This window comes from Arthrobacter sp. NPDC080082, from assembly GCF_040686595.1.
In the GTDB taxonomy this organism is placed as follows: domain Bacteria; phylum Actinomycetota; class Actinomycetes; order Actinomycetales; family Micrococcaceae; genus Arthrobacter.
In genome coordinates this window covers 115344-173014 of sequence record NZ_JBFBKQ010000004.1, presented here as the reverse complement: position 1 = coordinate 173014, position 57671 = coordinate 115344, and the positions used below count along the sequence as shown (strand labels likewise).

At 71.2% G+C, this 57671-nt stretch carries 42 protein-coding genes and 1 tRNA gene (2 of these 43 cut by a window edge); 15 read left to right on the top strand and 28 right to left on the bottom strand.

All coding sequences use genetic code 11. From position 1 onward, the window contains the following. The 4 genes from AB0O44_RS09825 to AB0O44_RS09810 form a co-directional block, all read left to right on the top strand. On the top strand, positions 1-373 hold the end of the coding sequence (locus tag AB0O44_RS09825; RefSeq protein ID WP_364137311.1) for a uroporphyrinogen-III synthase. The gene continues 770 nt to the left of window position 1, outside the view; only the last 373 of its 1143 coding nucleotides appear in the window; its start codon lies off the left edge, out of view; it ends in the stop codon at positions 371-373. 151 nt (positions 374-524) lie between these two features. Next, positions 525-1400 (top strand): FAD-dependent oxidoreductase, encoded by an 876-nt coding sequence (locus AB0O44_RS09820; protein ID WP_290258494.1) that lies wholly within the window; start codon positions 525-527, stop codon positions 1398-1400. A gap of 123 nt (positions 1401-1523) precedes the next feature. Then, positions 1524-2255 (top strand): deoxyribose-phosphate aldolase, encoded by a 732-nt coding sequence (gene deoC / locus AB0O44_RS09815; RefSeq protein WP_364136913.1) that lies wholly within the window; start codon positions 1524-1526, stop codon positions 2253-2255. 61 nt (positions 2256-2316) lie between these two features. Beyond that, positions 2317-2550, top strand: a complete 234-nt coding sequence (locus tag AB0O44_RS09810) for a hypothetical protein (protein ID WP_290258496.1) — start codon at positions 2317-2319, stop codon at positions 2548-2550. A gap of 159 nt (positions 2551-2709) precedes the next feature. Here AB0O44_RS09810 and AB0O44_RS09805 read toward each other — a convergent pair whose 3' ends face one another. Together AB0O44_RS09805 and mfd are read right to left on the bottom strand one after the other, a co-directional pair. Further along, entirely contained in the window at positions 2710-3534 is an 825-nt protein-coding gene (locus AB0O44_RS09805; RefSeq protein WP_364136911.1) for a metal-dependent hydrolase, read from the bottom strand. Positions 3535-3540: 6 nt separating this feature from the next. Next, complete coding sequence (gene mfd, locus AB0O44_RS09800; RefSeq protein ID WP_364136909.1) at positions 3541-7176, bottom strand: transcription-repair coupling factor; 3636 nt, start codon at positions 7174-7176, stop codon at positions 3541-3543. Positions 7177-7416: 240 nt separating this feature from the next. Here mfd and AB0O44_RS09795 point away from each other — a divergent pair, with 240 nt between their 5' ends. The 4 genes from AB0O44_RS09795 (at position 7417) to AB0O44_RS09780 (ending at position 10012) form a co-directional block, all read left to right on the top strand. Continuing rightward, on the top strand, positions 7417-8976 hold the full coding sequence (locus tag AB0O44_RS09795) for an SDR family oxidoreductase (RefSeq protein WP_364136907.1): 1560 nt from the start codon (positions 7417-7419) through the stop codon (positions 8974-8976). Between the two features lie 47 nt (positions 8977-9023). After that, a complete protein-coding gene (locus AB0O44_RS09790; RefSeq protein ID WP_364136905.1) occupies positions 9024-9521 on the top strand; it encodes a DUF2505 domain-containing protein in 498 nt (165 codons plus the stop codon). A 3-nt stretch (positions 9522-9524) separates the two neighbouring features. After that, complete coding sequence (locus AB0O44_RS09785) at positions 9525-9743, top strand: hypothetical protein (RefSeq protein ID WP_364136903.1); 219 nt, start codon at positions 9525-9527, stop codon at positions 9741-9743. A 137-nt stretch (positions 9744-9880) separates the two neighbouring features. Next, positions 9881-10012: a hypothetical protein gene (locus tag AB0O44_RS09780; protein WP_290258503.1), complete on the top strand. Its 132-nt coding sequence runs from the start codon at positions 9881-9883 to the stop codon at positions 10010-10012. Here AB0O44_RS09780 and sufU read toward each other — a convergent pair. The 11 genes from sufU to AB0O44_RS09725 form a co-directional block, all read right to left on the bottom strand. Continuing rightward, positions 10009-10476, bottom strand: a complete 468-nt coding sequence (gene sufU / locus AB0O44_RS09775; protein WP_364136901.1) for a Fe-S cluster assembly sulfur transfer protein SufU — start codon at positions 10474-10476, stop codon at positions 10009-10011. The two genes, AB0O44_RS09780 and sufU, sit on opposite strands and share 4 nt — an antisense overlap. Positions 10477-10485: 9 nt before the next feature. Then, positions 10486-11793 (bottom strand): SufS family cysteine desulfurase, encoded by a 1308-nt coding sequence (locus AB0O44_RS09770; RefSeq protein WP_364136899.1) that lies wholly within the window; start codon positions 11791-11793, stop codon positions 10486-10488. A gap of 630 nt (positions 11794-12423) precedes the next feature. Then, positions 12424-15141 carry a LuxR C-terminal-related transcriptional regulator gene (locus AB0O44_RS09765; RefSeq protein ID WP_364136897.1) on the bottom strand — a complete coding sequence of 906 codons (2718 nt, stop codon included), beginning with the start codon at positions 15139-15141 and terminating at the stop codon, positions 12424-12426. A gap of 60 nt (positions 15142-15201) precedes the next feature. Next, on the bottom strand, positions 15202-17814 hold the full coding sequence (locus AB0O44_RS09760) for a LuxR C-terminal-related transcriptional regulator (protein WP_364136895.1): 2613 nt from the start codon (positions 17812-17814) through the stop codon (positions 15202-15204). A gap of 417 nt (positions 17815-18231) precedes the next feature. Beyond that, complete coding sequence (locus AB0O44_RS09755; RefSeq protein ID WP_364136893.1) at positions 18232-20952, bottom strand: LuxR C-terminal-related transcriptional regulator; 2721 nt, start codon at positions 20950-20952, stop codon at positions 18232-18234. After that, positions 20939-23707 carry a LuxR C-terminal-related transcriptional regulator gene (locus AB0O44_RS09750; protein ID WP_364136891.1) on the bottom strand — a complete coding sequence of 923 codons (2769 nt, stop codon included), beginning with the start codon at positions 23705-23707 and terminating at the stop codon, positions 20939-20941. The genes AB0O44_RS09755 and AB0O44_RS09750 overlap by 14 nt, the downstream gene beginning before the upstream one ends. Positions 23708-23885: 178 nt before the next feature. Next, complete coding sequence (gene pth / locus AB0O44_RS09745) at positions 23886-24473, bottom strand: aminoacyl-tRNA hydrolase (RefSeq protein WP_364136889.1); 588 nt, start codon at positions 24471-24473, stop codon at positions 23886-23888. Positions 24474-24570: 97 nt separating this feature from the next. After that, positions 24571-25200 (bottom strand): 50S ribosomal protein L25/general stress protein Ctc, encoded by a 630-nt coding sequence (locus tag AB0O44_RS09740; protein WP_290258512.1) that lies wholly within the window; start codon positions 25198-25200, stop codon positions 24571-24573. A gap of 225 nt (positions 25201-25425) precedes the next feature. Then, positions 25426-26406 carry a ribose-phosphate diphosphokinase gene (locus AB0O44_RS09735; protein ID WP_290258513.1) on the bottom strand — a complete coding sequence of 327 codons (981 nt, stop codon included), beginning with the start codon at positions 26404-26406 and terminating at the stop codon, positions 25426-25428. A 5-nt stretch (positions 26407-26411) separates the two neighbouring features. After that, positions 26412-27899, bottom strand: a complete 1488-nt coding sequence (glmU, locus tag AB0O44_RS09730; RefSeq protein ID WP_364136887.1) for a bifunctional UDP-N-acetylglucosamine diphosphorylase/glucosamine-1-phosphate N-acetyltransferase GlmU — start codon at positions 27897-27899, stop codon at positions 26412-26414. A gap of 107 nt (positions 27900-28006) precedes the next feature. Continuing rightward, positions 28007-28078: transfer RNA gene (locus tag AB0O44_RS09725), tRNA-Gln, on the bottom strand. Between the two features lie 159 nt (positions 28079-28237). Between AB0O44_RS09725 and AB0O44_RS09720 the strand changes: the two genes are divergently transcribed. Beyond that, positions 28238-28876 (top strand): TetR/AcrR family transcriptional regulator, encoded by a 639-nt coding sequence (locus tag AB0O44_RS09720; RefSeq protein WP_364137309.1) that lies wholly within the window; start codon positions 28238-28240, stop codon positions 28874-28876. Positions 28877-29358: 482 nt separating this feature from the next. Here AB0O44_RS09720 and AB0O44_RS09715 read toward each other — a convergent pair whose 3' ends face one another. The 5 genes from AB0O44_RS09715 to AB0O44_RS09695 all read right to left on the bottom strand — a co-directional run bounded on the left by AB0O44_RS09715 (position 29359) and on the right by AB0O44_RS09695 (position 35798). Next, positions 29359-31188, bottom strand: a complete 1830-nt coding sequence (locus tag AB0O44_RS09715) for an ABC-F family ATP-binding cassette domain-containing protein (RefSeq protein WP_364136885.1) — start codon at positions 31186-31188, stop codon at positions 29359-29361. A 57-nt stretch (positions 31189-31245) separates the two neighbouring features. Then, positions 31246-32208: a 4-(cytidine 5'-diphospho)-2-C-methyl-D-erythritol kinase gene (locus tag AB0O44_RS09710; RefSeq protein ID WP_364136883.1), complete on the bottom strand. Its 963-nt coding sequence runs from the start codon at positions 32206-32208 to the stop codon at positions 31246-31248. Between the two features lie 98 nt (positions 32209-32306). Next, on the bottom strand, positions 32307-33131 hold the full coding sequence (gene rsmA / locus AB0O44_RS09705; protein WP_364137307.1) for a 16S rRNA (adenine(1518)-N(6)/adenine(1519)-N(6))-dimethyltransferase RsmA: 825 nt from the start codon (positions 33129-33131) through the stop codon (positions 32307-32309). A gap of 265 nt (positions 33132-33396) precedes the next feature. After that, positions 33397-34590 carry a resuscitation-promoting factor gene (locus AB0O44_RS09700; protein WP_290258516.1) on the bottom strand — a complete coding sequence of 398 codons (1194 nt, stop codon included), beginning with the start codon at positions 34588-34590 and terminating at the stop codon, positions 33397-33399. Between the two features lie 293 nt (positions 34591-34883). Continuing rightward, a complete protein-coding gene (locus tag AB0O44_RS09695) occupies positions 34884-35798 on the bottom strand; it encodes a TatD family hydrolase (RefSeq protein ID WP_290258517.1) in 915 nt (304 codons plus the stop codon). Positions 35799-35960: 162 nt separating this feature from the next. Here AB0O44_RS09695 and AB0O44_RS09690 point away from each other — a divergent pair, with 162 nt between their 5' ends. From AB0O44_RS09690 to AB0O44_RS09680, 3 genes are read left to right on the top strand one after another with little or no spacing between them, the layout of a single operon-like run. Further along, positions 35961-37040 carry a MoxR family ATPase gene (locus tag AB0O44_RS09690; RefSeq protein WP_364136880.1) on the top strand — a complete coding sequence of 360 codons (1080 nt, stop codon included), beginning with the start codon at positions 35961-35963 and terminating at the stop codon, positions 37038-37040. Positions 37041-37052: 12 nt separating this feature from the next. Beyond that, positions 37053-38429: a DUF58 domain-containing protein gene (locus AB0O44_RS09685; RefSeq protein WP_364136878.1), complete on the top strand. Its 1377-nt coding sequence runs from the start codon at positions 37053-37055 to the stop codon at positions 38427-38429. Continuing rightward, positions 38426-41026 carry a DUF3488 and transglutaminase-like domain-containing protein gene (locus tag AB0O44_RS09680; protein WP_364136876.1) on the top strand — a complete coding sequence of 867 codons (2601 nt, stop codon included), beginning with the start codon at positions 38426-38428 and terminating at the stop codon, positions 41024-41026. The genes AB0O44_RS09685 and AB0O44_RS09680 overlap by 4 nt, the downstream gene beginning before the upstream one ends. Here the strand turns inward: AB0O44_RS09680 and AB0O44_RS09675 are convergent. Further along, the gene (locus tag AB0O44_RS09675; RefSeq protein WP_364136874.1) at positions 41023-42522 is read right to left on the bottom strand and encodes an NAD-dependent succinate-semialdehyde dehydrogenase; all 1500 of its coding nucleotides are present in this window, start codon (positions 42520-42522) and stop codon (positions 41023-41025) included. The genes AB0O44_RS09680 and AB0O44_RS09675 overlap by 4 nt on opposite strands. Before the next feature lie 233 nt (positions 42523-42755). Then, a complete protein-coding gene (gene rsmI / locus AB0O44_RS09670; protein WP_364136872.1) occupies positions 42756-43655 on the bottom strand; it encodes a 16S rRNA (cytidine(1402)-2'-O)-methyltransferase in 900 nt (299 codons plus the stop codon). Positions 43656-43714: 59 nt separating this feature from the next. Here rsmI and AB0O44_RS09665 point away from each other — a divergent pair, with 59 nt between their 5' ends. Continuing rightward, complete coding sequence (locus tag AB0O44_RS09665; RefSeq protein ID WP_364136870.1) at positions 43715-45481, top strand: phospholipid carrier-dependent glycosyltransferase; 1767 nt, start codon at positions 43715-43717, stop codon at positions 45479-45481. A gap of 62 nt (positions 45482-45543) precedes the next feature. Beyond that, positions 45544-47373, top strand: coding sequence for an AMP-dependent synthetase/ligase (locus AB0O44_RS09660; protein ID WP_364136868.1), 1830 nt, complete (start codon positions 45544-45546; stop codon positions 47371-47373). A gap of 64 nt (positions 47374-47437) precedes the next feature. Here the strand turns inward: AB0O44_RS09660 and AB0O44_RS09655 are convergent, their stop codons facing one another. The 6 genes from AB0O44_RS09655 to AB0O44_RS09630 all read right to left on the bottom strand — a co-directional run bounded on the left by AB0O44_RS09655 (position 47438) and on the right by AB0O44_RS09630 (position 53847). Continuing rightward, the gene (locus tag AB0O44_RS09655) at positions 47438-48721 is read right to left on the bottom strand and encodes a TIGR01906 family membrane protein (RefSeq protein ID WP_364136866.1); all 1284 of its coding nucleotides are present in this window, start codon (positions 48719-48721) and stop codon (positions 47438-47440) included. Positions 48722-48871: 150 nt separating this feature from the next. Next, positions 48872-50107: an Ig-like domain-containing protein gene (locus AB0O44_RS09650; protein ID WP_364136864.1), complete on the bottom strand. Its 1236-nt coding sequence runs from the start codon at positions 50105-50107 to the stop codon at positions 48872-48874. Next, entirely contained in the window at positions 50086-51312 is a 1227-nt protein-coding gene (locus AB0O44_RS09645; protein WP_364136862.1) for an Ig-like domain-containing protein, read from the bottom strand. The genes AB0O44_RS09650 and AB0O44_RS09645 overlap by 22 nt, the downstream gene beginning before the upstream one ends. A gap of 167 nt (positions 51313-51479) precedes the next feature. Continuing rightward, positions 51480-52958, bottom strand: a complete 1479-nt coding sequence (gene ahcY, locus AB0O44_RS09640; RefSeq protein ID WP_290258528.1) for an adenosylhomocysteinase — start codon at positions 52956-52958, stop codon at positions 51480-51482. Between the two features lie 139 nt (positions 52959-53097). After that, the gene (locus tag AB0O44_RS09635) at positions 53098-53343 is read right to left on the bottom strand and encodes a hypothetical protein (protein ID WP_290258529.1); all 246 of its coding nucleotides are present in this window, start codon (positions 53341-53343) and stop codon (positions 53098-53100) included. 96 nt (positions 53344-53439) lie between these two features. After that, positions 53440-53847 (bottom strand): DUF3499 domain-containing protein, encoded by a 408-nt coding sequence (locus AB0O44_RS09630; RefSeq protein WP_290258530.1) that lies wholly within the window; start codon positions 53845-53847, stop codon positions 53440-53442. Positions 53848-53968: 121 nt separating this feature from the next. Here AB0O44_RS09630 and AB0O44_RS09625 point away from each other — a divergent pair, with 121 nt between their 5' ends. Continuing rightward, positions 53969-54469, top strand: coding sequence for a metallopeptidase family protein (locus AB0O44_RS09625; protein WP_290258531.1), 501 nt, complete (start codon positions 53969-53971; stop codon positions 54467-54469). On the opposite strand, the gene AB0O44_RS09620 is transcribed toward AB0O44_RS09625, so the two are convergent. Together AB0O44_RS09620 and AB0O44_RS09615 are read right to left on the bottom strand one after the other, a co-directional pair. Next, a complete protein-coding gene (locus AB0O44_RS09620; RefSeq protein ID WP_364136859.1) occupies positions 54466-56184 on the bottom strand; it encodes a DUF5719 family protein in 1719 nt (572 codons plus the stop codon). The two genes, AB0O44_RS09625 and AB0O44_RS09620, sit on opposite strands and share 4 nt — an antisense overlap. After that, a protein-coding gene (locus AB0O44_RS09615; RefSeq protein ID WP_364137305.1) for a glycosyltransferase family 2 protein crosses the window boundary here: on the bottom strand, positions 56177-57671 show its 3' portion. 2063 nt of this gene lie beyond the right edge of the window; the window shows 1495 of its 3558 coding nt (coding positions 2064-3558); its start codon lies off the right edge, out of view; it ends in the stop codon at positions 56177-56179. The genes AB0O44_RS09620 and AB0O44_RS09615 overlap by 8 nt, the downstream gene beginning before the upstream one ends.

Genomic DNA, 57671 nt, shown 5'->3' with positions numbered 1-57671 from the left:
GGTCGACGCCGGCGTGCAGCCGCTGGTGCCGGAACGGTTCCGGATGGGCGCACTGATCCGGCTGGTCTGCGAACACCTGGCCCTGAACCACGTCCGCCGGCTGGACACCGCCGCGGGCGCGGTGGAGCTGCGCGGCCGGTCGCTGCGGATCGACGGCGAGCCCGTGGAACTGGCGCCCGCGCCGCTGCTGCTGATGCGGGCGCTGCTGGGGGCCGGCGGCGCCGTCCTGTCCCGCGAGTCGCTCTCCGAGCTGCTGGAACTGCGCGGCTCGGTGCACGCGCTGGACATGACAGTCAGCCGGCTCCGGTCCGCGCTGCCGGACGCCTCGCTGGTGGAAACCGTGGTGAAGCGCGGCTACCGGCTCCGGGTGTGAGCCACGCCATTACCAGCTGGTAACAATTGGCGAACAGGGAGCGAAAATACCGCAACACCGCAGAAACGTGCGCGAAAAACCGGCCTCCTACGCTGGGGAACAACAGAAACAGGGGCCACACCAGCAGGCCCGCCAGCGAAAGGGCCAGCACATGTCCGCACCGAAATCCTCCGCCGCCAGCACCGCCTCCACCACCGTGGCCTCCTCGCCGCGGATCGTGATCGCCGGGGCCGGCCCGGCGGCGCAGGCCCTGGTCCGCCAGCTCACCCGCACCCCGTTCGGCGGCGCCATCACGGTCCTCAGCAACCGGGACGACGCCCCGGCGGAACTGCTGGAGCTGGCCGTGCTCCCCCAGGTCTCGGTCCGGTTCGGCCAGCCCGCCAGCTTCATCGACGCCGAGCAGCGGCGGGTGACGACGGCGGACGGCCTCGAATTCGGCTACGACCAGCTGGTCATCGCCACCGGCTCGGCCCCGGCCCTGGCCCCGATCGAGGGCTCGGGCCGGTGCCTGAGCTACTCCACGATCGACGACGCCGGCACCCTCGGCGACGCGGTCAAGGACGTCACCCGGGTCTTGGGCCGGCGGCCGCTGGGCATCCTGGTGGGCACCGGCACGGCAGCGGGACAGGCCGAGGCAGTGCTGCGGGCCCGCGGCGTCCGCCCGGTCCGCACCACGCTGCGGCCCGCCGCCGTCGTCCCCACCCTCGCCGGGTCCGTGCTGCCGGCCTCCGGGATCGTCTTCGAGGACGGCTCCAGCATGAGCGGTGACCTGGTGGTCCTCGCCGAGGAGCGGATCTCCCGGGACGCGCTGGCCCGCACCGCCGGGCTGGCCACCGCCGCCCAGGGCGGGATCCTGGTGGGCGCCGACTACCGCACCTCCGTGCCCGGCATCTGGGCGATCGGCGACGCCGCGGCGCTCGACGGCGTCCGGCTGGGCCTGTTGGTGGCCGCCGGTTCCGCCGCCAGCATCTGCGCCGCCGGGCTCGTGCAGGCCTGCCTCCAGGTCCCCGTCGCGGCCGCCGCCTGAGCGGGCTCCCTACCCCGAGACAGTGTGGTCCCATATGGCAAGATGGTGCACTGAGAAGCCACGACGCGCGCCGCGTCAGCAGCCGGGCCGGCCATGATCCGTCCCGTCAGGAAAGGGACCACCATGAGCAACGACGCCACCACGGCCGGGGCCTCCGGCACCGGCCAGGACCTCCACCACGGCACCGGCAACATCGCCGCGTTCATCGACCACACCCTGCTCAAGCCGGAGGCCGGCGAGGCCGACGTGCTCAAAGTCTGCTCCGAGGCCGCCGAGTACCAGTTCAAGTCCGTCTGCGTGAACCCGATCTGGGTCAAGACCGTCAAGACCGCCCTCAAGGGTTCCGGCGTGCTGACCTGCTCCGTGATCGGCTTCCCGCTCGGTGCGACGCCCAGCGACGTCAAGGCCTTCGAGGCCCGCGGCGCCGTGCTCGACGGCGCGGACGAGATCGACATGGTGATCAACATCGCAGCCGCCCGCGCCGGCGACAAGGGCGCCCTGGTCGATGACATCCGTGCCGTGGCCGAGACCGTCCACGCCGGCGGCGCCATCCTCAAGGTCATCATCGAGACGTCCCTGCTGGACGACGCGCAGAAGGTCCTCGCCTGCGAGGCCGCCGTCGAGGCCGGCGCCGACTTCGTCAAGACCTCCACCGGCTTCAACGGCGGCGGCGCGACGGTCGAAGACGTCACCCTGATGCGCCGCACCGTGGGACCGGACCTGGGCGTCAAGGCATCCGGCGGCGTGCGGTCCCTTGCCGACGCGCAGGCTATGATAGCTGCTGGTGCAACACGTATTGGCGCCAGCTCCGGCATCGCGATCGTCAAGGGCGAACAGGGTTCGTCCGCGTACTGACCGCCCCGCCGGAACCACGCCGCCACAGTTTTTACAGCCCCGCGGGGCCGAGGAGGAACGAATGTCCAGCAACAACGGCAAGACCGCCAAGACCCCCAGGTTCGAGAACAACCTGGCATCCAGCGTGGTGCTGTTTGTCATCATGATGGCGCTCTTCTTCGGCGCCCTGTACTCGCTGTCGTTCCTGACCCTGGGCAACCCCTGGCCGATGCTTGCCTGCCTGGTGCTGTTCGCCCTGGCGTTCTGGATCCCGCAGACCATCACCGGCCGCTCGGACTCGGCCGGCGAACACTAAGCCTCGTCCAAAGCGTGAAGCCCCGGTTCGCCGGGGCTTCACGCGTTTAACGGCCGGTTCCGGACGGGCGCGGCGGATTCGGACCCGCGCGGCGCGGACCCAGGGTGCGCACGTCCGGAACCGCAGCGGAAACGTGTCATGCCGACGGGCAGCCTGCGGCTAGCTTCCCGAACCGAGCAGCCGGCCAACGACGGCTGAGCCGAAGGCGACGGCCGCCGGGAAGTGGCCACGGGCGACGTCGACGGCCGCGACGCACATCCCCACCATGGCGTAGGCGCCGACGGGGATCAGCACCAGCCACTCGCGTCGCGAACCGGCCCGGCCCAGGAGCGGGATGGAGAACGCCCCGTTGGCCTTCCAGACGTCCTTGACCAGCGGCAGCCTCCGCAGGAACTTCGGCGGTTTGACCACGATCGGCCACAGCAGAGGCACTCCCCCGGTGGTGATCATGTCCCCAAGGATGTGCACCAGCACGCCGGTCAACATGGACACCGGCAGCCAGGACCACTGATGCGGGGCGAACCAGGTCACCAGCCCGGCCATGGTGAGCGCGAAGATCCAGTTGCTGACCACCCCGTATTTGGGGAAGAGCTTCAGGGCCTTCGCGGCGATGTTGATCAGGAACATGCACAGCAGCCCGGCGCCCACCGAGAGCAGGCCCCAGTCGGTCTGCAACTGGATCTTCCCGGCCAGCGCGGCGAGCAGCACGAAGAAGGCCGCCCCCAGCACCGAGTGGGTGCCCTGGCGGTGGCCGCCGGAGGCGTTCTCGATCCCCACGGCGATCAGGTTCGAGAGCGGCGGCAGCGCGTGCGCCACCGTGGACGAGCGGTGGTCCCAGTCGCAGATCAGCGCCGTCCCCGCCGTCGCCATCCCGCCGATGACGATCCCGGCGGGATCCAGCGGGTACCAGCCGAGCGTGTACGGCCCGGTCGAGGCAATAGCCACCCACGCCGCGGCACCTGACGCGGCGTGGTGTCCTCCCATCACGGCCTAGCCCGCGGCGGGCGGGACGTCGGTGAAGATCGCCTCGATCACGCTGTTGGCCCAGGCCAGGATCTCCGCGTCCTGCAGGTCGCGGCCGCCGATCCGGGCGGTCTTGGGCTTGGGAATCAGTACCGCGTCCAGGGCCGGCTTGGTCTGCGAGCCCGGGTACATGCGGGCCAGCCGCATCTGCTTGGACTCGGGCAGCTGGGCGGGCGAGAACTTGATGAAGTTCCCCTGCAGGGCGACGTCGGTCAGGCCCGCCTCGCGCGCCCCGACCCGGAAGCGGGCCACGGCCACGAGGTTCTGGGCGGGCAGCGGCAGCTCCCCGTAGCGGTCCACCAGCTCGGCCTCGACCTCCTCGATCGCCTCGTTGGTGAGCGCCGAGGCCAGCTTCCGGTACGCCTCCAGGCGGAGCCGTTCGCCGGGAACGTAGTCGTGCGGCAGGTGCGCATTGACCGGCAGCTCGATCTTCATTTCGGCGGCCTTCTCCTCGGCCTCGCCGCGGTAATCCGCCACGGCCTCGCCGACCAGCCGGATGTAGAGGTCGAAGCCGACGCCCTGGATGTGGCCGGACTGTTCTCCGCCGAGCAGGTTGCCGGCGCCGCGGATCTCGAGGTCCTTCATGGCCAGCTGCATACCGGCGCCAAGCTCATTGTGGGTGGCCACGGCCTTGAGCCGCTCCAGCGCCACCTCGCCCAGCGGCTTCTCCGAGGGGTAGAGGAAGTAGGCGTAGGCGCGTTCCCGGCCGCGGCCCACCCGCCCGCGCAGCTGGTGCAGCTGCGAGAGCCCGTACTTGTCCGCGCCGTCGACGATCAGGGTGTTGGCGTTGGAGATGTCCAGGCCGGTCTCGATGATGGTGGTGCAGACCAGGACGTCGAAGCGCTTCTCCCAGAAGTCCACGATGATCTGTTCCAGCCGGCTCTCGGACATCTTGCCGTGCGCCACCTCCACGCGCGCCTCGGGCACGAGTTCGCGGATCTTCGCGGCGGTGCGCTCGATCGTGGAGACCCGGTTGTGGACGAAGAAGACCTGCCCCTCGCGCATCAGCTCGCGGCGGATCGCGGCGGAGGTCTGCTTGTCCGTGTACGGGCCCACGTAGGTCAGCACCGGGTGCCGCTCCTCCGGCGGGGTCGCCAGGGTGGAGGTCTCGCGGATGCCGGTCAGCGACATCTCCAGGGTGCGCGGGATCGGCGTCGCGCTCATGGCCAGGACGTCCACGTTGGTGCGCATCTTCTTCAGCGCCTCCTTGTGTTCGACGCCGAAGCGCTGCTCCTCGTCCACGATCACCAGGCCCAGGTCCTTGAACTCGAAGTCCTTGGACAACAGCCGGTGCGTGCCGATGACGACGTCGACCGCGCCGGTCTTGACGCCTTCGGCCGTCTCCTTGGCCTCCTTGGCGGCCTGGAAGCGGGACAGGGGCCGGACCCGCAGCGGGAACCCGGAGAACCGCTCGGTGAAGGTCTCGTAGTGCTGCTGGGCGAGCAGGGTGGTGGGCACCAGCACGGCCACCTGCTTGCCGTCCTGGACGGCCTTGAACGCGGCCCGGACGGCGATCTCGGTCTTGCCGTAGCCGACGTCGCCGGAGACCAGGCGGTCCATCGGGATCTCCCGTTCCATGTCCGCCTTGACCTCGTTGATGGTGGTCAGCTGGTCCGGGGTCTCCACATAGGGGAAGGCCTCCTCCAGCTCGCGCTGCCAGGGCGTGTCCGGGCCGAAGGCGTGGCCGCGGGAGGCCATCCGGGCCGAGTAGAGCCGGATCAGCTCGCCGGCGATCTCCTTGACCGCCTTGCGCGCCTTGGACTTCGTGCTGGCCCAGTCGGAGCCGCCCATCTTGCTCAACACCGGGGTGTCGCCGCCGACATAGCGGGTGACCTGGTCCAGCTGGTCGGTGGGCACGAAGAGCCGGTCGCCGGGGGCGCCGCGCTTGGACGGGGCGTACTCGAGCACCAGGTACTCGCGCACACCGTCGCCGCCACCGGCCACCTTGCGCTGAATCAGCTCGACGAACCGGCCGATGCCGTGCTGTTCGTGCACCACAAAGTCCCCGGCGAGCAGCTGCAGCGGGTCGACGGCGTTGCGCCGCTTGGAGGGCATCCGCCGCATGTCCTTGGTGGACCCGGCGGACGTGCGGCCCAGCAGGTCCGCCTCGGTCAGCAGCGCCGTCTTCAGCCCGTCCAGGACGAAGCCGCGGCCCACGCATGCGGTGGTGACCTCGATCAGCCCCGGCTGCGGCTCCGCTTCGAGCGTCTCGACCCGGGCGCAGGGGATGTCGTTGTCGTGGAACAGCTCGGCGAGGCGCTGGGCGGGGCCGGGGCCCTCGGTGGCCACCACGATCCGCCACTGGTCGCGCACGTGCGAGCCGATGAAGTCCATCATCTCGGCGACGTCGCCCTGGTAGCCGCGCGGTTCGCGGGCGTGCAGGTTCACAACGTCGATGTCCGGCAGCAGCTCCTCGTCGCTGGACAGGGAGCTGATCGACCACCAGGACACCTGGTGCTCCAGCGCGGTGGCGCGGGTCTCGGCCAGGGACCGGAAGCTGGCCGAGTGCAGCGCCTCAGACGCGGCGGCGCTCAAATCCAGCGGTGCAGACCCGCCGTCGGACGCCGTGGACCAGGCCGCCTCGAGAAATTCCTCGTTGGTGGCGGCGAGGTCGTGGGCGCGGGTGCGGACCTTCTCGGGTTCGATCACGACGGCGATCGACCCGGCCGGGAACTGGTCCACGAACGGAACCATCGAATCCACCAGCACCGGGGCGAGGGACTCCATGCCCTCGACGGCAATGCCGCCGGCGATCTTCTCCAGCATGTCCGCCGCGGCCGGCAGCTGGGACTTCAGCGTCGCGGCGCGGGACATCACGGAGGGGGTGATCAGGATTTCGCGACACGGCGGGGCGTGCAGTTCGGTGGGGTGGTGCACGCCGGGGGCGGTCAGCGAGCGCTGGTCGGCGACGGCGAACCAGCGCATCTGTTCGACCTCGTCGCCGAAGAACTCCACCCGGATGGGGTGGTCCTCGGTGGGCGGGAAGACGTCCAGCATGCCGCCGCGGACGGCGAACTCGCCGCGCCGGGTGACCATGTCCACCCGGGCGTAGGCGGCGGCCGCGAGGTTCTTCACCACCTCGCCGAACGGGGCCTCCTGGCCCACCGTCAAGGTCACGGGCACCAGCTCTCCCAGCCCCGCCACGATCGGCTGGACGACGGCGCGGACGGGGGCGACGACGACGCGCAGCGGCGTGCCGGAGGCCTCCGGGTGGGCCAGGCGGCGCAGCACGGAGAGGCGGCGGCCGACGGTGTCCGAGCGCGGGGAGAGCCGTTCGTGCGGGAGGGTCTCCCAGCTGGGGAACTCGGCGATGCTGCCGGCGGGCAGGAACGCGTCCAGGGCCTGCACCAGGTCCTCCGCCTCACGCCCGGTGGCGGTCACGGCCAACACGACGGGTGCGGCGGTGCCGCCGGCGTCGGACGCGAGCAGGCCGTCCGATACCTCGGCCAGCAGGGCCGCGCGCAGCCCGGCCGGGGCGCTGAGCTGGTAGCCCTCGCTGCGGGCGGAGACCGGCCGGGACGCCTCGGCCTGCACCCGGGCGAAGGTTGAGTCCCGGGCGAGGACGCGCCGCAGGCCGGAAAGTGAGGGGCCGGGAAGGCTCATGGCGGAAACTCCTGAACTGATCGCTGACGTGCAGGCAACACGAATACCCGGAATTCGCAAGAATCCCGGGTGATTCCAGCCTACCGCCACCGGAGCGGACCGGGCACCCGGGCGCTAAGCTGGCAGGACGGGCCCGGCCCGTTCCGGCTCCCCATCCAAGCCTGTTTCGTGGCGGCGGGACGTCCGGCGGCCCCGCCGCTCCGAATGGCTAATATCCGCAACGAGAAGGAGCCACCCGCAATGACCGGCATCCCCCCTACCCCGCATCCGAAGACCGTCCTGGTCACCGGCGCCACCGGCTACATCGGCGGCCGGCTGGTCCCCCGGCTGCTGGAGGCCGGGCACAAGGTCAAGGTCCTGGTCCGGACGCCGGCGAAGATCGCGGGCGTGCCCTGGCTGGAGCAGGTGGAGGTGGTGCAGAGCAGCCTCGACGACGGCGCGGCACTCAAGGCGGCCCTGGCCGGCGTCGACGTCCTCTACTACCTGGTCCACTCGATGGCCGGCGGCTCGGGCTTCGAGGCCAAGGAAAAGGCGATGGCGGCCCTCACCGCGGAGGCCGCCGAGTCCGCCGGCGTGGACCGTATCGTCTACCTCGGCGGCCTGCACCCCTCCGGCGCGGAGCTCTCCACCCACATGCGCTCCCGCGAGGCCGTGGGCAAGATCTTCCTGGACAGCCCCGTGAACGCCGTCGTCTTCCAGGCCGGCGTGGTGATCGGCTCCGGTTCCGCCTCCTTCGAGATGATCCGGCACCTGTCCGAGACGCTGCCGCTGATGCCAGCCCCCAGCTGGGTGCGCAACAAGATCGAGGCGATCGCCGTCCGCGACGTGCTCTACTACCTGGTCGGCGCCGCCTCGCTGGAGGGCCCGATCAACCGCACCTTCGACATCGGCTCCCGGCAGGTGCTCACCTACGCCGGGATGATGCAGGAGTACGCCGCGGAGGCCGGGCTGCCCTACCGGATGGTGCTGGCCCTGCCCGTTCCGGCCCCGAAGCTGGCCGGCATGTGGGTGGCCCTGACCACGCCAATCCCGCTGTCCATGTCCCTGCCGCTGGTGGAATCTCTCCAGCACGACGCCGTGGCGCGCGAACACGACATCGACGACTTCATCCCGCAGCCCGACGGCGGCCTGACCCCCTACCGCCGGGCCGTCGCCCTGGCCCTGGGCCGGGAACGCGACGGGCAGGTGGAGACCACATGGGCGAACGCGGGCGCCGACGCCGACCCGCTGCCGAGCGACCCGGAGTGGGCCGGGCACCGGGTCTATGTGGACGAGCGCAGTTACTCCAGCCCTGCGGCCCCGGACCACGTCTGGACCATCATCGAGGGCATCGGCGGGCAGAACGGCTGGTACTCCCTGCCGCTGGCGTGGAGCGTGCGCGGCTGGCTGGACAAGCTGACAGGCGGGGCCGGGCTGGCCCGCGGTCGGCGCCACCCGCGGCTGCTGGCCGAGGGCGAGGTTGTGGACTGGTGGCGGGTGGAGCGGATCGACCGCGGCCGGCTGCTCCGGCTCCGTGCCGAGATGCGCGCCCCGGGCCGGGCCTGGCTGGAGCTCATGGTGGAACCGGAGGGCAACGGCAGCCTCTACCGGCAGCGGGCCATCTTTTTCCCCAAGGGGCTCAGCGGCAAGCTCTACTGGCTGGCTGTGCTGCCGTTCCACAGCCTGATTTTCCCCGCCATGTCGCGGAATATCGCGGCGGCGGCCCAACGGCTCGCAGAGACAGAACCAGAGGCGAAACCAGTGCCGGAACCGGAACGGGCGCCGAAGACCGAATCGGAACCGGCCGGGCCTAACGCGTAAGATGTTTGGAGCCCGAAACGACCCCTTCCACCCCCTGGAGGACCCTAATGGCCCTGAGCGCATCCACCACCCTTCCGCACACCGTCGAGAGTGTCACGGCAGTCTTCGCCAGCGAGGACTTCCTGCGCCACACCAGTGAGCTGGTCGGCGGCACCCTGGAATCGTTCGCCGTCGACGGCGATACGGCCGGCGCATTCAACACCACCACCGTGCGCACCATCCCCACCACCAGGATGCCGGACATCGCCCGGAAGTTCGTCGGCGAGAGCCTGAAGGTCACCCAGCTTGAGAGCTGGGGCGCCCCGGCGGCCGACGGTTCGCGGGAAAGCAACATCTCCCTCAAGGTCGCCGGCGCCCCGCTGGACGTCACCGCCGTGCAGCGGCTCGTGGCCGAGGGCGGCAGCACCCGGATCGAACTCGAGGGAACCGTGTCCTCCTCCGTGCCGTTCCTCGGCGGGAAGATCGCCGACGCCGCCGAGCCGATGGTGGGCAAGGCCCTGAACATCCAGGCCACCCAGGCGCAGGCCTGGCTCGAAAGCCACTAAGCCATGCAGCTTCCCGTCCTCGCCGCCGTCGTCCTGATCATCGCCGGCATCTGGTCGCTGGTGGTCTGGCCGCAGTTCCTGCGCCGCGTGCGCAACGATCCGCGGGCCCGTGACGCCAATGGCAAGGCCACCCGGTTCCTGACCGTGCACGTGGTGCTGGTCAGCATCTCGATGGTGCTCGGTGCGGCCACGGCCGGGATTGGGATCTCCGGGCTCTTCTGATTCCGCGGTCCCTTCCGGACCCCACCCGGCCGTCGCGAAATGTGAGTAGGTAACCCGCTCACGTAAGCGGCGGCCGGGTCTATTTTTGCGTGGACCGCACGCTGTTTCCGGCCGCAGGCCAGCCGTCCAATGGTGCTATGGACATGGACGGAATGGAACGGGTCTGGCACGGCAGCCACCGGAAGCCGGGCGGACGGAACTGGTCGATGTACACCGCTTTGGCCATGATGGTCCTGCTCTTCGGCATCATCGCCAGCTACGTGCCCTAGCTCTCCTGCCGGCCCAGCGCCTGGGTGAGGGCGTCCTCGGCGGCAACCCAGGAGAGCATGGCGCACTTGACCCGCGCGGCGTAGCGGGACACACCCTCGAACGCGGCCGCGTCGCCGAGGATCTCCGGATCCGCGGCCACCTTGCCGCGGGAGCGCAGCACCTCACGGAAGCTGTCGATGATGCGCTGCAATTCCGCCGTGTCCAGGTCCTCGGCGAGCTCGGTCAGGACCGAGGCGGACGCCATCGAGATCGAGCACCCCTCACCGTCCCAGCGGAGGTCGCTGACCTTCCCGCCGGCCACGGACACCCGCACGGTAATCTCGTCGCCGCAGGTCGGGTTCAGCTGGTGCGACTGGCCGGACGCGGCCCCCGCAGGGAACTCCGCCCCCGCATCCAGGCCGTTGCCGTGCCGTTCCTTGGCGTGCTCGAGGATGATTTGTTGGTACAGCTGGTCAAGGCTCACGGGCGGTCCTCAGGCGTTGAAGTAGGGACGGACACCGGCGACCGCGTCGAGGAACGCGTCGACGTCGTCGGTGGTGTTGTACAGGTAGGTGCTGGCGCGGGTGCTCGCCGTCAGGCCCAGGCGGCGGTGCAGCGGCTGGGCGCAGTGGTGGCCCACGCGCACGGCGATGCCGCGGCTGTCCAGGAACTGCCCGACGTCGTGGGCGTGGACGCCGGCGACGTCGAACGCGGCCAGGCCGATCCGTTCCCGGCCGGCGGCGGGGCCGAGGACGCGGATGCCGGGGATCGCCTCGAGGCCCTCGACGAGCCGCTGGCCGAGCGTGGCCTCCCAAGCGTGGATCCGGGCCAGGCCGGTCTCGGTCAGGTAGTTCGCCGCGGCCGCGAGCGCCACCGCCTGGGAGATCCGCTGCGTTCCGGCCTCGAAGCGCTGCGGGCTGGGCAGGAAGCCGGCGCGGTCCATGGTGACCGTGGTGATCATGGAGCCGCCGGTGAGGAACGGGGGCATGGCGTTGAGCAGCTCCGAGCGGCCGTAGAGGCCGCCGATCCCGGTGGGTCCGAGCATCTTGTGGCCGGAGAAGACGGCGAAGTCCACGTCCAGGGCCTTGACGTCGAGCTCCAGGTGCGGGGCGGACTGGCAGGCATCAAGGACCACCAGCGCGCCGACGGCCCGGGCCAGCGCGACCAGGTCGGTAACGGGGTTGATGGTGCCGAGGACGTTGGAGGCATGGGTGAAGGCCAAGACCCGGGTGCGGGGGCCGATCAGCCGGGCGGCGGCCTCCAGGTCCAGGGCACCGGAGTCGTCCACGGGGATGTAGTCCAGGGTGGCGCCGGTCCGGGCGGCGAGCTGCTGCCACGGGATGAGGTTGGCGTGGTGCTCCATCTCGGTGACCACGATCCGGTCGCCGGCGCCGAGGGCGAACCGGGCGGCCTCCGCGGGGGCGCCGGGCAGGGAGGCGTTGAGGAAGGAGTAGCTGAGCAGGTTCAGGCCCTCGGTGGCGTTCGAGGTCCAGATCAGTTCGTCGTCCCCGGCGCCGATGAACGCGGCGACGGTTTCCCGGGCGTCCTCGAAGACGTCGGTGGCCTCCACGGCCAGGTGGTGGGCACCCCGGTGCACGGCGGCGTTGCGCTGCTCGTAGAACTCCTGCTCAGCCTCGAGGACGCTGATGGGGTTCTGCGAGGTGGCACCGGAGTCCAGGTACACCAGCGGCTGGCCGTTCACGGGCCGGTTGAGGATCGGGAAGTCGTTGCGGATCCTCAGGACCTCGTCGTTCCCCAGGGCCGGGGCCGGGCTGGGCAGGTGGGCTGGTGGTGCAACCATGGGTGGAACTCCTGATCGGCAGTCGCTGCGTCGGCGGCCGCCGGCGGGTGAGCGCGGCGTGGGCGGCCGATTACGTTACACAGATTTAGCCTAATTATTCCACGGCCCGGCCGGATGCCCCACGGAGGTCCCCCTTACCGCCGAAACTTACCGCCGGAACGTGGGGCGCTCCCGGGCTTCTCCCCCGCGCTCCGGTCAGCCAAAGGCCACGTGCCGATCAGACAAGCGCCCTGTCCCGGGCAGCCAAACGCCCCGCCGGCGGGCCTTGGGTTCCCGGGCGGGGCGTTTGATTCCTGCGTCTGCCGCCGGATGGACCCGGCGGGAGACCGTAAAGGGAGCCGGCGGCGGCTGGGGGGAGAGCCTCGGTCTCAGAAGGCTCTGACGCCGCCGGCTCCGTCTAGGGGGTACGGCTGCCGGTTGGGGGCACCGTACGATTCCATCGAAGGAAGCCGGATGAAGCGAAAGCCAAGTGTGTGGAGCGTTGTCCTTTCGGGCCGTTCCCTTGACTGAGTCAAGTTAATCAAATCCCGCCGGTGCTCCACACGAGTAGGACTTACCCGACTTCCCTCCGCCGCTACCCTGCCGAACTACTTAGGCGTACTCCCGGCCGGCCGGAGCGCCGGCCGGGAACTACGCAGGACCTCCCGGTGGCCCCGTCCCCGGCCCGAATCCGGGTCCCGGCGGGGTGAGGAAGTCCGGTTCTGCATCGACGAGTTCTGAGCGCCGGCTGACGCCCAGTTTGGCGAAGACCCGGTACAGGTGGCCCTCCACCGTGCGGGTGGAGAGGGTCAGGGCGGCGGCGATCTCGACGTTGCTGGCGCCCTGGCTGACGAGTCGGAGGATCTCGGCTTCCCGGGCCGTCAGGTCCGCGTGGTGGTCCCCATGGACGATGTTGATGCTCTCCGACATCCCGGCCGCGACCATACGGTGGTGGACCTTGCGCTGGACCACCGTCAGCCTCCACTTGTGCGGATCGTTTTCCAGACAGCGGGCGGCCTGCTGGGCGGCTTCCAGGGCCAGGAGCAGGTAGCCGGCGGCCAGCGCCTCGTCGCTGAGGGTACTGAGCGCGCTGGTGTCGGAGTCGGCCACGGCGCGGGCGAAGGCGCGCAGCAGGGAGCCCTCGGGCCCCTCGATCGCGGCGCTGCTGAGGGCCAGCGCCTCCGCGGCGGCCGGGTCGCCTTCGCGCACGGCCAGCCGCCGGATCTCCGTCTCGACACCGAACAGGCCACGGTCCCGGGCACCGTCCGCCAGCCGGTCCAGCCGGTGCTGCCGGGCGGCCGGGCCTGCACCGCCGTCGTCCGCGGCGGTGCAGTAGGCATCGGCGAGCAACCGCAGCGGGGCCGGCCCGCCCAGCGGTTCCGCACGGTAGGCACGCGCATTGGCGGCGGCGTCGTCGTTCCGGCCGACGACGAAGGCGGCGTAGGCCGCGAGCGCGTGGGCCAGCGGACGCAGCCGCCACGGGTCGGCGACGGTCAGCTCCTCGACGCCGATCAGCAGTTCGGCCAGGCTCTCCGGGAACCGGCCCTGGCGCAGGCGGGAGAAGCCGCGCACCAAGTGCAGCAGCCCGCCGCTGTAGAGCAGTCGGAAGGGCAGGGCCGCGGCGTAGCCGTCCACCGCGGCGGCGAGTTCGTCCCACTCCCCTGCCCGGACCAGGTTCAGGCAGTGCCGGGCGAGCAGGTCCTCACGCACCAGCGGCAACGCGGCCGTCGCCGGGCCCGCCTGCGGCCATGCCTGCCGGTCCGTCCCGAGCCCGGTCACCACCTGCCCCCGCACCGACTGCAGCTCCGCCACCCGGAATGCCGCTGGGACGCCCAGCTCCTCCGCCACGCCGGGGAGGTTGGCCAGGGCTGCCCAGCGGCGCTGCAGCTCCCCCGCTGGCTCGTCGTCCGGGCCCAGCAGCAGCCGCGCGGCCAGGCCGGGCGCCGCCGAATCGGACCACTCCGCCGCGGTGTCCCGGCCCCCCGCGCCGGGGCTGGTGCCGTCGCCGTCGTCGTCGCCTGCCGGGCCTGTCTGGCCCGCCGGGCCGGTCTCCGGGGCAGCATTTCCCAGCCGCGCGGCCAGGAGGGCCGCCAGGTAGGAGGGTCGGCCGTAGGGAACGGCCCCCGCGGACCTCAGCTGCCCGGCGGCGGCCTCCGTCCGGCCCAGGAGGTACTGCGCGTAGGCCAGCTGGATCTTTGCCTCCGGCGCGCGGTCACCCCCGGCGGCGGCGGTGGCGGCACGGAGCGCGGTGACGGCGTCGAGGGCGGCGTTCGCCCGTGCGGCGCCGTACACCAGCTCGGCGGGGGCGAGCTCGGCGCCGGCGTCAAGCGCCCAGCGGAACCGGTTGAGGTAGGCCTCGGGGTGGCCGTCGCTGAAGCCCGGCAGTTGCAGCAGGCTGGCCCGCAGCCCGGCGCTCCGTCCGGCGGGGACCCTGCCGCGGACGATCTCGCCCACCATGGGGCTGGCCGGCCGGACCAGCCGCTCTTGGTCCCGGGAGACGGCAATGATCCCGGCCATTTCGAGGGCGTCGACGGTCTTGGGGTTGCTGAAGCGCAGGATCTCGCCGAGCGAGAGTGGTCCGGCGAGGGAGACGATCGCGGCCACGGTCTGTTCCTCGGCGGGCAGGGACCGTACCCGGTGGTCCACCAGGTCCGCGGCCGGTACCCGGGCCAGATCCGGGGGCGACAGGAGGATCCAGGTGCCCCGCCGCAGCCCGATGGAGCCGGTCTTTTGGGCATACCGGAGCAGGGACATGAGCAGGGCCGGCAGCCCGGCGGTCACCGTGCCGAAGAGTTCGCTCAGCCAGGGCGAGACGTCCGCGCGCAGGGCCTGCTCGCAGAACTGGTGCACCTCGGAGCGGGTGAGCGGGGCGAGGTCGTACTTGGCGATCAAGCCGTCGTCCCAGAGAGCCAGGAATTCCTCCGGCGTGGACGGGCCGGTCCGGCAGGCGGCCAGCAGCCGGGCGGCCCCGGTCGCCACGGCCTGGGCGATCAGCCGGACCGTCCCGGCGTCCAGGTCCTGGGCGTCGTCGATGACGAAGAGGGGCGGGGCGGGGCTCTTCTTCAGGCGCTTGGTGAAGGCCCGCGCGACGGCGGCCGAAGAATCGAGATCGTGCACCGGAAGGTCGATCAGGACGGGGCCGAGGGCGCCGAACGGCACGGCGGAGAGCATCGCCGTCGGGGCGAGCCGGATCACCTCGCCGCGGCCGGGAAGTTCACGCAGGATCTCGCGCACGACGGCGGTTTTCCCGGACCCGGCGACACCGACGAGGAGCGCCCCGGAGCGTTCCTCGTCCCGCAGGCACGCCACGGCGTCGCGGACGACACCGGACCTGCCGATGAGCGCCATCTGGTCCGTGAGGCTTTCCACCCAGGTCCTTTCCCCGCTGGCGGCTGGCGGCCGCCGGGCCCGATGAGCTGTGGCGCCCCGCTAGCCGATGCGGGCGTTGCCGGTGGTTCCGGCGATGGCATCTTTAAGTTCGGACCGGCTCGCCAGATGGAGCTTGGCGTACACCTGGTAGAGGTGGCCTTCCACGGTCCGGACCGAGACCTGCATCTGTTCGGCGATCTTGCGGTTCGACGTCCCGGCCGCGGCCCGGACCGCGACCTCGCATTCGCGTGCCGTGAGGATGGACGAGGTCAGGGCCTGGACGCCGTTGCGGGGCCCCCCAAACCGTTCGTCCAGCATGTGCTCGGTGCGCTGGGCGACCCGCAGGGCGATCCGGTTGCCGGCGTCGTTGGCGCAGGTGACGGCCTTGCGCGCCACGTCCCGGGCGAAGACGGCGTCTCCCGCGGCGTCGGCATCCTTGGCCACGGTCAGCAGGGCCTCGCTGGCGGCGTCCTTGACGCCGTTGGCCAGGCGCAGGCAGAGCATTGCGAACTGGCCCGTGACACTGCCGGCCAGGCCGCCGAGCTTCTGGCTGGCCTGGCGGTCACCGAGCCGCGCGGCGGCGGACTGGAACAACAGCGCGGTGGCCACGGCTCCCGCCTCGGAGTCGGCGTCCGCCTCGGCTGCCAGGGCGCGGATTGCAGCGGCCCGCTGGCCCAGTTCCGCGGTGGCGCCCAGCTCGAAGTAGCGGATGAGCCGCGCGGTGAGCCACGGGGCCGGGTGTTCCAGGGCGGAGAGTTCCGCCAGCTGGACGGCGGCCTCGTCGGCGTTGCCGTGCAGTCCGTTGGCGTAGGCGCAGGCCGCCGTGGCGAGTCCGGTGAGGGCGTCCCGGTCGTTGGTCCGCAGCTGCCAGAGCCCGGCCTCGAGGCTGTGCAGGGCCTCCTCGAGCCGGCCCGCGTGCAGGCTGATGAGTCCCTCACCGATCTCGAACATGCCGCCCAGGCGTGAATGCGGGTCCGGCACCTCGGAGGTGAGGGTCAGGAACTCGCCAGCCTCCTTGAACCGGGCGGAGAGCAGCATCAGCAGGAGCATCCGGCCGCGGAGTTCGCGCAGGTTCCGGTCCGTCATGGGGACCGTGGCCGCGGCGGAGAGGACCTGCTTGGCCAGGCCGGTGGCGCCCAGGACGTTGCCGGTCACCGCCATGGCCTCGCAGAGCAGGCCGCCGGCGACGACGCCGGATTCTGTGCTGAGGTCCGCGACGTCGAGGTCCTCGCGCATGGCCAGCACGTCGGTGTACCGGCCCTCCTGGACTGCCAGCCGGGCCTCGGCCAGCCGAAGCTGCGCCGCCGCGCGGTGTCCGGCGTCGGTCTCGGCGTCAGGCCGGGCCGCGAGCGACGGTCGCAGGTCCAGCACCCGTCCGGAGGCGGCGGGGGCCGTCCCGGGGCCTCGGTGTTCCAGGTCGGCGAGCAGGATGTTGACCCCCACCCACTCGGGGGCGGTGAGGTCGGAGCCCTGGCCGCCAACCAGCGGGTGCAGCAGCCGGCGTGCGGCCTCGTCGTTGCCGAGGCCCAGGTGGGCCCTGGCGGCTTCGATGACGGCCGCGGGCATCTCCGCCAGTTCCTCGACCGCGTGCAGGAAGCGCAGGGCGGCGGCGGGATCGGAGGAGTCGTTGGCGCGCCGGGCCGCCGCGAGGGCCAGCTCCGGGGTGATCTGCTCGCCGCAATCCAGCGCCCAGGCCACCCCGGTGGGGCCGCCGGGTTCGAGGCTATTGGCGGTTTCCTGCACGGCGGTGAGGCGGCGGCGCAGTTCGGCGCTGCGGCCCGGGGGGACGACGCTTCCGACGATGGCTGCGGTCACGGTGTTGGAGACCCGGACGGTCGGCGGGTGCTCGTGGCTGACCTGGATGAGGCCGCGTTCCTGCAGGGTGTCCATGTCGTGGGGGTTGAAGATGCTCATGAGCGTCTGCAGGGACACGGCACCGGCGAGCGCCAGCAGTTCGAACACGTCCCGCTGGCCGGGGCTGAGCCGGTTCAGGCGTGCCTTGACCACGTCCCGGACCTCGCCGGTGAGCGAGATCGGGCGGCGGCCGAGAACCCAGGTGCCGTCCTGCTTGGCGATCGCGCCCAGCTTGATCTGTTCGCGGGCCAGGGAGTGCAGGAAGAGTGCGTTGCCGCCGCTGGCGGTCCAGAGGGCGCGGGCCGCGGCGTGCGAGAAGTGGCCGCCGTACTCCTGGTTGAGGGTGGCCGAGGTCTCGGCGAAGTCGAACGGCTCCAGGTCCACGCGGCGCAGGAGGTCGTCCTTCCACAGGCCCATGATGTCGCCGCCGACATGCGGCAGGTCCACGCAGGCGGCCAGGAGGGTGACGTGGCCGCCGGCGCTGAGCTGGGCGACCATCATGCAGGAGAGGTCGTCCAGGTCGTGGGCGTTGTCCACGAACAGGGCGATGGTGCGGCCCTGGGCCTTGGCGTGCAGCAGCTGGGTCAGGCCGCGCAGGACCATGAGCGGGTGTTCGAGGTGGGAGGAGTCGAGGTCGTTAAGCAGCACGCTGAGCGCCCCGTAGGGCAGCTTCGAGGAGATCGAGCTGCCGCGGACCTGGACCACCAGGTAGTCCTCCCCCAGCTGCTCCAGCGCGCGCTGGGCGATGAAGGACTTGCCGGCGCCGTGCTCGCCTACCAAAACGACGCCGCAGCCGGACCCGGAGGTCAAGGTTTCCACGACGTCGTCAATAATGTGCTGGCGGGTTTGCTGTTTGTCGGGCCGCCCGCCGGCGGCATGGTGCGCGGGTGGAATCACATCTGTTTTACCGCTGCCGGCGGGCACGCCGGTGTCATGCTGAAACATGGGAGAGACCTTCGCAATCAATGGATAGCCAGTGATAGCTCCACCGTATGGATGAGCCCCGGCGATGACACCCGTAGGTAGTACCCGATTGGAAGACAGGTATTCGGAGGCCTTTACTTGGGTGTACTCAGTTCCTCGGCCGGAGGCTCCGGGATGGACCAAGTAGTCCCCCGCCGGTCCGCGTCACCGGGTACGCATCCGGGCGTAGGCGGCTCCGGCGGCCTGTTCTGTGCGTGGTCGGGTAGTTGCGGGCAGTGGCGGGCCGCACGCAAAACTGTAGCGGATTCCGGGTCAGTCGTCGGCGGCGAGGCGGCGCAGGTCCTCGCGGCCCTTGATATTCAGCTTGGCGTAGCTGCGGTAGAGGTGGCCCTCCACGGTGCGGACGGAGACCTGCAGTTCGGCGGCGATCTGGCGGTCGCTGAGGCCGCGGACGGCGCGGGCGACGATGTCCCGTTCACGCCGGGTGAGCAGCGCCAGGGCACCGTCCTGGGCGTCCGGCTCCTGGCCCGGGGTGCTGGACGCCCGGTCGCGGCAGCGTTGGCGCTGCGCGGTCGCTACCCGTTCCCGCAGGGTGTCCCCCGCCTCGCGGTACGCGGCGGCGGCGTCGTCGTAGGCCTGCGCCGCGAACCCCCACAGCTCGGCTTCCTCGCAGCCCTTGGCCGCCGCCAGCAGTTCCCCGGCGTCCCCGGTGCCCAGCGCCGCCGCATAGGCGCAGACCGCCGCCGGGCGCCGGCCGTCCAGGTCCGGCGCGAGTTCCCGCAGCCGGGCCGCGGCGCTCTTGTCGCCGAGGGCCAGCCGCCAGGCCAGCGACTCGAACTCGAGTCCGGCGCCGTCAGATCCCCCGGACTCCCCCAGCCGCCGCAGCTCACCGAGGGCATCCGGGTGGTCTTCCAGTTTCGCTTTCCCGTAAACCACCGCCATCGCAGCGAGGGTGCGCAGGTAGCGGGAGGCCGGCGGCCTGGCGGATTCGTAGTCCGCCAGCAGCCCCGCGGCCTTGCTCTTGGCCCCCACCTCCGCTGCGGCGGCGAAAGCCATGGCCGCGGTCAGGGCGAAGAGCTGCTGGGCATCCGCGATCCGCAGGGCCTCCAGGCCTACCCGCAGGGTCTTCTTCGCCTCGGCGGCACGGCCCTGGTAGAGCAGCATGATCCCTGCCGCCGTGTGGACGCCGCCGCCAAAGGCAATCAGGCTGGCCCCGTAACTGGCCGAGAAGCCGCCAAGCACTCCCTCCGCGCCGCTCCAGTTTCCCCCGTGCACCAGCGGGGTGGCCGCGCGGACGGCGAGGAAGTCGGTGAGGAAGGAGACCTCCTCATCGGCCTTCCCGGCGGCCTCGATCCCCCGGGTCGCGGCCGCGTAGGCGTCCTCGGTATTGCCCCGGACCAGCAGTTGCTCGGCCTCCAGGGCCAGCTCGAAGGCGCGCTCCAGGTGGTTGTCCGGGAGCCCGTCGCCGGTCTCCGCGGCGGGGAAGGATTCGCCGGGCTCCGCACCGCCGTCGTCCTCGCGTTCGCCGGCCAGCGCCCGCGCCAGCGCACGGAGGGAGCGGACCCGCGCGGCGGTGGCGGCCCGGATGCTCTCCGCCTCGGCCGGGCGTTCCCCGGCGAGCCGCTCGCCCGCGGCCAGCAACTCCTCCGAGCGCCGGACGATCTCGGCCGGCTTGTGACCCAGGGCGGTGAGGACGGCCGCCCACAGCAGCGTGCCGGAGAGCAGGCTCGTGACGGTGCTGCCCCGGCCGAAGTCCGCCTCCAGGATATCCCGGGCGGCGGCGTGGTTGGCGGTGTTGTAGTACGTGCGTGCCACGATTGCCCGTCCCGCCATGCGCAGGTCCGGGTCCTTGACCTGGCCGGCAGCGCGGCGGGCAAGCTCGTCCTCGAAGAGTCCGCTGGCCAGCGCGGCGGCGCGCAGCAGCTGACGGTCGCCGACCTCCATGCCGCACTCCAGCGACCAGCTCACCTGGCGGAGCAGGCCTTCGGCGCTGGCCGGTTCCCGGTCCATCAGCCGGAGCAGGCCCTGCCGGAGCTGGAGGCTGCGGGCCGGGGACACGAGGTTCCGCAGGGTGTCGCCGTAGGTGGTGTGCCAGAGCCTCAACTCCGGTTCGGCCGCGTCGGTCACCCGGAGCAGTTCCTGTTCGACCAGTCCGGCGACGGTGTCCTCGTCCACCATGGCCTCGATGAGTTTCCGGGACACCGGCTCGGAGAGTGCCACCAGGTTCAGGGCCGTGCGCTCGTCCGCGGAGAGGCGGAGCAGCTGCCGGCGCACGACGTCGGTGAGCCGCTCGCCGTGGCTGTTCAGGGCGCGGGTGAGGAGCCAGACGCCGTTGTGCTGCTTCAGCGTGCCGTCGTTCCGGGCGTCGTCGATCAGGCAGGTCAGCAGCAGCGGGTTTCCGGCGGAAGCGTGCCAGAGCATTTCCGCGGCACTCGGCAGCACCTGCGGGCCCAGCCTCTCAGCCAGGAAGTCCTGCGTCTGTTCGAGGGTCAGGGGGCGCAGGTCGTGCCGTTCCGCGATGCCCTCGAACCAGAGCTCCAGCAGCGGGGTGGGCAGTCCCGGACGGACGGCCGCGCTGACCAGCAGTTTCGCCCAGCCAGCGGCCGCGAGCTCCACCAGCACCGAGGCGGTGGCCTCGTCCAGGTCATGGGCGTCGTCCACAATCAGCAGCAGCGGCTGGCCGGTGACCCGCCGCCGGGCCTCCAGGTGGCTCCAGAAGGTCCGCAGCACGGCCAGCTGCGACGTTGCTTCCTCCACCGGAAGCTCCACAATGTAGGGCGCGAGGACACCGTAGGGGACGCTGCCCAGGGCCGGGCTGCCGTGGAGGCGGACGGCGGTGACCTCGTCCCGAAGTTCGGTGGCGACGGCCTCCATCAGGGTGGACTTGCCGATGCCGTGCTCGCCCACCAGCAACACGGCCACGTGCATGCCGCCCCGCAGGGCCTCGGCCGCGGCGCGCAGGTCCTCGGCCCGTCCGGTCAGGCCCGCGCTCCGCGTCTCCCGGGAGGCGGTGGTGGCCTTAGATGAGTCCAAGCAGATCACTCCGCGAGGACACCCCAAGCTTCGTGAAGACCTGGTACAGGTGGCCTTCGACGGTGCGGACGGAGATGCCGATCTCCTGGGCGATGTCCTTATTGGTTACGCCGTTTCCGGCCAGGGACGCGATCTGCCGTTCCCGGTCGGTCAGCAGCGGCCCCTTGTTCCTGGGCACCACCGGCAGCGACGGCACCGAGTCGGTGAGGGACTCCAGCATGCTGTGCGCCGCGGTGGCGAGGCTGGCCTGGCCGGCGCCCCGGGCGAAGTCGAACGCCAGCGCCGCGCACCGGGCCTGGACCGCGTCGAGCTCCAGCGCGGCGGCCAGGGCGGCGGCGTCGAGCATGGTTTCGGCGTCTTTTTTCCGGCTCCCGACGGCGACCACCCGGGACAGTTCGGCCAGCTGGCCCTGCCGCCGGCCGGCGATTTCCTCCATGAACAGGAAGTCCTTGACCGTGCCGTTCACGGTGGCGCCCAGCATACTGATGCCGGCCAGCGTGTAGAGGCCGTCCCGGTCGTAGCGTTCGGCCGCACGGACCAGCCGGTCCTTGGCGTCCGGGTCCCCCAGCCACCGGGAGGCCATGTCCATGCAGAAGTCCGCGGAGCTGCTGACGACGAACCGGCCCGGTCCGTCGGCGGAGCGGGCCCGGTCCAGGTAGATCGTGGCCTGGACAGAGTTGCCCATCTGGGCGTAGGCGAAGGCCGCGGCGGCATAGGCCTGGCGCAGCGACTGCAGGCTGGGCCGGACCTCCAACTGGGCTATCGCAGCCAGCAGCGGGTCCAGGGCCAGGTGGCCGCGGCCGGCGTAGACATAGGCGAGGCCGACGGCGAGGTCCGTGGCGGCGCTGCCGGAGTGCAGGCCGTGCCCGGCCCGGCCGCTGGCGTCCTTGAGCATGTCGATGCTCTGGCGCCACTGCCCGGCCAGGAGCAGGACGTTGAAGGACCGCCAGGCGAAGTTTTCCCTAAGCCGCGGAACGTTGGCCCGCTCACCCAGCTGGCCGGCGATGTCCCGCATCACGGCCCGGGCCTCGAGTTCCCGGCCGGTCATGCCGAGCGCCTCCATCAGGATGATGGCGGCGCGGAGCCGGAAGTCGGGGTCGACTGCATCCGCGGCGGTGTTCTCGGCGGCGTCCCTGAGGCGCTGCATCATGGGCGCGTAGTCGCCGATGAAGGACAGGTAATTGAATTCGCACAGCTCGAGGCAGAGGCCCGCGCAGGCCAGCCCGTCGGCCTCGGTGTCGGGGCCGAACTCCTGGAGCCGGAGCCGGGCCTGCCGGAGCAGTTCCGGGACCTTTCCGGAGCGGTCCTCGAGCCAGGCCATGCAGTCGGCCTTCGACGCGATGAAGTTGGCGAACGCCCGCGGAGGCAGCGCCATCAGCTGGGCCTCGGAGATGTCGTCTAAGGCGGACATTGCCTGCAGCGGCAGGCCCAGCTGGAGGTAGGCGGCGGCTTTTTGCTGCTGGCCCTCGGGCCATTCGCGGTCCCGGGACCTGATGCTGCCGGCACATTTCAGCGCGAATTTGGGGTCGAAAAGCCGCACGGCCGCCTGAGCCGCTGCCAGGGCGTGGGCGGGTGCGAGTTCGGCGTTGCAGTCGAGGGTCCAGGCGGCGTAGGCCAGCAGGTCCTGGACGGTGAGCTCGCCCAGCTCCTCTTCCCGGTGACCGGGGACCTTGTCCCGCAGCTCCAGGCGGCGCTCCACGCTGAGCCAGTTCCGGACGATGTCCCCCAGATAGCGGTCGCCGAGGGTGACGAAGTGCCGGTCGGTGCGGTCGACGACGATCTGGCCGGCCTCCTCCATGTCCGCGATGAGGGACGGGCCGTACATCCGGGCCAGGCGGGACAGCGACATGCTCCGAGCGCAGGAGAGCACCTCGATGACCTCGCGGGCCTCCGGGGATTCGCGGGCGTAGCGTGCCCGGACGATGTCCTCCAGGGCGGTGCGGCCGTCCAGGACCACCTCGTCCACCAAGGTCCACACGGAGCCGGCGAGGACCAGGTTGCCGCGCTCGATCTGTTCGGAGACCACGGCCTGCAGCAGGGTGGGGCTGCCGCCGACCAGTTCGTGCAGCTGGCTGGCCAGGGCGGTGGATACGCGGTGCCCCAGCGCTGCCTGCAACACCTTCCGGGTCTCCAGTTCGGTCATGGCGGAGAGCCTGACCTCGGCCAGCTGACCGGAGGTGATGAGCCAGTAGAAGTCCGGCGGGAGGTCGGTGGTGCGCTGCGCGGTGGCGACCAGGCGGGCGGTGCCGGTCTGCAGCAGGTTCAGCAGCACCCCGGTGCTCTGCTCATCCAGGGCGCCGGCGTTATCGAGCAGGATGACGCATTTGCGGCCGGCGGCGTCGTCCCGGATTAGCGAGGTGATCCCGTGCAGGATGGCCGTCGGTGAACCCAGGGAGCTTTGCGGGAGGCGGGCCAGGGTGAAGGACAGGCAGCCGTAGGGGGTGGCGGTACCGTTGCCCGGGCTGCGGAGCTGGAGGGTGTAGACGTCCGCGCCGAAGGCGGCGATGGCGCTGCGTCCGACGAGCGACTTACCCACCCCGCGGTCGCCGGTGATCACCACCCCCATGCCCTCGGGGGCGGTCAGGGCACGGACCACGCGGTCGGCGTCGGCCCCGCGTGCCAGGCCTGACCAGGAATGGCGCCCGGCGGATGGCGCGGCCGCGCCCCGGTCGTCGCCGCTGGCTGCGCCGGCCCTGGCCGGAGCGGGAGGCACCGTCACGGAGACGTCCCCCCAATTCAGCGTATCCCTCGACATCAAGCCCCCTCTTACCGCTTGCGGACGGCTTATCCCGCGCCGTCGGCATGGAAGTAGCGTAACCCTACCCCGCGACACGGAAGTATGGCGATCATAACGGCGCGCCGGAAGGCTCGGGAAGGAGACTAGGGCCCTTGCCAGCCGGGGGCCCCGCGGCTATGGCCGGGAGGTGCGGCGGTCAGGCCTTCGAGGGGTGGAACTTCTGCTGCGCGGCGAGCAGGCCCTCGCGGATGAGGTCCTCCACGGCGTCGGCGGCCGAGCCCACCAGGAAGGGCAGTTCCTTTTTCTCGGGTCCGGCAAAGTCACGGAGCACGAAGTCGGCGGTGTCCATCCGGCCCGGCGGCCGTCCCACGCCCACGCGGACCCGGAGGTAATCCTTGGTGGCGAGGGCCTTGGAGATGTCGCGCAGGCCGTTGTGGCCGCCCTCGCCGCCGCCGAGCTTGAGTTTGATGGTGTCGAAGGGGATGTCGATCTCGTCGTGGACGGCGATCACGTGGGCGGGGTCGATGTCGTAGAACTTCGTCAGCGCCGAGACCGGACCGCCGGAGACGTTCATATACGTCAGCGGCTTGGCCAGCACAACGCGCGGGCCGCCGATGCCCAGCCGGCCCTCCAGCACCTGGGCCCGCGCCGCCTTGTGCGACTTGAAGCCCCCGCCCACCCGCGCGGCGAGGTCGTCGAGGACCATCTGGCCGACGTTGTGCCGGTTGTGGGCGTATTCGGCGCCGGGGTTGCCGAGCCCGACGATCAGCCAGGTTTCGCTCATGGGTGGATCCTTTCAGGGCGGCCCGCCGGGGCGGGGTGGGCACAGACGACGGCGGCCGGGCCCCTGTGGGACCCGGCCGCCGGACGATTCGCCGTAATTACTCGGCGGCAGCTTCGGAGGACTCTTCCTCGGCAGCTTCCTCGCCGGCTTCCGGAGCCTCTTCGCCGGTCTCTTCTTCCTCGACCTCGAGCTCGACGGCCTCGGAGACGTTGACGACCAGGGTATCGGCGTCGGCCAGCAGGGTGGTGCCCTTCGGCAGGACCAGGTCGGAGGCGAGCACGTGCTCGCCGGCGGCGCGGCCTTCGACGCTGACCTCGACGGCGGTCGGCAGGTGGGTTGCCTCGGCCTCGAGCGGAACGGTGGTCAGTTCCAGGTTGTGGACGTTGCCCGGAGCAACTTCGCCGGTGACCGTGACGGGGACGTCAACGGAAACCTTCTCGCCCTGGCGGACCGTCAGCAGGTCGAGGTGCTCGACGATCTGCTTGACGGCGTTGCGCTGGATGTCCTTGACCAGGGCGAGGTGGGATTCGCCGTTGATGTCCAGGTTCAGCAGGGCGTTGGGGGTGCGGACGGCCAGGGTGGTGGCCTTCGACGGCAGGGTCACGTGGATCGGCTCGGCGCCGTGGCCGTAGATGACGGCGGGGATGAGGCCGGCCATGCGGGCGCGGCGGGCGAAGCCCTTGCCGAATTCGGTGCGTACTTCTGCTGCGAGCTTCTGCTCAGACATAGCGTCTCCTCTGGTGGAACGGTGGTTCAGCAAGGGCGGAGGTCTGTCAGCGACCTTCGACGCCGGGCGCGTGGCCCACTTCAGAAGGAGATTCAGACCCAGTCGATAACGGAGACCGGCTGTTGTGCCGGCGCTCTCCCTCGCCAAGGTATCGGGAAAAAGTCTAGCAGTGCCGGCCCCCGATGTGCTAAACGGGGCCCGGCACTGCCGTGGTGAAGCGGGCTGTCAGGCGTTGCCGTCGAACAGGCTGGTAACGGAGCCGTCGTCGAACACTTCGCGGATCGCGCGGGCGATCAACGGCGCGATCGAGAGCACGGTCAGCTGCGGGAAGTGCTTGTTAGCGGCGATCGGCAGGGTGTTGGTCACGACGACCTCGCGGGCACCGGACTCGGAGAGGCGCTTGGCTGCCGGGTCGGAGAACACGGCGTGCGTGGCGGCGATGATGACGTCCTTGGCCCCGGCGTTCTTCAGCACCTGGACGGCGCCGGAGATGGTTCCACCGGTGTCGATCATGTCGTCGATCAGCACGCAGGTGCGGCCCTCGATCTGGCCGACGACGGTCTTGGAGACGGCCTGGTTGGGCACGGTCAGGTCGCGGCTCTTGTGCACGAAGGCCAGCGGGGCGCCGCCGAGGCGTTCCGCCCACTGTTCGGCGACGCGGACGCGGCCGGTGTCCGGGGAGACGACGGTGATGTTGTCGGAGCCGACCCGGGTGCGGATGTAGTCCGCCAGCAGCGGGATGGCCATCAGGTGGTCCACGGGGCCGTCGAAGAAGCCCTGGATCTGCGAGGTGTGCAGGTCAACGCTCATGATCCGGTCGGCGCCGGCGGTCTTGTAGAGGTCGGCCACCAGGCGGGCGGAGATCGGCTCGCGGCCGCGGCCCTTCTTGTCCTGGCGGGCGTACGGGTAGAACGGGGAGACCACGGTGATGCGCTTGGCGGAGGCCCGCTTGAGCGAATCGATCATGATCAGCTGTTCCATGAGCCAGTTGTTCAGCGGGGCCGGGTGCGCCTGGATGACGAAGGCATCGGTGCCGCGGACGCTCTCGCCGGCGCGGACGTAGATCTCGCCGTTGGCGAAGTCGTAGGCGTCCAGCGGCAGCAGTTCGGTGCCCAGCTCCTTGGCGATCTCCCGTGCCAGCTCCGGGTGCGCCCGCCCGGCGGCCAGCACCAGCTTCTTCTCGCCGTGTGCCGTAATTTCGCTCATGTTTGCTAGCCCTCTTCTGTTGGTGCCGGAGTAGTGGAGGAAGTTGTGGTGCCGGCCGCCTCGGCCAGGGTCGCCGAGATGGAGCCGGGGCGGTTCGCCGCGACCCAGCCTTCGGCATTGCGCTGCTTGGCCAGGGATAGGGCCAGGGCGCCCGCAGGAACGTCGCTGCGGATCACGGCGCCGGCGCCGCTGTAGGCGCCGTCGCCGACCTGGACCGGGGCGACGAAGACGGTGTTCGAGCCGGTGCGGACGCCGGAGCCGATGATGGTGCGGTGCTTTTTCTCGCCGTCGTAGTTGGCGGTGATGTTGCCGCAGCCGATGTTGGTGTCCTCACCGATCTCGGCGTCGCCGGCATAGCCGAGGTGGGAGAGCTTGGAGCCGCGGCCGATGGTGACGTTCTTGGTTTCATAGAACGCCCCGATCTTGCCGGTCTCGCCGAGGTCGGTGCCCGGGCGGAGGTAGGTGAACGGTCCCACCGAGGCGCGGGCGCCGATGCGCGAACCGGAGCCGTGGGTGCGGATGACCTTCGCGCCCTCCCCCACCTCGACGTCGGTGAGCGTGGTATCGGGGCCGACGACGGCGTCGCGGGCGATACGGGTGGCGCCGTGCAGCTGCGTGTTCGGCAGCAGGCGGACGTCCTCGTCGAGGGTGACGGTCGCGTCGATCCAGGTGGTGGCGGGGTCGACGACGGTGACGCCGGCGCGCATCCAGGCCTCGACGGTGCGGCGGTTGTGCTCGGCGCCGAGGGCGGAGAGCTGGACGCGGTCGTTGGCGCCCTCGACCTGCCAGCGGTCCTCGGTGACGACGGCGGCGACGCGGCCGCCGGCGGCCCGGGCCAGGGCCAAGACGTCGGTGAGGTACTTCTCGCCCTGGGCGTTGTCGGTGGTGACGTGGGCCAGCGCGTCGCGGAGGACGGCGGCGTCGAAGGCGTAGATGCCGGAGTTGATCTCGCGGATGCCGCGCTCGGCCTCGGAGGCGTCCTTGTGTTCGCGGATGCCGGTGACGGTGCCGTCCTCGGCGCGGAGGATGCGGCCGTAGCCGGTGGCGTCGTCGAGCACGGCGGTCAGCACGGTGACGGCGTTGCCGCCGGCTTCGTGCGCGGCCACCAGTTCGGCGAGCAGGCCGCCGGTGAGCAGCGGGACATCGCCGTAGGTGACGACGACGGTGCCGGTCAGCGGGCCGCCGGCGTGCCGGGCGTCGAGCGCCTTGAGGGCCGCCTCGACGGCGCGGCCGGTGCCGGGGATGTGGTCCTGGTCCACGATCAGCGCCTCGGGATCCAGCGCCGCGATGTGCGCGGCCACGAGGTCACGTTCGTGCCGGACCACAAGGGCCAGCTCCTCCGGGTACAGGGCGCGCGCGGCGTTCAGGGCGTGGCCGACCAGCGAACGGCCGCCGATCTCGTGGAGAATCTTGGGTGTACGGGACTTCATCCGGGTACCGGCGCCTGCTGCAAGGACTATGACGGCGGCTGGGCCGGTGTTCTCGGGGCTCACGTACGGGCTCTCCTTGCTCAGCGGCCTGACTCGTGGCCGCTGTTCGGTGGATCTCGGCATCCTGTCCATCCTACTGGAATCCACAGGGCCCCCACCCGCTGCCGCAGTTCCGCCCATAGGACTCGAACCTATACTCCACGGCTCCAAAGGCCGGGGTGCTGCCATTACACCAGAGCGGACCATGCCCGGCGGTTAGGCCCTGGCACGAGAGCCAATTCTGCCACGAAGCATGTTGCTCGTGCGACTTGGCGGTCCGCGGCGGCCGCGCGGATTAGGGCATGATGGATGCTGTGAGTGAGAACGCAGGCGGGTCCGGAGGGGCGGACCACCGCACCGGCATGCCGGGGCGGACGCCCGGCCACATCCCGCGGCCCCGGATGACCGGCGCCGCGCGGCGGTTGCAGCTGCTCGACGTCGGCCGCGGACTGTTCGCCGCCCGGGGCCGGGACGCCACCACCATCGAGGAAATCGCCTCGGCCGCCGGGGTCTCCAAACCGGTGATCTACCAGCACTTCGGCTCCAAGGAGGGCCTCTACAGCCAGGTCGTCTCCCACGAGTTCGGGATCCTGCTGGGCGCCGTCGGCGGGGCACTGTCCGCCGACGCGAAGCCCCGGGTCCTGGTGGAGCGGGCGATTCTGGCACTGCTGGGCTACATCGAGGACCGGGCCGAGGGCTTCCGGATCCTGGTCCGCGATGCTCCCCCGGCCCAGCCCGGCGGAGCCTTCCCCGCACTGCTGGCCCAAGTCACCACCCGCGTGGAGCACATCCTGGCCGACGAGTTCTCCCGCCGCGGCTTCAGCGCCGCGGACGGCGCCATCTATGCCCAGATGCTGGTGGGTATGGTGGCGATGACCGGACAGTGGTGGCAGGACACCCGCACCCCGAACAAGCACGAGCTGGCCGCGCACCTGGTGAACCTCGCCTGGAACGGCCTCACCGGCCTGCAAAAGGACCCGGGCCTCCAGATCGACGGCTGAGCCGCTGATTGCCTTCGTGGCGTAGTGGCCCTTCGCCGTCGTGGTCACCTTCGCGGCGCGGTTGCCCTGCGATGTCGTGGTCACCACCGCGGCGCAACGGCCCTTCGCCGTCGCTTAGACACGGCGCAACAGGCCCCTGCGGTCGCTGAGCGACCTCCGGAGCCCGTTGTGCCGCGATGCGCGACTACGCGAAAGACCGCGGCGCCGCTTGTGCGGCAGAACGGCGTGTTCTCGGCCACGCGCGATGGCGAGACGCATCGCCGGAGGCGGTCCTTCCGAAAGGAGCGCATCGCGACGCTCCGGGGTCCGGAGGTCGCTCAGCGACCGTAGGGCTCCGGAACGTTGTGTCTAAGCGACGCGGAAGGGCCGACTTCGGCACCCAAGCCAACCACGGCGTGGAGGGCCGACTTCGGCACCCAACCCGACCACGGCGTGGAGGGCCGCCTGCGGCACCCAACCCGAGCACGGCGGAACGGCCGGGGCTACTCGCCGAGGGTTTCTGCGGCTTCGAGCCATTCGAATTCGAGGGTTTCGCGTTCGGCGGCGAGTTCCTGGAGCTTGGCGTTCAGGGCGGCGAGTTCGTCGAACTTGCTTGCGTCGCCGGCGCCGGCCGCCATCTGGGCGTGGATCTTGTCCTCCTGCTGCTGCAGTTTGCCCAGCTGGCGGTCGATCCGGTTCTTGGCCTTGCGGGCCTCGCGCTTCTCCGCCTCGGACGGACCCGACGCCGCGGACGCCGCCGCGCCGGCGCCGGAGGTGACCGGGTTGCCGCCGCCGGACACCGTGGAGCCGGCCAGGGCTGCCTCGCGCAGTTCCAGGTACTGGTCCACGCCGCGCGGCAGGGCACGGAGCTTGCCGTCGCCCAGCAGTGCCATCTGGTGGTCGGTGACGCGTTCGAGCAGGTAGCGGTCGTGGCTGACCACCACGAGGGTGCCGGGCCAGCCGTCGAGGACGTCTTCGACGGCTGCGAGGGTGTCCGTGTCCAGGTCGTTGGTGGGCTCATCGAGCATCAGGACGTTCGGCTCCCCCACCAGCAGGCGGAGCAGCTGCAGGCGGCGCCGCTCGCCGCCGGAGAGGTCCTTGACCGGGGTCCACTGCTTCTCGTTCGTGAAGCCCAGCTGCTCCACGAGCTGGCCGGCGGTGAATTCCTTGCCGCCGACGTTGAAGGAGCGCTTCTCCCGTTCGATGACCTCGATCACGCGCAGGTCGGAGACGTCGTCGAGCTCCTTGACCTCCTGCGTGAGGACGGCGGTGACGACGGTCTTGCCGCGCTTGACCTTGCCCGTGGTGGGTTCGATCTCGCCGTTGAGCAGTTTCAGCAGCGTGGTCTTGCCGGCGCCGTTGACGCCCACCAGGCCCAGCCGCTCGCCCGGGGCCAGGCGCAGGGTGATGTTGTCGAAGAGCTTCCGGCCGGACTCGTCGCCGCGCAGGTCGAGGGAGACGTTCTCCAGGTCCAGCACGTCCTTGCCGAGCCGGGCGGTGGCCATCTTGCTCAGGGCGGTGGTGTCGCGGGGCTCGGGGACGTCGGCGATCAGGGCGTTGGCTGCCTCGATCCGGAACTTCGGCTTGGCGGTGCGGGCCGGGGCGCCGCGGCGCAGCCACGCCAGTTCCTTCTTGACCAGCTGCTGGCGCTTGGATTCGACGACGGCGGCGGTGCGGTCGCGCTCGGCGCGGGCCAGGACGTAGGCCGCGTAGCCGCCCTCGAACGGGTCGACGATGCCGTCGTGGACCTCCCAGGTCTTGGTGCAGACCTCGTCGAGGAACCAACGGTCGTGGGTGACCACCAGGAAGGCGCCCTGGTTGGCGCGCCAGCGGGACTTCAGGTGCCGGGCCAGCCAGGCGACGCCCTCGACGTCGAGGTGGTTGGTGGGCTCGTCGAGCATGATGACGTCATGGTCCTCGATCAGGAGCTTGGCCAGGGCCACGCGGCGCTTCTGGCCGCCGGAGAGGGAGTGGACGTTGGCGTGCCAGTCGACGTCGGAGACCAGCCCGCCCATGATCTCGCGGATCTGCGGGTTGCGGGCCCATTCGTAGTCGGCCTGGTCGCCGACAATCGCGGCGCCGACGGTGAGGTCGCCGTCGAGCACGTCGCTCTGGTCCAGGTAGCCGACGTTAACGTCGCCGCGTTTGGTGACGCGGCCGGAATCCGGGGTGGAGCGCAGCGCGAGCAACCGCATCAGGGTGGATTTACCGTCGCCGTTGCGGCCCACCATGCCGATCCGGTCCCCTTCTTCGAGGCCGAGGGTGATGCCGTCGAGGACGGTACGGGTTGCGTACGAAACCGTGAGGTTTTCGCCGCCGAGCAGGTGTGCCACGGGGAACTGCTTTCCTGGATCTGAAGGACCCCGCCGGGGTCCGTACTGCGAACGTACTTAAAGGAGCGTATCGGAGATGATGCGGGCGCCGTGCACCGGGCCGTGGACGGCCATGGCGTCCAGGCCGTGGTGGCGCAGTTCGGTGGCGAGCCCGTCGGCGGCCGAGGGGTTGTGCGCCAGCAGCGCCACGGTGGGGCCGGAGCCGGAGACGATCCCGGCGATGGCGCCGCAGGATTCGCCGAGGCCCAGCACATCGCGCAGCTCGGGGGCGAGTTCGATCGAGGCGCGCTGCAGGTCGTTGACGAGGACGCGGCTGAGGGCGTCGGCGTCTCCGCTGAGCAGCGCCGCGAGGACCCGGGGATCCACGGAGGTGGGCTCCTCGATGGCCTCGCCGCTCTCGGCCCGGAGCCGATCGAGGGTGCGGAAGACCTCGGGGGTGGAGAGGCCGAAGTCCGCGGTGACCAGCACCCAGTCGGTCTGGGCTTTGACGAGCGCGGGCGAGAGTTCGTCGCCGACGCCGAGGCCGACGGCGGTGCCGCCGAGCAGGGAGAAGGGCACGTCCGCGCCGAGCTCGGCGGCGAGATGCGCGAGTTCCTCGCGGGAGAGTCCACTGTTCCAGAGCGCGTCGCAGGCCAGCAGCGTGGCCGCGGCGTCGGCGGAGCCACCGCCCATGCCACCGGCTACCGGGACGCGTTTGGTGATTTCCAGGTGCACGCCGGTGGAGTGTTCGGAGACGTCGGCCATGATGGCGGCGGCTTTGTAGGCCAGGTTGCGTTCGTCGAGGGGGATGTCGACGCCGTCGAGGTCCAGGGTGCTGGCCGGGCTGATGACGACGGTGATTTCACCCGTGTCCGTGCTGGTGGCGGCCACCTCTTCATAGAGCGAGACGGCCAGGTAGACGCTGGCCACCGAGTGGTACCCGTCGGGCCGCAGCGGCCCTACATCCAGTGAGACGTTCACTTTGCCTGGCGCCTTGACCCTCACGGTCCGCGCCGGGAAGCGCCCTCTCACTGCGTTCATGGCTCCACGCTATGGCATGGGCGGTGCGGTTCCAAGCCGCCAGCGCAGGTGATATCCACGCGGCCCGGGGGTCTGCTCCGCGCTAGATGGCCCAGGGCTCAGGCATCCGCGGGCGCCGGGGCGTTGCGCGCCTCGGCGATCCGGGCGAAGGCCGTCACGTCCAGCACCTCGCCGCGCGCCGTGGGGTCCACGCCCGCGGCTCGGAGGCACCGCTCGGCCTCGGAGGCGCTGCCGGCCCAGCCGGCCAGCGCCGCGCGCAGGGTCTTCCGGCGCTGGGCGAAGGCGGCATCGATCACGGCGAACACCTCTTCCCGGCTGGCGGTGGTGGCCGGGGGTTCGCGGCGGGTGAAGGCCACCAGGCCGGAGTGGATCTTCGGCGCGGGCCAGAAGACGTTCATGCCGATGACCCCGGCCTTGCGCATCCCGCTGTACCAGGCGGCCTTGACGGAGGGAACGCCGTAGGTCTTGGAGCCGGGCGCCGCGGCCAGCCGGTCGGCCACCTCGTCCTGGACCATGACCAGCCCGTGGCGCAGGCTCGGGAAGTGCTGGAGCAGGTGCAACACCACGGGAACGGCCACGTTGTAGGGCAGGTTGGCCACCAGCGCGGTGGGCTCCACCGGCAGCTTGGTGACCTTCATGGCGTCGGAGAGGACCAGGTGGAAGTTCTGCGCGGCGCCGGGGCGCCAGCGTTCGACGGTGGCGGGGAGTTTCGCGGCGAGGACCGGATCGATTTCGACGGCGACGACGGTTTTTGCGGCGTCCAGCAGGCCCAGGGTCAGGGACCCGAGCCCGGGGCCGACCTCGAGGACGGTCTCGTCCGGGGCGATGTCGGCGACGGAGACGATGCGGCGGATGGTGTTGCCGTCGATGACAAAGTTCTGGCCCAGCGTCTTCGTGGGACGGACCCCGATCTCCTCGGCCATCCGGCGGATGTCGGTGGCGCCCAGCAGGGGTGCAGGGGCGGTCACGGGAGGCGTCGCGGCGGTCGCGGGAGTTGCCGCGTCGGGCCCGGCGGAGGTCGGTTCAGTCACCTAGGTATCCTATCCCGCGGTGCCGCCGCCCCCGACGGGGGGCGGCGCGGCAGACGGCGAAGGAAATGGCGCAGGTTACGGCGAAGGCCGGCCCCGGCTCTGTGCTGGACAGAGCCGGGGCCGGCCTTCACGGGATCGTGCTGTAATCGCGGTCAGGTTAGCGCGAGGCCGCCCAGCCGCAGCCCCACGGGCCGAGGCCGGCCTTGGCGTAGTAGGTGTTCGCGACGGCGATCTGCTGGGCCTTGCTGGCCTGGCTGGCGTTGGGGGCGTAGGCCCCTCCGCCGTTGGCGAGCCAGGACGGGATGTCGAACTGCAGGCCGCCGTAGTAGCCGTTGCCGGAGTTGATGGACCAGTTGCCGCCGGACTCGCACTGGGCGATCTTGTCCCACATGGCCTCGTTCATCATGGCGGGGGCGGCGGCACCGGTGTTGCCGGACGCGGCCGGCGCGGCGGCGGCCTGCGGCTTGGGCTTTTCCTTGGTTCCGACCGCGATCTTCTCGGTGACCGGCTGGAGCGTGACGTTCTGCGAGACAAGGGTGCGCGAGGCTTCGCGGCCGTCAACCAGGATCAGCTTGAAGCTCTTGCTCATGCTGCCGTTGACGCCGGCCTGCAGGACCTTGGAATCGCCCTTGAACAGGGTCGCGTCGTCGGAGCTCAGGCTCTCGAACGGGACGGCTTCGGTGGTCTCGTCGGTCTTGGTGGTGTCCACCCGGGAGACCTTGACCACCATGTCGTTGACGACGGGGGCGTTGGCCGGCTGGGAGAGACGGTCGCTGGCGCCGAGCTTGATGCCGGCTCCGTTCAGCAACTCACCGACGGTGGCGGCGGTGGTGGTGGTCTTGGTGTCCTTGCCGTCGGCCACGAGGGTGACGGTCTTCGGCGTCGAGATGCTCACGTAGGAGCCGGAGACGGCCAGCTGGGCGTCCTTGGGGACGGAAACCTCGGAGGCGCTGGCGACGCCGAGCTCGGAGACCAGGCTCTCGACGGTGGGGGCGGTGGTGGTCACGGTCCGCTCGGCGCCGTCCACGCTGACCTTGACGGCCTTGGCGAGGTTGACGTTGATGACGGAGCCGTCCTGGACATGGGCGTCGGCGGCGGGCGTGACCTTGTCCGCGGACTGCAGTTCGACGTTGGCGGCCTTAACAACCTGGCCTACGGTGCCGCCGAAGGTCTGCACGGAGCTGACCTTGCCGTCAACGTTGAGCGTGACTGTCTTGTTGTTGCCGACGAAGGCGACGAGGCCGAGCACGAGAGCCATGAGGACCACCAGCTGTGAACCGACCTTGACGACGCTGACCTTGCCGTCCGTTGTGAAGAACTTGACCACGATTGCCCGTATCTCTTGGACCATCCGGGCACGGGGAAAAGTGCACAGGCGTGTCCCGTCAAACACCCTCGAGGGCTGGTCCGGACCGGGTCCGGATGCTTGCGGAAAACGCGGGCACCGCCACACCACCAAACGAGAGCGCGCACGTGGATCAACCACTGCAGCGCGCGTCCGAAAGGAGTGAAATTATCCGAAGGCCTTCCCCGACCCCGGCTAATAGTTGACCACTGTAACCGGAGCGTTATAAAGCGGCCAAGAAATTATGCATACCGGGTATTCATGGGACGTCACATCGGAGAGCGCGAAAAATCCCGGCGTCAGTCCCAGGATCCGTATGCCCGCACGGTATTTTCGGCCAGGCCGGCGCAGAGTCCGGCGAGGTCCCGGCCTGTCAATTCGGCCATGCCGCGGACCGTGTACGGCACCATGTAACTGGCGTTCGGACGGCCCCGGTGCGGGTGCGGGGTCAGGAACGGCGCGTCGGTTTCGACCAGCAGCAACTCCGGTTCGGCGATGGCCAGCGCGCTGCGCAGGTCGGCAGCGTTCTTGAAGGTCACCGTCCCTGCAAAGGACATGTACCAGCCCTCCCGGTTGCAGGTTCTCGCCAGCTCCTCGCCGCCGGAGAAACAGTGGAAGACCACCCGCTCGGGGGCGCCCTCCTCGCGCAGCACCTGCACGACGTCGTCGTGGGCGTCCCGGTCGTGGATCTGCAGGGTCAGGCCCAGCCGCTTGGCGATGTCGATGTGGCGGCGGAACGAGTAGCGCTGGTGGGCCAGACCCTCCCCCTCGGTGCGGAAGAAGTCCAGGCCGGTCTCCCCGATGGCCCGGACCCGGGGGTGGGCGGCGAGCGCCTCGATCTCGGCCAGCGCCTCCTCCAGCTCGCCGCGGGCGGCGTAGTGGGGTGCGTCGTTCGGGTGCAGGGCGACGGCGCCAAGCAGCCGCGCGTCGAGGTCGACCGCTTCGACGGTGAAGCGGGAGGACTCCAGGTCGCAGCCGACCTGGATGGCGCCCTGCACGCCGACGGCGGCGGCGGCGTCGAGGGCGTCCTTGATGCCGACGGCGGGCCCGTCCGCGGACGCCCCGGCGTCCGGGAAGTCCAGGTGGGTGTGGTTGTCCATGACCGGGACCGGCAGCGGCTCCGGTGCCGGCGGGTAGGCCTTGCGACCGGAGGTACCGGTGCCCTCGTCACTGATCGCGCGGAACGGGGCCGGGGCCTGGGAGGAGGAGGACATGCTTCCAGCCTAGCGGCGGCCCGGATCGGAGAATTACCGGAACTCTCTGTCTGCGCTGAGAGTTGTGTGAGTACGCTGATATCACACAGGCGGCCCACCGTGGTGCCCGGCAGCATCTGCCTGCCGCGGATTTCCGGCCGCCCCAGGGCTGAAAGGCTGCCGATGGATTTCCACCGCCGCACCACCTTTGATGAGACCGTTGACGAGGCCATGGCCGCGCCGCCGCAGGCCGCCCATGTCCCCGCCGCCCGCACCGGGCAGGAGCCGATGGATCCGGCGGAGTTCAGCCGGGCCTGCGACCGGATCCTGGCCGGCATCAACACGGTCATCGACGGCAAGGCCGAGGCGGCGAAGCTGGCCCTGACGGTGCTCCTGGCCCAGGGCCACCTGCTCCTGGAAGACGTGCCCGGCGTCGGGAAGACCATGCTGGCCAAGACCCTGGCGCGCACCATCGACTGCACTGTCAGCCGGATCCAGTTCACCCCGGACCTGCTGCCCTCGGACGTGACCGGCGTGTCCGTGTACAACCAGGCGACGCGGATGTTCGAGTTCCGTCCCGGCGCGGTCTTCGCCAACATCGTGATTGGCGACGAAATCAACCGGGCCTCCGCGAAGACCCAATCCGCCCTGCTCGAGTGCATGGAAGAGCACCAGGTCACCGTCGACGGGACCTCCTACCGGCTGGACGAGCCGTTCATGGTGGTGGCCACGCAGAACCCCATCGAGATGGAGGGCACCTATCCGCTGCCGGAGGCGCAGCGGGACCGTTTCATGGCCAGGATCTCGATGGGCTACCCGGACCGGGAGGCGGAGCTGGAGATGCTGGAGACGCACCAGTCCGCGTCGCCGTTGGCCACCGTGTCCGCCGTCGTCACCGCCGCGCAGGTGGCCGCGATGATCGCCACGGTCCAGCAGGTCTACGTCTCCCGCGCGGTCAAGGAGTATACGGTGGCGCTCGGCCGCGCCACGCGGGAGAGCCCGCTGCTGCGGCTCGGCGCAAGCCCCCGGTCCATGCTGCAGCTGCTGCGCGCGGCGAAGGCCACCGCGGCGCTGGAGGGCCGGGAATTCGTCCTGCCCGACGACGTCGTCGCCGTCGCCGAGCCGGTGCTGGCGCACCGCATCATCCTGGACCGAAAGGCCGCCGGCACCGGCGAGACTCCGCAGTCGGTCATCCGCTCCATCCTGGCCAAGGTTCCGGTGGGCGACGGGGCCGCCGGTCCGCCCGCGGGCCGGCGCCGCTAGGACCCGGCCGCCATGGGGGTATGGGACCGGATCCCGAAGCAGATCTTCAGCACGCGCGGCTGGGGGCTGCTGGCCGCCGGGTTGCTCTGCCTGCTGGCCGCCCAGGTGCTCGGCCGGCGGGACCTGCTCTCCCTGGCCCTGCTGCTGCTGATCCTGCCGCTGCTTTCCCTGGCCGGCACCCGGGTGCTGAAGCCGCGGTTTAGCGTTTACCGGGAGTTCGACCCGTCCCCGGTCCAGACCTCCGCCGCCGTCACGGTCCGGCTGGCGGTGGCCCGCACCGGACCGGGCACCGGGCACGCCCTGATGGAGGAGCAGCTCCCACCCCGGTTCGGCCAGTCCCCGGTGTTCCGCTTTCCGGCCCGCACCGCCACGGCAGGCAGCAGCCGCTACGAATACCAGCTGCGCAGCGCCACGCGCGGGCAGTTCGTGATCGGCCCGGTCACCGCCGAATTCAGCGACCCGTTCGGGCTCTCGGTCCACCGGCACGCGATCGACGCCGGGGACGTCCTTACGGTCACGCCCGCCCCGGTCTATCTGCCGCCCACCTCGCTCGCCGGCGCACGCGGCCACGACGGCGTCACCGCCACCCGGAGCCGGGCCAACCCCAGCGACGACGACGTCATGACCCGCGAGTACCGGCACGGCGACCCGATGCGCCGGGTGCACTGGGCCGCCACGGCCCGGCACGGGGAGCTGATGGTCCGCCAGGAGGAGTCGGTCACCACCCCGGAGGCGACCGTGATCCTGGACCACCGCTATCTGGCCCACTCCCAAGGCACCGGGTACGCCGGCCCCTCGGACGGGCTGGAGCCGGTGAGCAGCGACTCGTTCGAGTGGGCCGTGACGGCCGCGATGTCCGTCTGCGCCCACCTCGGCGAGCGCAGCTACGCGTTGCGCTGCCTCGACCCCTCCGGCGAGCCCGCCTTCCTCCACTCCCCCTCCGCCCCGGAACCGCACACCGAGGAGTTCCTGGGCGCGGCCGGGCTGCAGTCCATCGCCGAGAGCCTGGCCGCGATCGGGCTCACCGGCCCCCGGCATCCCGGCGGGGACGCCGGGACCCGGCCCTTCGATGACCGGCTGCTGGACAAGCTCTCCGCCCACCGCCTGCGCGGTCCCGTCCTGGCGATCCTTGGCCGGCTCACCCCGGCCGAAGCCCGGGACCTGGCCCCGGCGGCCGCGTTCGGCGCCAACGCCTTCGCCCTTGTGGCCGCCGGGCGCGGGGCGGAGACGGAGGAAATAATGGCGGTGCTGCGCCGCGGCGGCTGGCGGGCGGTGGCGGTCTCCCCCGCCACCGCCCTGGCCGCGGCGTGGTCCGCGTTCGACGACGTCGGCGCCGCCCCCGAGGCGACGGCCGCCGACGCCCGCCGCGGTGCGGGGGCCCGGCGATGACGCTGACGGATACCCCGGCCCGGGGCGGCGGGGGGACCGGCTCCGCCGGACACGGTCCCGACGCCGGCCGCGACGGTGCCGGTCGTGGCGAAAAAGGCGGCACCCCGGGCGGCCCGGCCGGCCGCATCCGCGGCGCCGGCCTGGAACCGTGGGCGATGGCCCTCTCCGTCGCCGTGGCACTGGCCGGGGCCGCCCTGGGCATGAACGGGGTACTGCGCGGCTGGGCCTGGTACCCGCCCGTGCTGACCACCGTCTTCACCGTCGCCCTTGCCACCGCCGCCCTGCGGTCGCTCCGCCTGCCGGGGGTGGTGGTCAGCCTGGGCGGGTTCCTGTCCCTGGCGGCGGTGCTGACCAGTACGTTCTTCCGACCGTCCAGCATCGCCGGGTTCATCCCCTCGGCCGAGACGCTGGGACAGCTGCAGGCCTACCTGCGCCGCGCCAACGAGACGATCCTGGGCGAGAGCACCCCCGTGGCGCCGAACGCGGGCATCGTGCTGCTGATCTGCGGGGTGCTGGGGCTGCTGGTGGTACTGGTGGATACCCTCTGCGGCCCGCTGGCCCTGCCGGCCACCAGCGGGCTGGGCATCCTGGCGGTCCTGGTGGTCCCCGCCCTGGTCAAACCGCAGAGCGTGGGCTGGCCGGCGTTCACCGCCGCGGCCGCCGGCTACCTGATGATCCTGGCCTGCAGCCACTGGTTCCATCCCGGCACGGGCCTGCGCGGGGACACCGCGCGGACCCCCGGGCAGCTTCGCCGCGCGGGTGTCCTGGGGGCGATGGCGCTGGCCCTGACCCTGCTGGTGCAGGCGGTGGTGCCGGGCTTCGACCAGGGCGCCTTCCCGCAGGGCTCCCGGCTCACCCCGTGGGGCGGCGCCACCGGCCTGAACCCGATGATCAGCCTGGGCAACAGCCTCCGGAGCCCCTCCGGCGTCGGCCGGATCACCTATGCCAGCAACGCCGGGTCCGCGCCCTATCTCCGCTCGGTCACCGTGGACAGTTTCGACGGCGACTCCTGGTCCCCGGATGACCGGGATGCCACCCGCCGGCCCGGCACCGGTGCGATCGATCCGGGGACCGACGTCACCGCCGACGAGCAGGTCCGGACCGTCACCGCGGTCAACACCGGGCAGTTCACCAGCCCCTACCTGCCGGTCCCGTACGCCCCGGCGTCTGTCAGCGGCCTCACCGGCCGGTGGAACTGGGATCCGGCGACGCTTAGCATCAAGGGCATCGACGTGAACTCCCGCGACCAGCAGTACGTCGTGGCGTCGGTGGCGCCGAAGCTGACCCCGGCCGTCCTGGACCGGGCCACGGAGCAGCCCCGCGGCCTGCCGGACCTCTTCACCCGGGTTCCGGGCAACGTCCCGGCGATCGTGCGGCAGACGGCGGACACGGTCACCGCCGGGGCCGGCACCGAATACGCCAAGGCGATGGCCATCCAGGCCTACCTGCGCTCCCCCGCGTTCACCTACTCGCTGCAGGCGCCGGTCCAGAACGGGTATGACGGCAACGGGCTCTCCGTGCTGGCCGACTTCCTGGCCCAGAAGAGCGGCTACTGCATCCACTTCTCCTCGGCGATGGCCGTGATGGCCCGGCTGGAGGGGATCCCCAGCCGGATCGCCGTCGGCTACGCCCCGGGCCGGCCCACCGGTTCGACGGTGTCGCTCGGCGGGCTGGGGGCGCTGCCGGAGTACGAGGTGGACGCCCGTGATGCCCATGCCTGGCCCGAGCTGTATTTCCAGGGCCTGGGCTGGGTGGCGTTCGAGCCCACGCCCTCCCGCGGCGTCGTCCCGGGCTATGCGACCGAGGCGGCGGCGCCGAGCGGGGCGAGCACCAACGAGAACAACGACGGGCTGGTGCCCTCGGCCGATCCGAAGCCCACGACGTCGGCGGCGCCCCTCCCGGTGCCGGCCCCCGCCGCGGCCGGCGGAACCGCCACGGGCCCGGAGATCCCCTGGCCGCTGCTCTACGGCGCCGGGGGCGTGCTGCTGGCGGCGCTGCTGCTGGCCACGCCCGCCCTGGCCCGTGCCGGGTTGCGGCGGCGGCGGCTGCGGGCCGCGGCCGAGGATCCGGCGGCCGCCGCGGGACCTGCCTGGGCGGAACTGCGCGACCTCGCCGCGGACTACGGCCTGCCGCCGCGCGGCAGCGACTCGCCCCGGCTGTTCGCCGCCCGGCTGCTGGGCTCTCCCCTGCTGGGAGTCCCGGACGGGGTGGACGCACCGGCCCGGGACGCGGTGGAGATCCTGACCGCGGAACGCGAACGGCAACGCTACGGCCGCCCGGGGGTCGAGGGCCAGTCACCGGGTGCGGCAGGGGGTGGGTCCGGAAGTGCTTCCGGGAGTGAGACGGCGGAGCGGATCGCCCTGATCCGCGGCAGCCTGCAGGCCAATGCCCGCTGGGCGGCCCGGCTGCGCGCCGGGTGGCTGCCGCCGTCGCTGTTCACCCGCTGGCGCAACGACCTGGCCCGTCCCGTCACCCGGCCGCTGCGCCGCGTGCCGCGGCCTGCCCCGGACAACCGGGCCACCCCGCAAACGCCGAACGGCGCCGCGGAGACCCGTTCAAGGTTCCGCGGCGCCGTCCGCAGGCTTCGCCGGAACTAGCCGGCGTAGGGATCGGCGATGCCGATGTACTGGGTGTAGAGGTACTCCTCGATGCCCTCGAGGCCGCCCTCGCGGCCCAGGCCGGACTGCTTCACGCCACCGAACGGGGCGGAGGCGTTGGAGACGACGCCGGCGTTCAGGCCGAGCATGCCGGTCTCGAGGCGTTCGCCCATCCGGATGCCCCGGTTGAGGTCCTTGGTGAAGACGTAGGCCACCAGGCCGTACTCGGTGTTGTTGGCGAGCCGGACGGCCTCGTCCTCGGTATCGAAGGTGATGATCGGGGCGACCGGTCCGAAGATCTCCTCGTTCAGGATGCGGGTGCCCTCGGTGACGCCCTTGAGGATGGTGGGCTGGTAGAAGTAGCCCGGGCCCTCGACGGCGGCGCCGCCGATGACGGTCTCGGCGCCGGCGGCGACGGCGTCGGCAACCAGGTCGTGGACCTTGTCGCGGCTCTTCGCGTCGATCAGCGGGCCCACCTTGGACTCCGGCTCGGTGCCGCGGGCCGGGGTCATTTCCTTCATCTTGGCGGCGAACTTCTCGGCGAACTCGTCGGCGACAGACTCATGCACGATGAAGCGGTTGGCCGCGGTGCAGGCCTCACCCATGTTCCGCAGCTTGGCGAGCATGGCGCCGGTGACGGCCGCGTCGATGTCGGCATCCTCGAAGACCAGGAACGGGGCGTTGCCGCCGAGCTCCATGGAGGTCCGGAGCACGTTCTCGGAGGCGTCGGCCAGGAGCCGGCGGCCCACCTCGGTGGAGCCGGTGAAGGAGAGCTTCCGGAGCCGGGAGTCCTTGATCAGCGGGCCGGTGGTGGCGCCAGCGGTGGACGTGGGGATGACGTTCAGGACGCCGGCGGGAAGGCCGGCCTCCATCATGACGGCGGCGAACAGCTGCGAGGTCAGCGGGGTCAGGTTCGCAGACTTCAGCACCATGGTGCAGCCGGCGGCGACGGCGGGGGCGATCTTGCGGGTGGCCATTGCCAGCGGGAAGTTCCACGGGGTGATCAGCAGGCAGGGGCCCACCGGCTTCTTCGCCACGAGCAGGCGGGACTTGCCGTCCGGGGACACCGAGTAGCGGCCGAAGGCGCGGACGGCCTCCTCGGAGAACCAGCGCAGGAACTCGGAGCCGTAGGTGACCTCGCCTCGGGCCTCGGCCAGCGGCTTGCCCATTTCCAGGGTCATCAGCAGGGCGAAGTCCTCGGCCCGCTCCGTGACCATGTCGAAGGCCCGGCGGAGAATCTCGCCACGCTCGCGCGGCGGGACCTTGGCCCAGGACTCCTGCGCCGCGGCGGCGGCGTCCAGGGCGGCGGCGCCGTCCTCGGGGCCAGCGTCGGCCAGGCTCAGCAGCACCTTGCCGGTGGCGGGGTCCTCGACGTCAAAGGTCTTGCCGGACGCGGCGGGACGCCACTGCCCGTCAATCAGCAGGCCGGTGGGCACGGAGGCCAGCAGCGCGGCCTCCCGCTCGGCGGTAACGGTGGGCTGGGCAGTTACAGTCACAATGACTCCCTCGTCGGCATTGGATGGAAAAGGTCGAATGGCGGGCCCGGGGGACTGGCGTCGCACTGGTGGCTCCGTCAGGCCGGTGGGGCGGGCCCAGCAGCGGGTGCGGCCGGGCCGAACTACTGCCCACGGTACTGCCGGTTTCTCGGGGGTGTCTACGCTTCTGCGCACTAGGAACCGGGCAGGCCGCTGTGCAGCTGCACAAGGTGCGGCGGGCCGCCGCTGGGGCCTCAGCGGGCGGCCAGGACGGCGGCGTAGAGTTCGCGTTTGCTGACCCGGGTGTCCTCCGCGACCGCGGCCACGGCCTCCTTGAGCCGCATGCCCTGGGCGACCAGGGCGTTGACGTCCGCCACATGGTCTTCCGGCTTCCCCGGCTCGCGCTTGGGGGCCCCGGCGACGACGACGGCGATCTCCCCGCGGATCTCGGAGGTCTCGGCCCAGCGCAGCAGCTCGCGCAGGTCTCCGCGGATGACCTCCTCGTAGGTCTTGGTCAGTTCGCGGCAGACGGCGGCCCGGCGGCCGGCGCCGAAGCGTTCGTGCAGGCCCCGCAGCATCGGCTCCAGCCGGTGCGGGGCCTCGAAGAACACCATGGTGCGGGACTCGTCGTCGAGCTCGGCGAGCCGGCTCGCCCGCTCCCCCGCCTTCCGCGGCAGGAAGCCCTCGAAGCAGAAGCGGTCGGTGGGCAGGCCGGAGAGGGCCAGGGCGGTCAGCACGGCGGAGGGGCCGGGAGCCGCGGTGACGGTGATGCCGTCCGCCACGGCCGCCTCGACCAGGCGGAAGCCCGGGTCCGAGACCGAGGGCATGCCGGCGTCGGTCACCATCACCAGGGTCTTGCCGGACCGGACCTGGTCCAGGAGTTCGCCGGTCTTGGCCACCTCGTTGTGTTCGTGGTAGCTAATCACCCGTCCGGCCACCGTGATGCCGAGGCCCTGGACCAGGCGGTGCAGGCGGCGGGTGTCCTCGGCCGCGACGATGTCCGCGGTCTCCAGGAGCCCGATCAACCGCGCGGAGGCATCGCCGACGTTGCCGATCGGGGTGGCCGCGAGGACCACTTGGCCTTTGCCGGAAGAGCTCCCGGGGGACGTGCCTGCGGGGGCGTCGGACTGGGGGCTGCTCGGCTCGGATTCCACAGCACCAGCCTACTGCCGCCCGGCGCGCGGGACCGACCCGGCCGGCTGCCGCCGGTAGCATGGGCTTCGTGACGCAGACCCCCATGCGGTCAGCCGGGGCCGCGCCGACCCCCGCCGACGCAAGCACGCAGCAGCCCGCCGCATCCCGCCGACGTTCGGCCGGTGCCGCCGGCGGCGGCCGGAACCTCGAGGGGCACCGCTGGATTGCCCGGCCGAAGGAGGCGTACACCCTCCCCGCCCTCACGCGGCGGCTGATCGGGGACCTCGGCAGCTGGCGGGACTACCCGCCGTCTTTGCGTCTCTGGTACTGGCTGATCCCCACCCTCACCGCGGTGCTGGGCGGAATCCTGCGCTTCGTCCGGCTGGACACCCCGCACAACCTGGTCTTCGACGAGACCTATTACGTCAAGGACGCCTACTCCTACCTGGTCAGCGGGTACGAGCGGGCATGGCCGGACAAGGCCAACGATTCCTTCATCGCCGGCAACCCGGGCATCCTGCTGGACAGCCCGGAATACGTCGTGCACCCGCCGGTGGGCAAGTGGATGATCGCCGCCGGCATGTGGCTGTTCGGGCCGGAGAGTTCCTTCGGCTGGCGCTTCGGCGCGGCCCTGACCGGCACCCTCTCCATCCTGCTGCTCGCCCTGATCGCCCAGAAGCTCTTCCGCTCCCTGACCCTGGGCGCGGTAGCGGGACTGCTGCTGGCGGTGGACGGCCACCACCTGGTGATGTCCCGGAGCTCGCTGCTGGATATCTTCCTGATGTTCTGGATCCTGGCGGCGTTCGGCGCGCTGCTGATGGACCGCGACGACGGCCGGCGCCGGCTCGCGGCACGCCTCGCCGCGCAGGCCTCCGCCTCCCCCGCATCCACCCTGCAGGCTGGTGTCCCCACGCGGCTGCAGCTGGCCGCCGGCCCCTGGCTCGGGGTGCGCTGGTGGCGGCTCGCCGCGGGGGTCTGCCTCGGCCTGGCCGTGGGCACGAAGTGGTCCGCGCTATTCTTCCTGGCCGGCTTCGGCCTCCTCACCGTGTTCTGGGACCTGAGTGCGCGCCGGATCGCCGGCGTGCACGGCTGGATCGCCGGCGGCATCCTCAAGGACGGCCTGCCCGCGTTCCTGAGCATCGTCCCGGTCGCCGGGCTGGTCTACCTGGCCACCTGGACCGGCTGGTTCCAGTCAAGCAACGCCTACTTCCGGCACTGGGCCGAGGCCAACCCGTCCGCCCAATGGGGCTGGATCCCCAACGCGCTGCGGTCCCTGGCGCACTACCACCTGGAGGCGTACAAGTTCCATCAGGGACTCAGCGCTGACCACCCGTACAAGGCCAGCGCCTGGAGCTGGCTGGTGATGGGCCGGCCGACGTCGTTCTTCTACGAGTCCCCCAAGCAAGGCACCGGCGGCTGCGAGCTGCCCAGCTGCACCTCGGCCATCCTCTCGGTGGGCAACCCGCTGATCTGGTGGAGCGCCGCCGTCGCCCTCGGCGTGCTGCTGTTCTGGTGGATCGGCCGCCGCGACTGGCGGGCCGGGGCGGTGCTGGCCGGCGTCGGCGCCGGCTACCTTCCCTGGTTCATGTACCCGGAGCGGACCACCTTCTTCTTCTACGCGGTTTCCTTCGAGCCCTTCCTGGTTCTCGCCCTGGTTTACTGCCTGGGGCTGGTGCTGGGCCGCCGGACGGACCCGCTGTGGCGGCGGCGCTCCGGTCTGCTGGTGGTGGCCGTCTTTGTCGTCGGTGCGGTGCTGCTCTCCGCGTTCTTTTATCCGGTCTGGACGGCCGAAGTGATTTCCTACCAGGACTGGCGGGCCCGGATGTGGATGCCGTCCTGGATCTAGGGCAGGATTACTAGCGGACACCCGGTCACCGGCCGGCCGACCCGGAACGGGAGAGACGCGACGTGAGAGAAGCCAGCACCGGACTGCTTGTGGAGCTGGATCCGGACAGTAATGTCACGGACCTGCTGCTGGAGCAGTACGCCGAGGACCCGGTCCGCGCCCTGTACGCCCGCAAGGGTCCCAACGGCTGGACGGACGTGCCGGCCCGGCAGTTCGTGGAGCAGGCCCGGTCCCTGGCCAAGGGCCTGATCGCCGGCGGCATCGTCCCGGGCGACACCGTGGCCGTCATGTCCGCCACCCGCTACGAATGGACCGTGGTGGACTTCGCCATCTGGTTCGCCGGCGGCGTGACCGTTCCGATCTACGAAACGTCCTCCGCCAGCCAGGTCGAATGGATTTTGCACGATTCCGGCGCCCGCCGCGTCTTCGTCGAGGACCAGGCCAAGGCGGACCTGGTCCAGGGCGTCCTGGACTCCTCCGCCCTGCTCGCCGAACGCGTCCTCGGCGTGGTCCGGATGGACTTCGACGGCGCGGCCCCCAACCTGGCAAGCCTGGCCGCCGCCGGCACCGGCGTCACCGACGCCGAGCTGGAACGGCAGCGGTCCGCGGCCGGCCTGGACGACGTCGCCTCCCTGGTCTACACCTCCGGCACCACGGGCCGGCCGAAGGGCTGCGAGATCACGCACGGCAACTTCGCGCTGGTGGCCAAGAACATCGTCCTGTTCCTGCCCGAGATCCTGCTGACCCCCTCCAACCGGACGCTGATGTTCCTGCCGTTAGCGCACGTGCTGGCCCGCGCCGTGCAGGTTGTCTGCCTGGCCGCCGGCACCACCCTGGGCCACACCGGCAGCGCCAAGGAGCTCCTCGAGGACCTGGGCACCTTCAGGCCCACCTTCCTGCTGGTGGTGCCGCGGATCTTCGAAAAGGTCTACGCCGGCGCCTCGCACAAGGCCGCCGAGGGGGGCAAGGGCAAACTGTTCGACGCTGCCGCAGCCACCGCCGTCGAGTACTCCCGGGCGCTCGACGCCGAGTCCCGCGGCGAGGGCCGGGGACCCGGCCTGCTGCTGCGCGCCCGGCACGGGCTCTTCGACAAGGTGTTCTACCCGCGGCTGCGGCAGGCGTTCGGCGGCCAGCTGGGCTACACCGTCTCCGGCGCCAGCCCGCTGAGCGCCAACGACGCGCACTTCTTCCGCGGCGCCGGGATCCCGGTGCTGGAGGGCTACGGACTGACCGAGACGACCGCCCCCTGCACGGCCAACACCCCGTCCCTGACCAAGGTGGGAACCGTGGGCATCCCGATCCCCGGCACCACCATCCGGATCGCCGACGACGGCGAGATCCTGGTCAAGGGCATCGGCGTCTTCAAGGGCTACCACGCGAACGAGACGGCCAACGCCGAGGCCTTCACCGACGGGTTCTTCCGCACCGGCGACCTCGGCGCCCTGGACGAGGACGGCTTCCTGACCATCACCGGCCGCAAGAAGGACCTGCTGGTCACCGCCGGCGGCAAGAACGTGGCACCCGGGCCGATGGAGGAAAAGATCCGCGAGCACCAGCTGGTGGCCCAGGCCGTAGTGGTGGGCGACGGGCGGCCGTTCGTGTCCGCGCTGATCAACCTGGACCCCGAGGGCCTGGAGAATTGGTGCGCAGCGCAGCGCATCCCCGTGATGGGTGCCGCCGAGGCGGCCTCCTCCGAACTAGTCAGGGAGGCCCTGCAGGCCGCCGTCGACGACGCGAACCGGCTGGTCTCCAAGGCCGAGTCGATCCGCAGTTTCGTGGTCCTGGACGCCGACTTCACGGTCGAGTCGGGGCACCTGACCCCGTCACTGAAACTGAAGCGCGCCGCCGTCGTCCGGGACTACGAGGAGCACATCAACCGCATCTACGGCTGAGCGTGCGGCGGGGCGGGAGCCCCGCCGCCGCTGTGGCCGTGCGTGGCAGCCGCGGAGGTTGTGACTAGGACTGCGCGGGTCCGGCGGGGGCGCTTGCGCCCTTGGATGCCGCTTCCGGGGCGGCGTCCGTGGACGGTTCCGACGCAGCGTTCGGCACGGTTGTAGTCTCTGCGGGCGCGTCCGCGGATGGGGTGCCACGGCGCTTGAAGCGGCGGCCCTTGAGCGCCGCCTCGGTGGACGTGTCGGTGTCCGTCAGGCCGTCGGCGGCCGACGCGTCGCCGGCAACGCTGTCCTTCGCCTTCCCGGTCCGGAGCGGCAGGCCGCGGCGGCGCCGGGTGGGCCAGGTGAGGATGAGGGTCAGCAGCGAGGCCAGCAGCACCAGTGCGCCGATCGCGATCCCGGCATCGCTCCAGAACTGGGCCGGGAAGAGCCGGATCAGGGTGTCTTGCAGCGAGAACGTCCAGGTGCCGTTGGCGAAGAAGATCTGGTGGAACTCGGTGAAGAACTGCTCCCAGCCGAGCACCGCCAGGACGCCCAGGCCGATGATGATCACCAGGGTGGCGATAGAGCCGGCGAAGAGCCCGCGGCGGACCCCGCCGGTGCTGCGGCGGCGCAGGTACAGGATGGCGACCAGGCTGACGATGCCCAGCAGCGTCCCCGCCGCGAAGGAGGAGAGCATCACGGTTTTGACGTCGGCCATGTGGCTGACCTCACCGGCCTTGAACAGCTTCTCCCCGCTGCGGTTCACCAGTTCGCCCAGGTAACGCGGGCCGGACCAGTTGCCCAGGTAGTCCACGGCGTAGGAACCGTAGGTCATCCGGTCATCGATGTTGAAGCCGTAGCCGTCGCCCGGGAAGCCGGGACGGTTGTATTCGGCCCAGAGGAACAGCGGGCTGGTCACGGCGCGGACGGCGAGGACCAGCAGGATGACCGGGAAGCAGATGGCCAGCAGGACCTGCATGACCCGGGGGGCCACGGGCTTGGCGTTGGCGGCCTGCTCGCGTTCGGCGTTGCGGCGCTCGACTTCCTCCTGGGGCGGGCGCACGTGCAGGGCCGAGGTGGGGAGCGCCTCGCGGTAGGCGTCCTCCCCCGCGGGACGGCCGACGGCGGTGGCGCCGCCGGTGCGTTCGTCGGTGCGGCGTTCGTCGGTCCGGCGTTCGGCGGCGAGCCGTTCGGCCCGGCGGCCCTGGCGTTCACCGGGTTCTGCGACATTGTCCTTGCCCGGGGCCGGCTTCGAGGCGGCGGCGCCGGAGGGCTTCATCCACTCGAAGGCGGGCTCGTCCGTGTCCCCGGCGGGATCCAGGTCGGGCTCCGGCCGGTTCGGAGGGGTGGCACTCTTCTCAGTCACTGCTGCTTCGCTTCCGTCGGATTCCGCGCGTCCGGGCGTCGAGCCGGGCCGCGCCTCATATCTGTTCTCGAGCCTACCGTCAGGGTTTCGGCCCCGGGGAGGTGCCACCCCGGACCGTCACCGATTCGTGGCCAAACTCCCCGCGCTCCGCTAGCGCTTGGCATACACGTTCCAAGGGATGTTCCAGTCGCCGAAGCCCTCGAGGGGCTCTACCGGCGGAGCGCCCGTGTTCAGGGTCTGGACCACGTCGCCGGGCTTCATCGTGGCGAAGAACCACGCGGCGTCCGCCGGCAGCAGCCCGACGCAGCCGTGCGAGACATTCGCCCGGCCTACCGCGCCCCAGGCCGATTCCAGCGCCTGATGGACGTACACGCCCGACGTCGTGAGCCGGTTGGCGTACTCGACCGTCAGTGGCGGGTAGTAGCCCTTGTCCCCCGGCTTGAGCCCGATGCTGCCTGCGTTGAACCGGGAGCTGCGCTCCTGCTCCATGATCACGGCGTACCCCGTCGGGGACAGCCAGTCCTCCCCGCCGAGGGTCACCGGCGCGGTGCGGGCGAGGACGCCGTCGATGTAGACGTTCATGGTCTTGGTGGTGTCGTCCACGACAGCGATCCGCTGCGGGCCCACCGTGTAGCCGATCCGGGTGTCCGCGTTCCCCACCATCCCGTTGCCGAAGTCCACCCCGAAGAGGCGCAGGTTCACGCTGACCGTGGCGTTGGCGGCCCAGAAGGTTTCCGTCCGGATCCGGGCGCGCCGGTCCGAGTACCAGCGCCAGGCCACGGGCTGGCCGGAGGATGCCGTGACCGTCACGGCCCGCTCCAGCGCCTCCTTGTTCTTCACCGGTTCGCTGAAGATGATCTCAAGCGGCTGGCCGGCGCCGAGGGTGCTGCCGGCGCGGGGGTAGACGGCGGCGTCGGCCTCATTGGCGGCGGCGACCGTGGTGAACCGCTGCTCCCGGACGGTGGTCCGCCCGGCGCCGTCGACGATCGTGAAGCGGTACCGGTAGACGGTGTCAAAGTCGAGCGGCTGCTCCGCCGTCCAGGTGGAGCCGTCGGCGCTGAGGCCACCGGGGACGGGGCCGCCACCGTTCTCGGGGCGCAGCGTCACCTCCAGCACGCGGCCGTTCACGGCCTTGACCGCGGGCAGCGAGGCCGGGTTGACGCCGGTGGCACCGTCCAGCGGCGTCACGCCAAGTTCCAGCGGCTGCAGCACGGGGACGGCGAGTCCGCTGACCGAGCGCATCGGCGCGGACGCCTCCGACGGCAGCTTTTCCTCAGCCCAAACCGGGGCGGTGGCGGATCCGATGCCGGCCGCGGCCAGGAGGAGGCAGATGCCCGCGACGGCGGGCAGCCTGCTCCGGCGCTTTAGTTGGCGTACTGGGCCCATGGGATATTCCAGTCGCCGTAGCCGTCGTCGAACGCGGCGAAGTCGCCCTCGGTGTTGACCACCTGGACCACGTCGCCGGCGGTCATATTGTCGAAGACCCACTGGGCGCCGTCGGGTCCCAGCCCGATGCAGCCGTGCGAGAGGTTGGCCTTGCCGATGAAGGGCAGGGCGGAGTCGGTGGCCTGGTGGATGAACTCGCCGCTGGGGGTCAGCCGGGTGGCGAAGTTGACGTCCAGCTCTCCGTAGTAGGCCGGGTCACCGGGCTTGAGGCCGATCGAGGCGGCGCTCATGTGCTCCACCCGGTACTTCTCCATCAGCACCAGGTAGCCGCGCGCCGAGGGGAACCGGGTGTCGCCCATGGTGGTGGGCCATTCGCCGACCTGCTGGTCGTTGACGAAGGCCTTGAAGGTGTGGGCGGTGGCGTCGGCGATCGCGGTCTTCTTGTCCCCGATGTGGATGGTGACCTTCTTGTTGAAATTGCCGATCTGGCCCTTACCGAGGTCGACGCCGAAGAGCTGCATGTCCATGGTGATGGTGCTGTTGGCGGCCCAGAAGTTCTCCGGCCGGTACCGGACCATGGTGTTGCTGAACCAGTGGAACTCCCCGGGCTGGCCGGAGGTGGAGGTGATCTTGATGGCCTTCTCGACAGCGTCGCGGTTCAGGACCGGTTCGCTGAAGGTGATCTGGATCGGCTGCGCGACGCCCACCTTCATCCCGTCCAGCGGGTAAATCGCGGCGTCGGCCTCGTTCGCGGTGGAGACCGTGGTGAAGCTGCGGGTGGAGGTGGTGCTCCGGCCGGCGGCGTCGATGACGGTGTAGGTGTAGGTGTACCGGGTGTTGAACTTCAGCGGCCCGGACGCGGTCCAGCTGGAACCGTCCGCGCTGAGCGTGCCATCCACCGAGCCGCCGGATTCGCTGGTCAGGGATGCCCGGTCGATCCGCCCGTCGCCGACCTTCAGGGTCACCGGCGAGGCAGGGTTCACGGCCGTGGCGGCGTCCGCCGGGGCCGCGGTCAGCTGGACCGGCGGCAGCACCGGGTAGGCCAGTCCCGGGGTGGACCGCTCCGGCGAGGAAGCCTCGGAGGCAAAGGACGGGTGGGCCAGCGGCCCGGCCGCGGCGAAGACTCCTCCGCCGGCTCCCAGCACGCAGACAGCGGCCAGGACGATGGCCTTGCGGCGGGTGCTCCAGGTTTTTGAGACGGTCACGATACTCGGGTCCTTCCAGACGTCACCTTGCCAGCATAGGGGCAAACGGGCGCCGGACCGGGCCGGACCGAGGCACGATACGGTCACAAAAAAGGCCCCGGGCCCGCGGCGGGTGCCGTGGGTCCGGGGCCTTCCCGGGAGACTCCGGGGATGTTCCCAGGGAGCTCCTAGTAGCGGTAGTGCTCCGGCTTGAACGGGCCGGCAACGTCGAGGCCGAGGTACTCCGCCTGTTCCTTGCTCAGCTCGGTCAGGGTGGCGCCGAGGGCGTCAAGGTGCAGCCGGGCGACCTTCTCGTCCAGGATCTTGGGGAGCACGTAGACCTGCTTCTCGTACTCCTTCTCACCCTCGGGCTGGCCGGCCTTGGTGAACAGTTCGATCTGCGCGATCGTCTGGTTCGCGAAGGAGTTGCTCATCACGAAGGACGGGTGGCCGGTGGCGTTGCCGAGGTTGAGAAGGCGGCCCTCGGAGAGGACGATGATCGACTTCTCCCCGTCGGTGCCCTCGTTGAAGACCCACTCGTGGACCTGCGGCTTGATCTCGACCTTCTTGACGCCGGGGATGCGGGCCAGGCCGGCCATGTCGATCTCGTTGTCGAAGTGGCCAATGTTGCCCACGATCGCCTTGTCGCGCATGCCGGCCATGTGCTCGGCCAGGATGACGTCCTTGTTGCCGGTGGTGGTGATGAAGATGTGGCCCTCGGCGAGCACGCTTTCGAGCGTGGCCACCTGGTAGCCGTCCATGGCGGCCTGCAGCGCGCAGATCGGGTCGATCTCGGTGACGATCACGCGGGAACCCTGGCCCCGGAACGCCTCGGCGGCGCCCTTGCCGACGTCGCCGTAGCCGCAGACGACGGCGACCTTGCCGCCCATCAGGACGTCGGTTGCGCGGTTGATGCCGTCCGGCAGGGAGTGGCGGATGCCGTACTTGTTGTCGAACTTGCTCTTGGTGACGGAGTCGTTGACGTTGATGGCCGGGAAGAGCAGCTTGCCCTGTTCGGCGAGCTGGTACAGGCGGTGCACGCCGGTAGTGGTCTCCTCGGTGACGCCCAGCAGGCGGGAGCCGATCCGGGTCCACTTCTGCGGGTCCTTTTCGAGCGAGGCGCGTAGGACGGACAGGAAGACCCGGCCCTCCTCGGACTCGTCGTCGCCGGCGGCCGGGACGGAGCCCAGGGCCTCGAACTCGGCGCCCTTGTGCACCAGCATGGTGGCGTCGCCGCCGTCGTCGAGGATCATGTTCGGGCCCAGATCCGGGTTGCTGTCCGCACCGGGCCAGGTCAGGATCTGCTCGGCGGTCCACCAGTATTCCTCGAGCGTCTCGCCCTTCCAGGCGAAGACGGGGACGCCCTGCGGGTCCTCGACCGTGCCCTGGCCGACGACAACGGCCGCGGCGGCCTCGTTCTGGGTGGAGAAGATGTTGCAGGAGGCCCAGCGCACCTCGGCGCCCAGCGCCGTGAGGGTCTCGATCAGCACGGCGGTCTGCACCGTCATGTGCAGGGAGCCGGCGATCCGGGCGCCCTTGAGCGGCTGGCTGGGGCCGAATTCCTCGCGCAGGGCCATCAGGCCCGGCATCTCGTGCTCGGCGAGGCGGATCTGGTGCCGGCCGGCCTCGGCCAGGGAGATGTCGGCAATCTTGTAATCGAAGGTCATGAAAATCCTTTGGAGTAGCCGGGTTGGAAGCGTCGGGTTGAAAGCACGGGGCTGTCAGGGGTTCGGAGCCGCGGGCGGTTCCGATGGGAGGCGGCCGGGGCACCCTTGGTGGGGTGCCGCGGCCGCCCTGGGGCAGGTGCTAGTCCGCGGCGTGGCGGGGTCCGGCGGGCGCGCCGCCGTCGTGCTGGTCGGACGCGGCGGAGCCGGCGGCGGCCAGGAGTTCGGGCGGGAGCAGCAGCGGAATGCCGTCTTCGATGCCGTAACGGAGGGTGCGGCCCTGCGCGTCGGGGCTGGTGGCAACGAGTTCCTCGCCCTCCTGCACCAGGGTGGAGCCGGTGACCGGGCAGCGCAGCACGGAGAGAAGTTCGGAACTGATCAATGGCACGTTAAGACCTGGCATGGCGAAGGCTCCCTGGGGGCGCCGCGTCGGGCGCCGGTGGCTTACGGAAAGTTCTTCCCCAGCCTACCGCTGATTCGGGGCTCAGGAGGGTTCGCGGAGGACGCGCAGGTGGCCGCGCCGGGCGCCCTCCGGGGCGGCCGGGGCCTCCAGGGCGGGATGGCTGGCACGCTGCCCGGGGGCCTGGGCCGCGTCGTTACCCTGGCCGGTGGCGGCCGGGCGTCCGGCGGCCTCACGGACGGCGTGGGCCAGGGCCAGCAGGTCGTCGGGGCCGGGCCCGGCGGGCGTCGCGGGCATGGCCAGGCGGAGGACTTCCCAGCCGCGGGGCACCGTCAGGGACCCGGCGTGCTGTTCGCAGAGGTCGTAGCAGTGCGGTTCGGCGTAGGTGGCCAGCGGGCCGAGAACGGCGGTGGAGTCGGCGTAAACGTACGTCAAAGTCGCCACCGCCGAATTCCGGCAGGCGGACCTTGAACAGAGACGAATTGCACCCACGACACCACAGACTACTCCCCTGCACGGTTCCGGGGCCGCATTGAAACACCGCAGGAGGGGCCCGCGCCCGCGTACGGCCCGTCATATCGCGGAATCAGGGCGCCGGGTTTAGAGTCGAGGTATGCAGTCTTTGCCCCACGATTCCGGCTTTACGGTGCGGCTCACGGAGCCCGGCGCCGCCGCGGGCGGCCGTGTCCGGGGCTTCCGCGAACGCCGCAGGAACCGCCATGGCCGCGGCCTGCGCGGCGAGCTACTGATGCCCACCCTGCCGGGGTACCGGACCCGCGCGGAGCGCTTCGACGACTTCGTCCTCGATTCGGCCCAGCGCCTGCACGACATTTGGGGCAAGCCGCTGGACGGGGTCCGGTTCGCGGTCGAGGACATCCCGCCGCAGCTTGAGCAGCTCGTGGCCGAGGGCTCGCCCGCGCCGATGGGTGCCTACGCGCCGGCGACGGCGGGCGAGGGCCCGGTGATCACGCTCTACCGCCGCGTGGTGGAGCAGGCGTGCGGGAGCCGGGAGGAACTCGCGGACCTGGTTCACGACGTCGTCGTCGAACGCACCGCAGAGATGCTGGGCGTTCCGCCCGAGACGCTCGACCCCGTCTACCGCCGCCGCTACTAGTAGCCGAGGGTAACGGCGACCTTTTCCTGCCCGGCCGCGCCCGGGGACACGGGCACGGTGGCCACGTCCGCCTTGCCGTCGCGTTCGAGCAGGACTGCGCCGTAAGCCGCTTCCCCCGCCGCGGACACCAGGTAACCCACCACAGCGGAGCCTTCCACGTCGGCGGGGACCTGGACCGATGCGGTCGTGCCGCCGGCGATGTCCGCCGTCGTGGCACTGCGGATCTTGCCGTCCGCGGTGACCGGCGTGTAGGAGATGGTGGCGCGCCCGTCCGGGGCGCCGAACATCAGAAAGCGGCTGCCGGCCGCCGGGACCGGCACCAGGTGCTGGCTGCCGAGCCGGATGGCGGACGGCGCCCAGGCGACGTCCATGGGGTCTTCGGCCTTGAGCCCGCGGGTCACGCGGGCGGCCGCGGTGAAGGAGACGTCCGAGCTGGCCGAGACGGTGTAGTGCCCGGCCGGCACCCCCGCGAGCGGGACCGTGGTGACCGAGCCGGCCTTGGCGGTGACGACGCCGCCGCCGGGCAGCGGCTTCTGCCCGTCCCGGCCGTACATCTTGACCTCCACGACGGCGTCCGCGGCGCCCGGGACGGCGATCTGGAGCGCGGGGCCGGCGTCCCCGAAGCCGGACTTGGCCGTGAGCGGGCCGAGGGCGGCAGGGTCCTGGATGTCCAGCCCGGTGATGGCCTGCCGGGTGGCGGGGCCGGTGCCGGGGGTGATGAAGTCGACGCCGCCGGGCGTCAGTCCGCGGAGCACGCTCTGCTGGATGACGGCGGCCACGGGGCCGCCGGTGCTGCGCACCCGCACGGCCAGGCTGTCCTGTCCCGGGGCGAGGCCGGCCAGGACGATCGAGCGGGTGGTGCCGGGGGCCACCAGCAGGCCTCGGCTGCCCGGGGCCTGGATGACGCCCTTGGCGCCGAAGAGGTCGAGGTTGACCGTCGCCGGGGTGCCCGAGGCATTGCTCAGGTTCAGCACGGCGGTCCGGCCGAGGGAGGTGTCCGCACCTACCAGCCAGAGATCGTTGGCGGGATTCTGGCAGGCCGCGGCGGCGGTGCCGCGGAGGTCGCCGTCGTCCGCGGCGTAGCTCATGGCGGCGGCGGCGGAGGGCTGCTGGTCCCCGAACGCGTCCGCGCTGAGGACGCTCACGGCGTCGATCCCGCGCTGGGCGACGGCGGCGCGGGGTGCGGGCGGTGTGGTCGCGGGGGCCGGAGCCGGGCTGGCGGTGGCGGGCGCGGCCGGGGCCTTGGCCAGTTCCACCAGGGAGCTGCCGGTCAGGCCGGCGAGGCGGCTGCCGGGGAGCACGCCGGACGCGTTGCCCAGGACCAGGGCGGAGACGGCGCTCTTGGCCGTGGCCGACTCGGGGCTGAACTGCGGGTCGGTCCCAACCGGGGTGGCCTGGAGCAGCCGGGCCGGGGCGGGGCACACGGCCACGAGGTTACCGGCCGGGACCGCGGCCTGAGGTGCCGTCAGCGGGCTGCTGCCGGAGGTCCGGGGCGCCAGTGCCGTCGCGGCCACCAGTCCGCCGCCCGCGGCGACTATGACCACGCCGGCGAGGATCCCGCCCAGCGGGCGGGCCAGGGTCTTCAGCCGCCGGGCTGTTGGTTGGGAATCAGTGGGCCGGGACTCCTTGCCGCGGGCGCTGCGGTCCCGTTTGCCGTCGGACGGACCGTCGCCGGAGTTTTCGGGCCGGACCGCGGGGTGCTGTTCGTCAGGCATGCTGGTGTTCCTTCCGCAGGGACGCTTCGTCCCGGGAGATGCCGGCATTGCGGCGGCGGGCGGGCATGGGGATGGCCAGCAGCACGGTCAGGCCGATCACGACCGCCTGCCCGATGCCGGTCCAGAGCGCCCAGGGGTTCTCGTAGCGGATGCTGAGCTGGCCGCCGCGGGCCGGCAGTGTGAAGGCCTGTGCCCAGTCCGAGGTGGTGGCGGTGAGCCGCTTGCCGTCCAGGAAGGCGCTCCATCCGGCGTCGGCCCGTTCGCTGAGGACCACCAGTCGGCCCTCGGGACCGTCCGGAACCGGAGCCTCGGCGTCCAGCGGTCCGGCGGGCAGAAGTCCGGTGGTGGCGCCGGAGCCGTCGACGATCCGCAGCCGGTGTGCCACCTCCGCGGCGTCGGCGGGGCCCTGCTGGCTTGGGTGCAGCGGGGTGATACGCCACAGCCAGCCGACGTCGGTCTGCCCGACGGCGACGAGGCCGGGGACGGCGTCCATCCTGCTGGCCGTCAGCTGGGCCGAGCTGTCCGTGGCCGAGAGCACCACGAAGCCGATGCCGAATTCCTCCAGCTGCTGGCGCGGATCCACGCCCTGGCCGGCGACGATGGTGGCGACGACGGAGCGGAGTGAGCCGTTGACGGCGTCGTCCAGCCGGACGGATTCCTCGCCCGGGGCCCCGATGACGGGCCGGGCGGAGGCGATCGCGGACAGGGCGTCCAGGGTGGTCCCGGAGCCACGCATCAGCGAGGCGGCGAATCCGCCGTTGTCCTGTGCGGAGATCACCAGGGTCCGGGCCTGTTCGGGACCCTCGCCGCGGTCGATCGCGGTGGCGGGCAGCGCCGTGGCCCGGCCCGGCTGAAGCAGCCGGGAAACCCCGAGCGCACCGTCATCGGCGGCGGCATCTGCGGCGTCGGTGCCGGCGGCAGGTCCCGCGGCCGGGGTTCCGGTTCCCGCGGATCCGGTGGAGGCGGCCCCGGCTGAGGCAGTTCCGGCGGGGGCGGCCGTGGTCTGCAAAACGTTGTGCGCGGACCACGCCGCCAGCCCTGCAAGCGGCCCCGCGACCAGAAGCACGACGGCGGCCGCGGCGGCGCCCTTCACCAGGAAGGCAGGGACCGCGACTGCACGGGCCGGAAGCGCCCGGGAGGTGGTGGGCCCTTCTGTTGCGGTGTCGGCGGCCGAATCGGCCCCCGGCTCTGCCTCAACGGTGACGGACCGGGTGCGGGCTGCGGCCGCGGCGTCCAGCAGGGCCTCGGCGCCGAGCAGCGCCGCGCCGAGCAGGAGGAAGGCCGCGGCGGACACGGCCGGTCCGGAGAACGGGGAGACCAGGACCTCGGCGCTGGCGGCGACGGCGAGGTGGCCGGCGAGCCAGCTTCTTGCCAACAGAACGAGCGCCGAGGCCCAGAGGCTGCGCGCGAGGCGGGGCCGGCGGCCGGTGCCGCGGCGGCCCGGGAGGAACAGCGCGGTGAGCGCCAGCACCAGGACGGGAACCCCT

Coding starts and splice junctions, on each gene's coding strand:
- AB0O44_RS09820 (WP_290258494.1), top strand. CDS start 525: ATGTCCGCACCGAAATCCTCCGCCGCCAGCACCGCCTCCACCACCGTG.
- deoC (WP_364136913.1), top strand. CDS start 1,524: ATGAGCAACGACGCCACCACGGCCGGGGCCTCCGGCACCGGCCAGGAC.
- AB0O44_RS09810 (WP_290258496.1), top strand. CDS start 2,317: ATGTCCAGCAACAACGGCAAGACCGCCAAGACCCCCAGGTTCGAGAAC.
- AB0O44_RS09805 (WP_364136911.1), bottom strand. CDS start 3,534: ATGGGAGGACACCACGCCGCGTCAGGTGCCGCGGCGTGGGTGGCTATT.
- mfd (WP_364136909.1), bottom strand. CDS start 7,176: ATGAGCCTTCCCGGCCCCTCACTTTCCGGCCTGCGGCGCGTCCTCGCC.
- AB0O44_RS09795 (WP_364136907.1), top strand. CDS start 7,417: ATGACCGGCATCCCCCCTACCCCGCATCCGAAGACCGTCCTGGTCACC.
- AB0O44_RS09790 (WP_364136905.1), top strand. CDS start 9,024: ATGGCCCTGAGCGCATCCACCACCCTTCCGCACACCGTCGAGAGTGTC.
- AB0O44_RS09785 (WP_364136903.1), top strand. CDS start 9,525: ATGCAGCTTCCCGTCCTCGCCGCCGTCGTCCTGATCATCGCCGGCATC.
- AB0O44_RS09780 (WP_290258503.1), top strand. CDS start 9,881: ATGGACATGGACGGAATGGAACGGGTCTGGCACGGCAGCCACCGGAAG.
- AB0O44_RS09770 (WP_364136899.1), bottom strand. CDS start 11,793: ATGGTTGCACCACCAGCCCACCTGCCCAGCCCGGCCCCGGCCCTGGGG.
- AB0O44_RS09750 (WP_364136891.1), bottom strand. CDS start 23,707: ATGTCGAGGGATACGCTGAATTGGGGGGACGTCTCCGTGACGGTGCCT.
- pth (WP_364136889.1), bottom strand. CDS start 24,473: ATGAGCGAAACCTGGCTGATCGTCGGGCTCGGCAACCCCGGCGCCGAA.
- AB0O44_RS09740 (WP_290258512.1), bottom strand. CDS start 25,200: ATGTCTGAGCAGAAGCTCGCAGCAGAAGTACGCACCGAATTCGGCAAG.
- AB0O44_RS09735 (WP_290258513.1), bottom strand. CDS start 26,406: ATGAGCGAAATTACGGCACACGGCGAGAAGAAGCTGGTGCTGGCCGCC.
- AB0O44_RS09720 (WP_364137309.1), top strand. CDS start 28,238: ATGCCGGGGCGGACGCCCGGCCACATCCCGCGGCCCCGGATGACCGGC.
- AB0O44_RS09710 (WP_364136883.1), bottom strand. CDS start 32,208: ATGAACGCAGTGAGAGGGCGCTTCCCGGCGCGGACCGTGAGGGTCAAG.
- rsmA (WP_364137307.1), bottom strand. CDS start 33,131: ATGGCCGAGGAGATCGGGGTCCGTCCCACGAAGACGCTGGGCCAGAAC.
- AB0O44_RS09700 (WP_290258516.1), bottom strand. CDS start 34,590: ATGGTCCAAGAGATACGGGCAATCGTGGTCAAGTTCTTCACAACGGAC.
- AB0O44_RS09695 (WP_290258517.1), bottom strand. CDS start 35,798: ATGTCCTCCTCCTCCCAGGCCCCGGCCCCGTTCCGCGCGATCAGTGAC.
- AB0O44_RS09690 (WP_364136880.1), top strand. CDS start 35,961: ATGGATTTCCACCGCCGCACCACCTTTGATGAGACCGTTGACGAGGCC.
- AB0O44_RS09685 (WP_364136878.1), top strand. CDS start 37,053: ATGGGGGTATGGGACCGGATCCCGAAGCAGATCTTCAGCACGCGCGGC.
- AB0O44_RS09680 (WP_364136876.1), top strand. CDS start 38,426: ATGACGCTGACGGATACCCCGGCCCGGGGCGGCGGGGGGACCGGCTCC.
- AB0O44_RS09665 (WP_364136870.1), top strand. CDS start 43,715: ATGGGCTTCGTGACGCAGACCCCCATGCGGTCAGCCGGGGCCGCGCCG.
- AB0O44_RS09650 (WP_364136864.1), bottom strand. CDS start 50,107: ATGGGCCCAGTACGCCAACTAAAGCGCCGGAGCAGGCTGCCCGCCGTC.
- ahcY (WP_290258528.1), bottom strand. CDS start 52,958: ATGACCTTCGATTACAAGATTGCCGACATCTCCCTGGCCGAGGCCGGC.
- AB0O44_RS09625 (WP_290258531.1), top strand. CDS start 53,969: ATGCAGTCTTTGCCCCACGATTCCGGCTTTACGGTGCGGCTCACGGAG.
- AB0O44_RS09620 (WP_364136859.1), bottom strand. CDS start 56,184: ATGCCTGACGAACAGCACCCCGCGGTCCGGCCCGAAAACTCCGGCGAC.